Raw genomic sequence first — 57,157 nt, 5'->3', positions numbered from 1 at the left:
TCGGTTTTCTTGGCATATGTTCATATTTCATATAAGGACATCCCTCGTTTAATTATCAAAATCATGATTATCGATCGAATGCGGCATTAGTAATAATAATTAGCCTTTAATGCCCGTAAAGGTAATGCCTTGAATGAATGATTTCTGCAGAAAAAAGAATAGAATGATAATCGGCAGGATCATCAAAAAGGTAGCCGCCATTAGCAATCCCCACTCTGTGCTGATCTCGTTTTGAAATTGCTGCAGACCTAGAGACAATGTATATTGACTAGGGTCATTCAGATATAACAGTGGGCCCAAGAAATCATTCCAACTACTCATGACCTGGAACAACCCGGTCGCCAGAACGGCCGGCATCGCCAATGGCAGCATAATGCGCCAGTAAATATGGAATTCCCCAGCACCATCTATGCGAGCGGCCTGCTGCAGCTCCGAGGGCAGTCCTTTGAAAAATTGCCGCAGCATAAAAATATAGACAGGCACGCCAAGCGCATGCTTAACGATTAGCGGAAGCAGTGTTCCGACCCATTTTAACTTATGAAACAGAAGGAACTCAGGGATCATTGTCACGGGCCCGGGAATCATCATCACACTTACAGTCAACCCAAAGATCAACCCCTTCCCCCGCCAATCCAGCTTGGCCAAACTATATGCCGCCAACGGAGAAACGATAAGCATGCCCAGTGTACTGAATACGGTAACAATTAGTGTATTGCTAAACATTCTTGGAAAAGAGATTCTCGTAAATGCATCGAGATAATTTCTCCAGTGCACCGGACTAGGAATCCAACGTGGAGGATCCATGTATAATTGGGAGTTGTCCTTCAATGATGTCGAGATCATCCACAGCAGTGGAGCTGCAAAACTCAATGCCAGCGCGGATAGAACCAATTGGGTAAGGAGGTTGCGCGCAGCTGCATTTCTATGATTTTTCACGTACAAGCCCCCTCTAGTCCCCTTGATAATGAACCCATTTTTTGGATGAGATGAAAATCACGACCGTTAGCAAAGCAATCACGATAAAAAGAATCCATGCCATAGCCGATGCATAGCCCATTTTCAGATACAGAAAAGCATTCTGGTACAAATACATGACATAAAACATCATCGACCCAGCTGGTGAGCCACTCCCGCCTGTAAGCGTATAAGGTAAGGAGAATACTTGAATTGAACTAATAATACCCATCACCAAGTTGTAGAAGATGACTGGCGTTAGCAGCGGTAAGGTGACCAGCCCAAATTTCTGATACCATCTAGCACCGTCAACCGAAGCAGCATCATAATATTCCTGCGATATACCCTGCAATCCAGCAAGGAAGATGACGACCGTCTGTCCAACGGCCCATAAAGATATCATAACGAGGGTGGGCTTAGCCCAGGCCTCATTGCCCAACCATGGGGGACCATCAATGCCCAATCTAGACAATAATTGATTGACCAGCCCCGCCTGAGGGTTCAGCAGCCACATCCAGAGGACTGCCTTAGCAACCAAGGGAACAAGAGTCGGCAGATAAAAGACCGTACGGTAGATCGCGATTCCCTTTACTCTCGTGTTCAACAGCAGCGCCAGCCCTATACTTAGGACTATACTAAGCGGAACGAAGACAAGAGCGTAATACACGGTATTGTAAATAGAGCTCCAAAACACTTTGTCCTGCATCAAGCTTTGGTAATTCTGAAGGCCGACAAATTGTCCGGCCTTCAGAATGCTGTAAGAGGTAAAACTGAGATAGATGGAACTGACAAGTGGGTACAAATAAAAGAGCAGCAGACCCACTATCCAAGGGGTGACGAATAGCCAGCCAGGCGCGTTTTTACTGAAAGCTCGGACGAAAGATTTCTTCCGGGCTTCTTGATGTCTAGGACCGGAAGGCTCCTGTCCAGTAGCTCGGACCAAGTTTGAATCCATCATCTTTTACTGCACCTCATTTGCTTTTTTGGTCACTAGCCAGAGCAGCATTCACCTTGTCTGCCACACTGTCGAGCAGTTCCTTCGGTTTGCCTTTATTGTTCGAGGCCATATCCAAGGCGCTAGCCATCTCGTTCCAAAGCAGCTGCCCTTGCGAAATTACTGGACGCCAGTGTGCCGTTCCTAGAAATCCGAGAATTTTAGTATTGATAGGATCATTCGCAAACACTTTTTGGTTTACTGAATGAACGACTGACAGGTAGGATTTTGTCAATTTTTCTTGTGCCTCATCACCTGTAAAGAACTTCAGGAGCTCCCATGCGCCATCCTGATTTTTGGCACCCTTGGGAATGACGAGACTGAAACCACCCGACCATGTAACCGTCTGATCTCCGGTCGGTGTCGGCAGCTGCGCAACACCGAAGTTCACATTCGTATTAGCTGCTTTAACGGTTGCTGCCAGCAAGTTGTTTCCGATTTCCATGCTTACCTTGCCGGCCGCAAATGGATTGATCTGAGTCGAGCTCGCTAATGATTTCATGTCACTGATATTATATTTGTTGGCATAATCCTGCAGCCATTGCAGTGCCTCAACGTTCTTAGGATCATTAGGTGTTACTTTACCGGTGCTCGTGTTATAGAAATCGCCGCCGAACGCCCATCCCCACGTATAGAAATTGCCTTGATTAGACCACGGTATAAGACCGATCCGCTTATAGATGTTTCCTTCCTTCACGGTCAGCTTGGCCGCATATTCTTCCAGCTCTTTGATCGTCTTAGGCGGCTTCTCAGGGTCAAGTCCAACTTCCTTGAAATGATCCTTGTTATAGAACAAGGCCCGCCCATCCGTAGAAACCGGAAGCCCGTATACTTTATCCTTGTACACAACCTCATTCCATGCAGCTGGATAAAACTTTTTCGGATCGATGGTATCTTTCTTGACCCTTTCCGAAATATCGATCAAAGCCTCCTGCTGGGCCCATGAGGCAATCTGGAAGCGATCGAAGAATACCGCATCCGGGGCAGTTCCCCCAGCGACAGCGGACATCAGCTTTTGTCCTCCGCCGACTGTCAAATCAGCCACATATACAGCATTCAATTTAATTTCGGGATGCGCTGCCTGGAAAGCATCAGCAGCAGCCTTAATCGCTTCTCCTGCCACACCTGTCTTATCGTACCAAAATGTCACGGTTCCAGAGGCCTTAGCAGTTGATGATGCTGGTTCCTTTGTACCCGGCGTGTTCGTCGATCCAGTTGTACCTGTTTGATTGGCCGAAGAGCAGCCTGCTAGTAAACCTACACTCGCAATAAGAGCTAAGACCGCTTTGGGACCACCGTGCGTTCTCTTTGTCATCACTGAACACCATTCCTTTTTTAGGTTTACTTGTCTCTTGTGAAAACTACTCCTAACCAGAAGCTCTTGGCTGTCTTTTATGTAAGGGCTTCCATACGATTATCGAAGGAGTTTGCCGAAAATGTTTCCCCGTCACTATTTGTGCAAGTACATAGATAAACCAACACTTCGCTTTCTTACATTCGAGTAAGATATTGTGGTTCGACCCTGATCAGTGATCTAAGGAAAGGTTACTAGATGTCACTGACACATTCAATGGTTATTTTTATTTAGATTATGTAAATCAGTCATTTCACAAGAAAAGTTACTAAAAATGTAATCGCTTACTATGTCAGCGCATGCCAGCATCGTCAACTCTTACAAAGTCCTTTATGATAGGCGGGACTTTAATAACAGCCCTCCGAATGGAAAGAACACTAATTCAGCATTCCTTTTCGCGTTGTTCTGAAGTACTTTTGATCGATGCATCAACCATGTCCTTTGAACATAACATTAAATAAAGCGCTTCCAATAATGCTATCGTGGAGAATTTGTAGGAGACATATATAAATAGGGAGTTGATGTCCATGTTCAACCCAAAAGAATGGACCAAACAAATGAAATTCATTCACGGCGTTGCAAGAACTATCTACATCAACAAACACACTGGACTACCAAAGCTAAGTTGTACGTTCACCAAAGAGCAGCAGAAAGCGTTAGAAAGTGAAGATAGAAAGTTATCCCTTTCGTAATTAGAATCATATTCGGATTTCTTCAAGTTAGAAAAATAAAAGGGACCCCTTTCGGGGTCCTCTTCGATGTTGAATAAATGGAAATCCCACTATTGAAGTACTTGACTATATGAATGATTAATCTAGATGAATACCAAAATGTTCTTGCAAGGCCGCTTTATACGCTTCTTCGGTCTGCGGAGTGAAAGTCCTTACCCCCGCGGAAGTAAAGATGCGAAATTCTCGGCCCGCCAGTGTATTCCGTCCCTCAAGGGTACGCATGGCTACCATTGGGCTTTTGGTAAATATCGAATCCGGGGCGTTCTCACACCAGAAGGTCGCAAAGGTGAAATCCTTCGGCAGCTGAGGTTCCTCCGTAAACGAGTAAATGCGGTTCCATTCCTTGTTCTTCTGCTCACATAGCATCCAACCATAATAGGCATCGCGCTCGAGACGGTAGCACTCTCCGCCTTGATGCTGTTCATGACCCTCGATCCATGCGATGGGCCTGCGTGGGACAATTCCGCCTACTCCGACATCACACAAATAAGTCGTGCCTTCTGCTTCTACCTTCAGGACGTGATGACGTCGTTTCGGTGGTATGTTCGGCTCGTCGCGCCAAAATCGAGCAACCAAGTCTGTGACCGGGTAGCCAAGCTCTCGCAGCAGCCAGCCGAATAAAGCGTTCAGCTCGAAGCAGTACCCACCGCGCCCACGTACGACAATCTTTTGATATACATCCTGAGGATCCAACGATAAAGCTGTGCGGTTCATAATGTCCAAATTTTCGTATGGAACCGTGTGCAGATGACACTCCTGAAGGTCCGCCAATGTCTTAGCGCTGCCATCGAGCGATCCTTCAAACCTCATGCGCTCCAGATAGGTCTGAATCTGACTATTTTTACTGTACATGTTGAACACTCCATCCTTATTTTTTTCATAGATAGACAAGTTCGTGAGATTTAACAACAATAACCTTTTAAAAATACCATCATTACCCTATTTCTGCCTTAAATTCAACGTGAACTCTTCATAAAAGCTTACAAAACGACAACGGTTTTCGAGCGACATTTTAGTTCAAATCCGTTAATCTATGAAAAAAGATTCATAGGAGGACTAATTTATGATTCAAAACTTAGAGCTATGCGTAACTGGATTGTTAATTATCTCCATCATGTTTCATCTTTTTATAGATATAATCAAAAAGAATAAAATCATTACCTATCCCATTCAAGAAGAGGAATCTATCCAAGTTGTTTACCCACAGTACATCGACTGCAGCCGGAACATTATGCATTCACTTCTTTCCAAAGATTATCTTTTTACGGATGGGCAGCTTAGTGAGATTCATTAATTTAAGGAGGCTGTACGGTGTCAAACAAGGTAATCAGTGATGAAGAGTTGATGTTGCTGCTGTCTCCCACTTGTACTAACGAAGAAAATGAGCAATCAGATAAACCGAAGCTCACCATGAAATTATTATATGAGCTTATAAAAAAGCTAAAGCAAGAGAACATGGTGCTCTCCAAGCGTGTAGACGAATTTGAACAGCAATTAGTATTGTTACATCAGATTCGTGATGAGGTGGCCACCACCCTTGATCTGCCTATGCTCGAGGAAGCCGGAATAACAGTCGGGATGGAAGCAGAACTCGATTCCGGCCTCCCGCAAACCATCCAAACCTCCCGCGCCGAACGTCATCCTTCCAAAAAGAGGAGGACGTCCTTTTGGACCTATTTATTTCGTCCCACTTAACCAATTTCCACTTCAATTAGCTTGAACTGCGTTACATCGACAACCCCTCGGTTTGAAATCCGAATTTCTGGAATAACGGGTAAGGCAATTAATGAGAATGTCATAAACGGGGCGTTCAACGGACAGCCAATTTGTTTCCACGCTTTCTCGAGCTCAGCAACCTCTTTAACGACTTCAAGCAATGATTTATCTGACATGAGGCCTGCGATGGTCATCGGTACTTGAGCCAGCACTTTACTGTTCTCTACAACAATCATACCGCCTCCCATTTTGACAAGCTCATTAGCAGCCAAAGCCATATCCTGTTCATTAATCCCCATAACAATTAGATTATGACTGTCATGCGCCACTGTAGATGCTACTGCACCCGCCTTCAATTGAAAGCCATGCGTAAAACCAAGTGAAATTTGACCCGTTCCACGGTGTCGCTCGATACAGGCGAGACGGATAATATCCTGCTCTACATCTGGTTGGATGATCCCTTCTTCAACACCTAGAGCTGCAGTCATTTTCTCTGTTCTTGCACTGTTTTCAATAATGCGGATGACATTGACTTGCGTCTTATCCTGATTACTTCGACTTACAAGCTTGAAGTCCTCTGCCGTAAGCTCGCGCTTAACGTTCATGGAATTACGGATGTGTTCGGGATAGACGAAATCGGGGAAATCAACCGTAAGCTTGCCATTATCAAAAACAACTTGACCGTCGGTAATGACCGTGGAAGGCTCGACCTTCTGTAAATCATCCAGTAATAAAATGTCAGCATATTTACCGGGAGTAATACTGCCCAAATCTTGCTCCATTTTAAAATAACGGGCCACATTAATCGTTACCATTTGAATCGCAGTTACAGGGTCGACACCCTCTTCGATTGCGCGGCAAACCACATGATTGAGATGCCCTTTCTCCACCAACGTTTGCGGACTTACATCATCCGTGACGAGCGAAATATTGGCCGTGTTGACCTTATCTTCGGTTACCACCTTAATGACCTCTTTGACATCATGCCAGGCCGAACCTTCACGAATCATAAGGTGCATCCCCATGCGGACTTTGTGAAGACCTTGTTCCCTAGTTACGGTTTCATGATCAGATGTCACGCCCGATGCCATATAAGCCTGCAGCATACGATCATCATCACTCGGAAAATGTCCTGTGACCGTTTTACCACTCTTGATTGTTTCTTCAATCTCCCCGCACATTTTCGGATCACCGTAAACGACACCAGGAAAATTCATGACTTCGCCTAGTCCGACCACGTTGTCCCACTGCAATCCCTCTTTAATATCGGTTACTTCTAAGCTTGCACCTGCATCTTCCAAGCCGTTAGTCGCTGGTACGCAGGATGGGAAAGTCGTAAAAACTTTAAGAGGCAGCTGCTGCCCCTCTTCGTGCATCAGCCTTACACCTTCTGTTCCAAACACATTGGCAATTTCATGTGGGTCCATAAAAATCCCCGTTGTTCCTTTGGCTAATGCCGCTTTGGCAAACTCGGTAACGGAAAGCATAGTGCTTTCAACATGCATATGACCATCTAATAAGCCTGGAGACATATACTTCCCTGTGGCATCGATAATGACCGTTTGAGCCCCAATGGTATGGTCTGCATTCCCTACATAGGCAATTCTCCCAGCAGCAACAGCAACATCCATATGCTCAATTAATTCACCAGAATACACATTGACGAGTGTTCCATTCTTAATGACTACATCGGAAAATACTTCGCCTATTGCAACCTTAGCTAGCGTTCTGCTCACTTCAACTAGTTTATTTCTTTTATTTAGCATCATGGGTTTTGTACTCCTTTATGTATGTAAATTAATTAACCTATTCCGATCCGGTGACAAGCGTCACAACCCCTGAACATCGGTTCACATGCATTACTTGTATCACTTCTCCATTAAATTTACCATGAAAGAGGTTTATCTCAAGGGTTACATGCTACAGCAGAGGATTCCTCATTTCTATTTATTAAATTATACGGAGCTAATGTAATTCAGATGCAGGTTATCATCGAGGCATAGTTCTATGACATCACCGGTGATGGGGGCACTCCAAATTAAAATTTGAGTTCACAGAGTTCCTGTACAAACGAAAAAGACCACCCGAAGGTGATCTTTTTCTGTGAAGCGGGCGGCGGGAATCGAACCCGCGCGATCAGCTTGGAAGGCTGAAGTTCTACCATTAAACTACGCCCGCGTGTTTATCGGGACGACACGATTTGAACATGCGACCCCCTGCTCCCAAAGCAGGTGCTCTACCAAGCTGAGCTACGTCCCGAAAGTAATATGTATTTCTAATAAAAAATGGCGCGCCCTGAGAGATTCGAACTCCCGACCTTTTGATTCGTAGTCAAATACTCTATCCAGCTGAGCTAAGGGCGCTTAATTAAATGGAGCGGAAGACGGGGATCGAACCCGCGACCCTCGCCTTGGCAAGGCGATGCTCTACCGCTGAGCCACTTCCGCATGGGTACCTCCAGGAGTATGAATACTGCTGAGGATTTGATGCGCGTAGAGGGACTTGAACCCCCACGGTCGCCCGCTAGATCCTAAGTCTAGTGCGTCTGCCAATTCCGCCATACGCGCATGTTGTAAATAAGGCAATCTGAGAGACTTTAGTCTACGCCTAAAGATCCCTATATATGGTGAGTCATGTAGGATTCGAACCTACGACACCCTGATTAAAAGTCAGGTGCTCTACCAACTGAGCTAATGACTCAAGTGAAGAACTGGGGATCAAGGATTTGAACCTTGGCATGACGGAGTCAAAGTCCGTTGCCTTACCGCTTGGCTAATCCCCAACGTAGATTGGATGGAGGCTGATGGATTCGAACCACCGAACTCGAAGAGAGCAGATTTACAGTCTGCCGTGTTTAGCCACTTCACTAAGCCTCCACATATAAAGCCTTACCGAGCCCAAAAAAAGTATTAGCGTTGCTATAAAGCTTATCTTCACTTTTTTGGGAATTGTGGTGCCGTCGAGAGGACTTGAACCCCCAACCTACTGATTACAAGTCAGTTGCTCTACCAGTTGAGCTACAACGGCATATTCATTCATAAAAAATGGCGGAGCTGACGGGATTCGAACCCGCGGTCTCCTGCGTGACAGGCAGGCATGTTAGGCCACTACACCACAGCTCCACACTATGAAAACAACACTCAGTAAAGAGTTTGGTTGCGGGGGCAGGATTTGAACCTGCGGCCTTCGGGTTATGAGCCCGACGAGCTACCGGGCTGCTCCACCCCGCGACATGACTAGCCAGATATTAAAATATGGTGGAGGCTGACGGGATCGAACCGCCGACCCTCTGCTTGTAAGGCAGATGCTCTCCCAGCTGAGCTAAGCCTCCATGGGATATGAAGATTATTGGTGACCCGTAGGGGACTCGAACCCCTGTTACCTCCGTGAAAGGGAGGTGTCTTAACCACTTGACCAACGGGCCAAACTTAAAAAATTTACCTACGGAGAGAGAGGGATTCGAACCCTCGCACCACTTACGCAGTCTAACCCCTTAGCAGAGGGTCCCCTTATAGCCACTTGGGTATCTCTCCAATTTATCAGTAGCGGCAGAGGGGCTCGAACCCCCGACCTTACGGGTATGAACCGTACGCTCTAGCCAGCTGAGCTACGCCGCCATATTGTCTTTCCTTTATCTAAAGAAACGGAGAAGGAGGGATTCGAACCCTCGAGACGCTTGTGACGCCTACACGATTTCCAATCGTGCTCCTTCGGCCGCTCGGACACTTCTCCACGAATGTGTTTATTGGGGCCCCCAAAAAGTAATAGGAATATGCTACAAAGCATCACTTCACTTCTTGGGGGTTTGACTCCCCGAACAGGACTCGAACCTGTGACAACTCGATTAACAGTCGAGTGCTCTACCAACTGAGCTATCAGGGAAAATGGTGGAGCCAAGCGGGATCGAACCGCTGACCTCCTGCTTGCAAGGCAGGCGCTCTCCCAGCTGAGCTATGGCCCCATATTAGTGAGACTGATTTCATCAAAGATCCCTATATTACCCCAAAAAATTTCCGTGGACCCCGATACTAACTATGAAGTTAATTGGTGGGCCCTAGTGGACTCGAACCACCGACCTCACCCTTATCAGGGGTGCGCTCTAACCAGCTGAGCTAAGGGCCCTAATGTGTAAAACAGTGTACAGGGCGGCAAAAAAAATACCCACTAGGGGTATTCTGCTTGGCAACGTTCTACTCTCCCAGAACCCTGCGGTTCAAGTACCATCGACGCTGGAGGGCTTAACGGTCGTGTTCGAGATGGGAACGCGTGGGTCCCCTCCGCCATCATCACCAAACAGTCAAAGCGTGGTTTGCGCCTTGAAAACTAGATACGAAACTTGCGTAAAGTTAGAATTTTAGGTTTATTGGTTAAGCCCTCGACCGATTAGTATTCGTCAGCTGCATGCATTGCTGCACTTCCACCTCGAACCTATCAACCTCGTCGTCTACAAGGGGTCTTACATACTGGGAAATCTCATCTTGAGGGGGGCTTCGCGCTTAGATGCTTTCAGCGCTTATCCCCTCCGTACATAGCTACCCAGCGATGCCTCTGGCGAGACAACTGGTACACCAGCGGTACGTCCATCCCGGTCCTCTCGTACTAAGGACAGCTCCTCTCAAATTTCCTACGCCCGCGACAGATAGGGACCGAACTGTCTCACGACGTTCTGAACCCAGCTCGCGTACCGCTTTAATGGGCGAACAGCCCAACCCTTGGGACCTACTTCAGCCCCAGGATGCGATGAGCCGACATCGAGGTGCCAAACCTCCCCGTCGATGTGGACTCTTGGGGGAGATAAGCCTGTTATCCCCAGGGTAGCTTTTATCCGTTGAGCGATGGCCCTTCCATTCGGTACCACCGGATCACTAAGTCCGACTTTCGTCCCTGCTCGACTTGTAGGTCTCGCAGTCAAGCTCCCTTATGCCTTTGCACTCTGCGAATGATTTCCAACCATTCTGAGGGAACCTTTAAACGCCTCCGTTACATTTTAGGAGGCGACCGCCCCAGTCAAACTGCCCACCTGACACTGTCCCCATACCGGATCACGGTACCAGGTTAGAACTCCGATACGATCAGGGTGGTATCCCAACGATGCCTCCACCCAAGCTGGCGCTCAGGCTTCAAAGGCTCCCACCTATCCTGTACAGATCGTACCAAAGTCCAATATCAAGCTGCAGTAAAGCTCCATGGGGTCTTTCCGTCTTGTCGCGGGTAACCTGCATCTTCACAGGTATTAAAATTTCACCGGATCTCTCGTTGAGACAGCGCCCAAGTCGTTACGCCATTCGTGCGGGTCAGAATTTACCTGACAAGGAATTTCGCTACCTTAGGACCGTTATAGTTACGGCCGCCGTTTACTGGGGCTTCAATTCATAGCTTCGGAACCGAGGTCCCTAACCACTCCTCTTAACCTTCCAGCACCGGGCAGGCGTCAGCCCGTATACTTCGCCTTGCGGCTTCGCACAGACCTGTGTTTTTGCTAAACAGTCGCTTGGGCCTTTTCACTGCGGCCCCCTCGGGCTATTCACCCTACCGAGGCACCCCTTCTCCCGAAGTTACGGGGTCATTTTGCCGAGTTCCTTAACGAGAGTTCTTCCGCGCGCCTTAGAATTCTCTTCTCACCCACCTGTGTCGGTTTGCGGTACGGGCACCTTCGCCTGGCTAGAAGCTTTTCTTGGCAGTGTGAACTCATGACCTTCGGTACTTAAATTTCCCTCCCCATCACAGCCCAGCCTTACGATGTGCGGATTTGCCTACACATCAGCCTCACTGCTTGGACGAGCATCCATCAGCTCGCGTCACTATCCTTCTGCGTCACTCCATTGCTCATAACGGCTACGGTGGTACAGGAATTTCCACCTGTTGTCCATCGACTACGCCTTTCGGCCTCGCCTTAGGTCCCGACTTACCCTGAGCGGACGAGCCTTCCTCAGGAACCCTTAGGTTTTCGGCGGATCAGATTCTCACTGATCTTTTCGTTACTTATACCGGCATTCTCACTTGTATGCGCTCCACCTGTCCTTACGGTCAGAATTCTACGTACATACAACGCTCCCCTACCCATGCACATTGTGCAAGCCATAGCTTCGGTGGCGTGTTTAGCCCCGTTACATTTTCGGCGCAGAGTCACTCGACCAGTGAGCTATTACGCACTCTTTCAATGGTGGCTGCTTCTAAGCCAACATCCTGGTTGTCTGTGCAACTCCACATCCTTTCCCACTTAACACACACTTGGGGACCTTAGCTGATGGTCTGGGCTGTTTCCCTTTTGACAATGGATCTTAGCACTCACTGTCTGACTCCCGGATTTAAGTTTGTGGCATTCAGAGTTTGACTGGACTTGGTAACCCTTGGCGGGCCCCGCACCCAATCAGTGCTTTACCTCCACAACTCAACATCCGAGGCTAGCCCTAAAGCTATTTCGGGGAGAACCAGCTATCTCCGAGTTCGATTGGAATTTCTCCGCTACCCCCACCTCATCCCCGCATTTTTCAACATGCGTGGGTTCGGGCCTCCAGTGAGTGTTACCTCACCTTCACCCTGGACAGGGGTAGATCACACGGTTTCGGGTCTACGTCCACGTACTAAAGCGCCCTATTCAGACTCGCTTTCGCTGCGGCTCCGTCTTTTCAACTTAACCTCGCACGGGAACGTAACTCGCCGGTTCATTCTACAAAAGGCACGCCATCACCCATATAGAGGGCTCTGACTTCTTGTAAGCACACGGTTTCAGGTTCTTTTTCACTCCGCTTCCGCGGTGCTTTTCACCTTTCCCTCACGGTACTGCTTCACTATCGGTCACTAGGGAGTATTTAGCCTTGGCAGATGGTCCTGCCGGATTCCGACGGGGTTTCACGTGACCCGCCGTACTCAGGATACCTCTAGGGGTTTCGTTCGATTTTGGCTACAGGGCTTTTACCTTCTATGCCGGACCTTTCCAGATCACTTCGCCTACCGAACTAACCCCACAACGAGGTCCTACAACCCCAAGGAGCAAGCTCCTTGGTTTGGGCTATTCCGCTTTCGCTCGCCGCTACTGACGGAATCACTTTTGTTTTCTTTTCCTCCAGGTACTTAGATGTTTCAGTTCCCTGGGTATGCCTCCAATGCAGCTATGTATTCACTGCATGGTAACTGCGCATTACCACAGCTGGGTTCCCCCATTCGGACATCCCCGGATCAAAGCCTGCTTACGGCTCCCCGAGGCATTTCGTCGTTCGCCACGTCCTTCTTCGGCTCCTAGTGCCTAGGCATCCTCCGTGTGCTCTTTCTAGCTTAACCATTTATAGGGATCTTTAGCGTTAGCTAAAGTCTCTCCTAAGCTGAAAAAACTTTAAAGATTTTTGCAAGATTCGTTAGAATCAAGCAACCTAAGTTCTTACTTTACGTTTTGTTTCGTTATCTAGTTTTCAAGGAACAACTGTAATGCTTTTGAAAGATTGCTCTTTCAAAACTGAACACGAGTGAGTAAGCGGTTTGTGTGCTAAGCACACTTGACTGGTCTTATCAAGACCGAGTCTCCATAGAAAGGAGGTGATCCAGCCGCACCTTCCGATACGGCTACCTTGTTACGACTTCACCCCAATCATCTACCCCACCTTCGGCGGCTGGCTCCCTTGCGGGTTACCCCACCGACTTCGGGTGTTGTAAACTCTCGTGGTGTGACGGGCGGTGTGTACAAGACCCGGGAACGTATTCACCGCGGCATGCTGATCCGCGATTACTAGCAATTCCGACTTCATGCAGGCGAGTTGCAGCCTGCAATCCGAACTGAGATCGGCTTATAAGGATTGGCTCCACCTCGCGGCTTCGCTTCCCGTTGTACCGACCATTGTAGTACGTGTGTAGCCCAGGTCATAAGGGGCATGATGATTTGACGTCATCCCCACCTTCCTCCGGTTTGTCACCGGCAGTCATCTTAGAGTGCCCACCCACAGTGCTGGCAACTAAGATCAAGGGTTGCGCTCGTTGCGGGACTTAACCCAACATCTCACGACACGAGCTGACGACAACCATGCACCACCTGTCTCCAATGCTCCGAAGAGGGCACCTATCTCTAGGTGTTACATCGGGATGTCAAGACCTGGTAAGGTTCTTCGCGTTGCTTCGAATTAAACCACATACTCCACTGCTTGTGCGGGTCCCCGTCAATTCCTTTGAGTTTCACTCTTGCGAGCGTACTCCCCAGGCGGCATACTTACTGTGTTAACTTCGGCACCGAGGAATCGAATCCCCAACACCTAGTATGCATCGTTTACGGCGTGGACTACCAGGGTATCTAATCCTGTTTGCTCCCCACGCTTTCGCGCCTCAGCGTCAGTTATAGGCCAGAAAGTCGCCTTCGCCACTGGTGTTCCTCCACATCTCTACGCATTTCACCGCTACACGTGGAATTCCACTTTCCTCTCCTACACTCAAGTCAACCAGTTTTGGATGCGAACCGGGGTTGAGCCCCGGGCTTAAACACCCAACTTAATTGACCGCCTGCGCGCGCTTTACGCCCAATAATTCCGGACAACGCTTGCCCCCTACGTATTACCGCGGCTGCTGGCACGTAGTTAGCCGGGGCTTTCTTCTCCTATACCGTCACACAAAGAGCAGTTACTCTCCTTGCTGTTCGTCTAGGGCAACAGAGCTTTACGATCCGAAAACCTTCATCACTCACGCGGCGTTGCTCCGTCAGACTTGCGTCCATTGCGGAAGATTCCCTACTGCTGCCTCCCGTAGGAGTCTGGGCCGTGTCTCAGTCCCAGTGTGGCCGTTCACCCTCTCAGGTCGGCTACGCATCGTCGCCTTGGTAGGCCGTTACCCTACCAACTAGCTAATGCGCCGCAGGCCCATCTATAAGCCACAGATTGCTCCGTGTTTCATAATTCTCTCATGCGAGAAAACCAATTATCCGGTCTTAGCTATCGTTTCCGATAGTTATCCCAGTCTTATAGGCAGGTTACCTACGTGTTACTCACCCGTCCGCCGCTAACTTATCCCGAAGGATAAATCCGCTCGACTTGCATGTATTAGGCACGCCGCCAGCGTTCGTCCTGAGCCAGGATCAAACTCTCCATAATAGTGGACAATTTGCTTGTCCGTATATCTGAAAGCTGAAATGCTCATTGACTTGCTAGCGAGATTTTGCAATCTCTTTTTGAACGATTTCTCGTTCGTGCTTACTCACTCGTTGTTCAGTTTTCAAAGATCAATTTCTTTCGTTCACTGCCGTGTTACCGAAGCAGCGAGAAGTAATATACCATACTGATTTTTATTTTGCAACTAGTTTTTTTCTAGTTACTTTCACCAGCCTGTCTTGCGGCCGGAGTGATAATATAACATGGATTACAAACACATAGCAATGTTTTATTTTTCCAATTTCAAAAAAGTTTCTAAGGTTGATTCTAACCTACTCTTATAACATCTCCTTTATAATAAATCCTTATAACAAAAAAACACCTGCTGCTTAAGCACGTGTTCTTTATACTCACCTTTTAAAAGCAATCGTCAAACCGATTAATGTTTAGTAATCCGAAAACAAAGGCATTATAATTTTGTTCACTCGGCTGCTTTAGTTTCCATTATACGTTATGAACTACATAACTGTTGACAATGGCAGCTGCAAACGTTGCGCGATTGTTTCGAAAGAAGTGAAATAAAATACGAGCTTCCGGGGACTCTTCATCATATTGCGAAAAGTTAAAGAAATCGTCATCTCCCCATCCCTCACTACGGAGGCTTTCTATCGATTCTGCAATTATATGAGGGATGACCGGCTTTGTTATCGTTGTCATAGTCCCACTCCTCGGAGTATATTCAGATACCGTTTATTACCCGTTTTTGCCCACATCAGGAAACAATAGCGATTATTTATAATAACGGGATTATTGGATGGCAGGATCGGCTTCTTTTGATTGGCTTTCTTCAGCATGTTAAGATCACCTCCTTGCTTTCTTTCTTATGTATTTGTTATTCAACTGCATTTGTTACTCATTCTAACCAATCTATTAATCTATTAAACCTGAGATAATCTATTAATTTTGATCTGACCCAAATCTTGAAACAAAAAAGATGCAGCATTAAACTGCACCTCAAGACTCTATTCTTTAGTATTCCATTGTTATGATCGGAGTACCTACGGTTAGTCGCAACTTGCCAGTCGTAGACTCCTTATGCAAAGCTACCTGCAGATTCACCTCTTGGATACCACTCTTAACAAAAGAATGGAACTCCTTAGAAGCCAATGACGCACTTACCGTATTCTGATCCTTGTAGTTTTCTAAGATTTTGCCTTTAAAAGCTAGAGTTATAGCATTTACGATTTCCATGGAACTCATTTGACCAGACTGTTCTTGCCCATTTACATAACCTTGCACCATAACATTCCATTGGCCATTTATACCAAGCTTCTTCAATTGCTCGCCTGCTTGCTCCTGCCACTTAACCAACTCCGACCGTTCAGCTTCATGAGAAGCGTCTAATCGCAAGACGACATAGCAGGCAGTTTGTCCCTGTGGACTTGCAACTGTTACGGTGACGACCGCTCCGGGCACAACCTCAGATTTGGCTGTATAGGTCGGATGTGAATTGGATTCACTCAACACTTCTGCCTGAGGAATTCCAAAAGCGTGGGACAGTTTCTTCCCAGTTTGCAGCATATCCTGAGCCACACCACTGCACGTTCCGTAATAGCCTGTATACTTGAAGGTTATTTGATTCTCACTCGTCATGTACGGCTTAACTGTATTCAATAAATGGAGTGCTTCTTGCTCACCTTGCGCATCGGCATGACGAACCCAACCAAAAATAATGCTTATAATGGACATACAAATGATCGATACTAACCAAGATTTCTGCATATAAAAAGGCACCTCTTTACTAGAATCGCAAGCTCTAGTAAAAGGATGCCCAAATCTAGCAAATGTTAAACAGAGGAAGTTTCTTCAAGTTCTTTTTCTCGGCGAACGATTTCTTCCATGGAAGTGTTAAGTGCGGCCTGTGGCCCAGGGAAGTGATTTTTGTAATAAGCTAAATCCATAATGACTAGAAGAATCAGCATCCCAGCAACGGCATAACCGGCCATTTGATTCGGAGGAATTACCATGACGATGCAGATGAAGATGATCCACAGAAGCGCGACGACAGAAATGAACGTGCTGTATTTCCCGAGATTCCACGGTCCGAGATGCTTATCTTGAAATCTGCCTTCCGCTTTAGCTCTGAGTTTGAGATAGATTGGTATGCCGTAAGCCACATATAAGCCCACAACACTGACCCCAGTTAGGAACGCAATCGTCGTGTAAGTCGCATCCGGATTCACCGTTTTGATGATGTAGTCAATGAAAGCGAGCAGGAACGAAAGAATAATAGCCAGCCAAATGGCTTTAGCAGGTGTACGGTATTTCTTCGAAATTTGTGCCCATTGGTTGCTCATCGGCATCCCTTTGTCACGAGAGAAGGCATACATCATACGTGAGAAGGAAGTGATAGAAGCTAGACCGCAGAACCACATCGCGGCAGTGACCAACCATAGAATAACGGAGCCGAATGTACCGCCAAGCGCTTGGCTGATGACATAGATGAACGCATTGCTTGAACCGGCAGCAGCACCGGCATCCTTAATGGACAAGGTGACAAAAGCAAGCATAACGAATCCAATGACAAACGAGTAGGCAACGGATGTGAAAATGCCCCAAGGCGCACGCACACGAGGGTTAATGGTCTCTTCAATGGTATGAGCAGAGGCATCATATCCCGTAAATGTCCACTGCGCTTGCAAAAGTCCGATCAGAAAAGCAAACATATACGGTTTATCCGAAAAAGTTTCGCCCACTTTGAACAAATAATCGACAGGATTCAAATTGCCTTTGGTGAAAAAGGCAAGTGACAAAACCAGCACCGCCACCACAGCGATATGGTACCATGCCGAGAAATCATTCAGCTTAGAAACGATACGAATCCCGATATGATTCAGAATGCCATGCGTGAGTAATATGATCGTGAAACAAATCAACACGGTTGTATTGCTGGATTCATAACCGAATACACTCGCGATGAGAGGATCGGCGAATAGGGCTACTGAATAATCGATACCAGCCACAATCCCGATTTGGCCGATCAGATTGATCCAGGCGGTGTACCAGCCCCAGCGTTTGTTTTTCAAAATAGCTGCCCAGTGGTACAAGGCACCAGCCGTCGGAATGGCCGAAGCAAGCTCAGCCATGACTGCTGCTACGAACATGACAAAAAGGGCGACAATCGGCCAGCCAAAGCCCATCATGCCCGCACCGCCATAGGTTAATCCGTGGCCGTATAACGATACAGCGCCAGTGAGAATGGAAATGATGGAGAATGAAATCGCAAAATTGGAAAATCCGCCCATACTGCGCAGCAGTTCTTGGGCATAACCGAACTTGTTTAAATCACTTTTGTCTTTTTCATGATGATTGGAAGGGTTGCTCATCTTTTATCCTCCTCATCAAATAGATACGATTTGTACAAACAAGTCACAAGTCTCATTTCCCTAGGAAACTTTCATGCTTGCTTTCATCGAATTCGCGAATGCTTTTATTGGCGATTCTGACAATCCATAAAGCAAACAAACACGTGACCGCAATAATTACGATTCCAATCGTCAGTCCCATTCGGCCTGCACCTCCTTCTCCGGACCATTATAGAAAAGCTTCTTAACGAAGCACATTCTCAAGGTGAATAATCTTGACCATTAAATTTCCAAGTTGACACCGCTCGTTTTTTGCTCAAGCATTTTATTCACGATGGTGCCGATATGCGCACCGCCTTCCAGTGGAGGGGTGCCCCCGCGATGTATATTGGAAATCACCGTGCGGTCGCTCTCCACCGTGCCTTTACGCGGTTTGTAACAGATGTAAGCACTAAGCGATTTAGACGAAACAAGTCCAGGTCTTTCCCCGATCAAAAGCACAAGCACTTCCGGCTGCACAATTTCGCCGATGTGATCCATAACAGCGACCCTGCCGCCACGGACGAAAAACGGAGTACCTGTGGATAACCCGTAAGCACTAAGCGAATCAAGCAGCGCAGGATACACATCGCCCAAATTGGCGTCTACCGCATTGGCACTAAGTCCATCCGAAACGACTATCTGCACCTGCGGCTTCATCTTGCACCTTTTTTGAATTTCTGCGATTCCTTCTTCGGTAACAATACGTCCCATATCAGGACGTTTTAAATAGTTTTCCGTATTCTCATAACGGGTTTCCACCGTAAACAAACCGAATTCGTCCAAAAGCGCTTGACTCGCTTCCCCATATATGGAATCGACAGCTGCGGCATGGTCACGGCGAAATTTAAGCACCTCTTTGGTGAGTGCCCTCGTACCCGTACGCCATACGCCGATACGTGCCGGTGTGCTGGCAAGCAGCTCATTCATCCCTTCCTCCCATTTGGGAGTTGGTACTTTAGAGGTGAATGTGTCCAATTCGGTGGACGGGGCCAGTTCCGACACCATGTCTACTCGGGTAGATCGCTGTGCTTCCTCATCAACAGGGGTAGGATTCAAAGAGCGATTAACCGCCGGAATATCAACAGCAGTTGATGCAGACAGCTTCTTCTCAAGCTCTGCCATCACCATATCAACAAGCTGATCCATGGGGATAACTTTGTTCATGTCGTTTCCTCCTTAGCGTTTTGCGTTAGCAAAACTGGCTTCGCAAGCAGCATCTGAGCTACATAAAAAGGGTCGGATCTCCCGCCATCGGCGTTAATCGGCCATTTTCCATGATGCCCATTTTCACCAGCCATTGTTCAAATGCCGGGGCCGGGCGCAGTCTCATCAATTCCCTTAAAGTGGCGATATCGTGGTAACTGGTAGATTGATAATTGAGCATGCAGTCATCTGCCATGGCCACACCGATCAGGTAATTGACGCCTGCAGCGGAAAGCAGCACCGCCAAATTGTCCATATCGTTCTGATCTGCCTTCATATGATTGGTGTAGCAAACATCTACCCCCATCGGCAGCTGCTGAAGCTTGCCCATGAAATGGTCTTCCAAACCAGCCCGAATTACCTGCTTGCTGTCATACAAATACTCAGGTCCGATGAAGCCAACAACCGTGTTAACAATAAACGGCTTATATTTTCGGGCAAGGCCATAACAGCGGGACTCGAGTGTGACCTGGTCGATACCGTGATGCGCTTCGGCTGACAATTCGGAGCCTTGGCCCGTTTCAAAATACCACAGATTCGGCCCTGTCCCTGTGCCTTCCCTGGCAATGAGCTCATCTGCTTCGTTAAGTAGCGAAACATCAATGCCGAACGCTTTATTCCCGTCCTCCGTGCCGGCCAAGCTTTGAAACACCATGTCGGCTGGAGCGCCTTGTCGGATAGCGCGCATCTGGGTTTTGATATGTGCTAAAACACAGTTCTGCGTCGGAATCTGCCACTTCTCCATCACTTCTTTGGTCACCTGCAAAATATTCTTGACGCTATCTGCCGAATCGATTACCGGATTGATACCGATAACCGCATCCCCAATCCCATAACTCAAGGCTTCAAATAAAGCGGCCTTAATACCCTGAATATTGTCCGTAGGATGATTGGGTTGGGCCCGACCGGACAGCACTCCTTTTTGGCCAATCGTAATGTTGCAATGCGTTGTGACTTCCATTTTGGATGCGGCTTGCACAAGATCAAGATTGCTCATTAATTTGGTGACAGCGGCGACCATTTCACTCGTTAAGCCACGGGAAAGCCTGCGAATTTCATCATTTCCCGTTTCTTGCCGCAGCAAATACTCCCGCAGCTCAGCCACCGTCCAATTGCGAACCTCGGTATAGATCTTCTCGTTTATCCCGTCTTCGATTACCCGCGACACTTCATCGATTTCCGGCGGCAGCAGAGGATGATTTCGGATATCCCCCAGCGTCAAATCGGACAGAACCAGTTTGGCTGCAATCCGCTCCTTCGCATCCAGTGCAGAGATTCCGGCCAACTGATCGCCTGATTTCTCCTCGTTTGCCTTCGCCATGACTTCCTTTAAATTTTTGAATTGAAAGGTTGTACCAAGCAACGTAGTCTTCAGGTTCACTGTCTTATCCCCTCCGCTCTGTTGTGAAAGGCCAACGTCTTAACTACCACCGGGATCATGATCCCTGAAATAGGCTCACCCAAGTCGATATAATCCCCATGCTCTACACGAATTTGATCGATGCAAATGACTTTCGGACGTTGTCCGCAGCGCTTAGTCAAGGATTGACCGAGCGCCTTCGCAATATCCGTTTCACAGATGACCACCATAGTTTCACTAGCAGGAAAATGTTGAACAAAACTTGCATGCAGCCGATCCGCTAAGTGCTGAAGCAATGTGTACGTAAGGTCATTCATTCCTGACAACGCCAGCCCGAACGGTGGTGACTGATCCCGATCAAAGAGGCTTGCGCCGCTTTTCATGATCGCATCCAACGCATCCGCAAGCAGCCCAGTTTGCTCAAGCATCTGCGTTGTTACATCAAGCCCCAGTAGAGGCAAATTGCGAATCGGCAGCAGCGATGCATCCAAATGCACCGTAGCGCCGCTGATTTCCGTGCTCTGCATCCCGGCACCGATGACGGTCGCTTTGACCGTCTGATCTGCACGGATGAGTCGGATAGGATATTGGGCGGATAATTCCTTCCAAGTGTGCGCTAGCAAAGGGCCGATATCATGATGGACCGCCACATCGGCCAAACTTTCCGGTTTCTTCGCCTCCATCAACAGGCCGATCCCTCCGGATACCATCCATTCTCCAATGGGAGGCATTGATGCAAGCAGCTCGCCGTTCAGCAAGGAACGAAGAGTTTCATCATGCTCAGGAATGATCTGCCCGGCTAAATAATCCATCATACAGTGGCACATTCCCATGCAGATTTCTTCTATGAGAGTGAAGCTAACCGTGTCGCCTGCCTTAATGTTGTATCCACTAGTCCTCAGCCATGGTCGAATCGATGGCGATACGTCTATAATCACTCCGTTCGAGTCTATTTGGATGAGCCTGCCCCCAACGTGAAAGGTGACTGTTCCAATCAGCTTACCTCTTTGAAAAATAGCCGCATTGGCTGTACCCCCGCCGATATCAATGTTGGCGACTGCGCCTCGAATCTGCATGGAGCGACGCTCCGCACCGGCGCCTTTGCCGGCAAGCAGCCCTTCTAGATCGGCACCTGCCGTTGCTACAACGAAATCGCCCGAGCGTTCGGCGAGCAGATGCAAAATTTGCCTAGCGTTCGTTTTATTCGCCGTTTCTCCGGTAATGATAACGGCGCCAGATTTCAAATCCGCTGGACGAATTCCTGCCTGCTTGTACTCATGGGTCACGATTTCCCAGATGTGCTCCGCATTGATTTCATCGCCGCTCTTCAGCGGAGTGCTGTAAATCGGACTCGCGTACAGCAATTCCCGCTCCGCGATCTCAAATCGAGGCAAGCTGACAGCACCCGACGAGCGTACTAATTTCAAACGGCTAATCACCATCTTGGTCGTGCTCGTTCCGATATCTAGGCCGACACTTGTGATCCACTGGTTATGCATTTCCCACTCACCCGTCCTGTGCCGCACTAGTTAATGCCCCGATCCCATCAGCGATAACGCCTGCCGCCAGCTTTGAAAGAGGAATACGCGTAGTCATGCTCACTTCACGCATTTTCTTGTAGGCATCTTCCTCATTTAAGGCGTATACCTGCATCACGATGCCCTTCGCTTTCTCGATCACTTTGCGCTCTTCGATGGATTGCTTTAGCTGTTTGATGTCTTGTTTCAGTGAATCCATCTTTTCTTTCTGACTCAAGGCAATTTCTACAGCGGGCAGCAAATCTTCCTCCGATATCGGTTTAACCAGGAAAGCTGCGACACCCGCCTCTCGCGCATCCTTCACCAATTCCTTCTGGCTGTATGCCGTAAGTAGTAAAACGGATGTATCCTGCTGCAGCTTGCGTATAATTTGGGACGCCTTGATGCCGTTCATGACGGGCATTTTAATATCCATGATGGCAAGATCCGGTTTTAATCTGGCAACGAGCTCTACCGCTTCCTCGCCATTTTTGGCTTCTCCCGCGACCCAATATCCGCCCTCTTCCAGCATTTCGCGAATATCCATGCGAATGATTGGATCGTCATCCACAACAACGATGGCATTTTTCATGGCTATTCGTCCTCCTTTTGCTGCGCTTTGGAAAGCGGAAATGTGATATGAGCGTCCGTACCCCGCTCATCCGAAGTTATATGAATGACACCGCTGAGATTTTCCTCCACAAGTGTCTCTGTGATTTTCAAGCCAAGATGACTCTTCCTGTCAGAATGGTTTGCCGCTTCAATTCCTATACCATTATCGGATACATGGACACTAATGAAAGTGCCAATAAATTGCAGGGAAATGTCGATATTCCCGGTACGTCTCTCCCCAAAAGCATGCAGTACGCAGTTCTGCACAAGCTCATTGACAACAAGCGCAAGCGTAGTGGCAACGTCGGACTGTAAAATAAGCTCATCCCCATAAATTTTCGGGTAAATGTTCTGATCCGGTTTGGAAGAGGACGAGATAATGTTCTTCGTAATGCGCTCCACCACATCGTTGAAATGGATCGTTTCAAGTCCTTCAAAGGCAAGCATTTCATGAATGACGGCAATGCTGTTAATGCGGTTGATACTATCGCGATAGACTCTCTCCACTTCTTCAAGCTTGGTCCTTCGCATCTGTAAGCGGAGTAGACTGGATACAGTCTGCAAATTATTTTTCACACGATGATGAATTTCCTTAATAACTGCCGATTTGATCACTAACTGCTTTTCTTTTTCTTTCATATCCGAGATGTCACGAATGAGAATTATGCCGCCTACCTCCCGCTGATCCCGGTAGATGGACATGGCTTTCAGATCAAAGGAAACATGCCCAATTTGAAGCTCCTGATGGATGAGTCCTTTGTGGCCTATGAGAGGGTTCCCTTCTAATCTGCCATAAAACAACTGGGCAATCGGGTACCCGTTAATCGCGCCAATATGACCGATTTGCTTCAACATTTCAGCTGCTCGGGGATTGGTATAGGTCATACATTCTTTGTCATCAAATAAAATAATGCCTTCGTGCATAAGCGACTGCATACTGCCTTCAGACATCGCCACAGTAAGCAGTGTTTCGCTCAGCTGTTCCGTTGTCTCCATTAATCTCGTCACATTTTTCTCCTGCTCGAGCTTTTCGGAGATGTCCTTTTCCATAATCAATGCGCCAATGACATTGCCGCCTTTTGACCGAATCGGCACGACGTTCTGCTGAATGGCAATCTGTTCCTGCGAGATGCCTCTCGCTCCGATCACGGACTGCCCAGAAAGCAAACAAAACATCACGGCAGGCTCATTTTGCGCAAAAGCATATTGTCCGACGACTGATGTCTTATATAGGGATGGAGCTGAGGATGGATGTGCCTCGGCAACCACAAGCGCTGAACCCTTGTCTGCGAGCGGGCAGTCAATAAATACATCCGATTCCGACACATCGGCTATCATTTGCAGCTGAGCGGCCATCTCCATGATCGTCTGGGCTTCTTCCTCGCTTAAAATCGTATGATTCCTGCACAATTCCATGATCAATGCCACCATGAATCCCTCATTACGTCGTGGATTTACTCCTGTACAATCTCCATAAGTCTTTCCTTCAGCCGTTGAATTCCCACTGTGGACGCTGCCGACGTCAAGAAGATTTCTCCTTCCGGCAGCGACTGTCTCAGAAGGGTAATGGCTCTATCAATGTCTGCCTTCGGGTGATCGATTTTGGTTACTACCCCAATCGTTAATACAGGAAACCCCTGTTCAAATCCGGGAGGAAAATAGTTTCTGTTCCGGGCAGCATCTTGCACAAGCAAAACAGCTGCAGTCTCATGCGAGGTCGCTATTAGGGAGCGATAATACAATGGATTTTCGCTGTATTCACCAGGTGTATCAATGATCCAGTCCCGATAGATAAGACTTTGGGTTTTGATCGCCGGCTCCGATTCCCCGAACAAGGCTTTAATTAACGTTGATTTTCCAGCACCGACAGCGCCGATCAGCATCACTTTTTTCATAGATTCAAGACCTCGTTATCGGTGCAGTCGCAAATTTCAGCTTATCCTGCAAAAAAGCATTCACAGCCTCAATCGCCATTTCCACAGCGGCTACTTCCCCCGTGAGCACGAGCGATCCGGTGAAACGATCCAAATAACCGATGCCCACACTAGCCGCTTTGGTCGCAATGTCAGCGGCAATGATGGCCGTTTCCGTGGGAGTAAGTGTTAAAATCCCAATCGCATTCCTTTCTTCAATACCAAGCTTCGTATACAAAACCGGATCGGGATTGGCAATCACATGAGCCAGTGTCAGTTGTTTGCCGGGCACATATTCCTGAATCACCCTCATCTTCTGCTCTTCCATACGTCCTCCTCGGTTTCTTGAGCGACCTCATAACTATCTACAATGCCTACGATCATCGCATCGATAGGAACCATTTTATCCGTGAACAAGGTTCGGGCCGGACTCCCTCTAGACACAATCACATTCTCGCCAACACCGGCTCCAATGCGGTCTGCGGCAATGATCGGAGTGCCCGCTTCGCTATCTTTGAAATCCATCGGCTGGATCACTAACAATTTCAAATTGTCCATGCCCACTTCTTTTTGCGAAGCCCATACACTGCCGATTACTTTTCCTAAAAACATAGAACCTCACCCTTCAGCCGCATATTCGATCGTGATGCCCTTCTCCTTCAGCATGTCTTGGGCCAGTGAAGATATGATCGTTCTCTTGCCAACTTGCAGTGAGCGAAGAGATTTACTTTTGGATTCCCGCGCCACCCAATCCGCCGAGATGAGCCTTCCTTCGTAAACGATGTGCCCGTTATTCTCGGTGCTCTCGTTTGTTTTTACTGAGCCGTCCGTTTCCGCAACTGCAGTATCTGGACGGGTTTTATTCACAACCATTTCAGCCAACTGCTTCAATGGACCAAATTCAACGCCATACATCTGCAGTTCCATTTTGTAATAATCAAAAAGGTTCACATAAGGCTTAGGCAATGTTATTGTCTTGAGCGTACGTCGGTCAGCCCGTTTTAACCCGGAGATATCATCGCCGATGAGTACAAATTTATTCTGAACCAACGTGGAAAAGATGATCTCCGATAGGATGGTCCCTTTCATGCCAAGAGCGGCCCTTGCCGCATTATCGAGATCAATTTCCGGGATCACGATGCCCTCATATTCGAGGGGCACCTCTAGAGGAGACGGCGCGAATTCGTCAGATGCTATCGTTTTTCCGCGACCACCGCATTCAATTTGGTGCTTCCCCAGCCAAGAAGAAGCTTCGCCATCCAGGAACAAAATATCATGATTAACCTGGTGATTATTTAACCATATAAAATGATCGGTAAAAGCCTCATGAGCCGTACTGTCGTAAAAAATGTAAAGCACCTTAGGCCGCTTGACCGCTTGCTTTTCCAACGAATCAATGAACTCACGAACAATAGATTCGACCATTTGCTTGATCTCCACCTAGAGCTGCCTCCTTTCGGCACGCGTGATTTCACCGTTTTTGCCGATCATCTGAACCTTATCCCCTGTATTCAAATGGGCAGCATTCGCTTCATCCAAGTCAATATGAAAATCGAGCGAAAAATGCGCGCTAATCCTCACGATCGTATCAGCAAAAATAATCGGCCGCTCCCCCGTTGCTTGGACAATGAGGCGATCTCCTTCGTTGACCTGAAAGGTTTGGGCATCTTCTGGAGACATGTGCACATGATTTTTGGCAATGATCAGCCCCTGCTGCAAAACAACCGTTCCGCTCGCACCGACGAGTGTAATACTTGGTGTACCTTGGATATCACCGGATAATCGGATCGGGGGATGAACGCCCAGCTCAAATCCGTCTGTACGCGAGATCTCCACTTGGGTCGCTCCACGTGAAGGACCTAGGATGCGGACATGTTGGATGATTCCTTTCGGACCAACTAATGTCACGGTTTCACGCGCAGCGAACTGACCCTTTTGAGACAGCTCACGAAGGAGAGTTAGCGCATAACCAGCGCCGAACAACGCTTCAACATGCTCGGGAGAGAGATGAACATGCCGGTTTGATACACCGACTGGAATGAGCTTGAGCCCACTATCCTCGCTTCCGGGAAGGATTGTTGACTCCGAAGGGGCCACGCGCCGCAAAGAGATTCCCCTATCTTTCAAAAAGTCAGCGGCTGCCGGTGTCAGCTTATCCCCATCCATTACCGGAAACGGATTAGGCAGGCCTTTAACCAGCTGAGTACGCAGATGCGTTTCCGTAATAAGCGTCATAGACGTATTTAACCTTCGAGCTTAGGAAGAATGAACTCAATATCGGAATGCGGACGAGGAATGACGTGAACAGAAACAAGCTCTCCCACTTTTTCCGCAGCTGCAGCACCTGCATCCGTGGCCGCCTTTACAGCGCCGACATCTCCTCTGACCATGACCGTGACCAGTCCTCCGCCAACATGAACTTTACCGACCAATCTCACATTCGCTGCCTTGACCATGGCGTCTGCCGCTTCAATTGAACCTACCAAGCCTTTCGTTTCCACCAAACCTAAAGCTGCCATTTCTCCTGCCATTTGAATTTCCTCCTCGGGTTATGTATGCAATTGCATTTCGGAAAGCACGCTTTTAATGATCTGCGCAACTTCATCACGCGTAATACCAAGTTTATTAGAGCTTTCCAAGCTTTCCGCCACTAGCGCTGCAACACGGCTTGTATCGGGCTCCGCCCTCATCTCTTTAATGCCAAAAGCAACACGCTTGATGTTCATCAAATGCTGTGGTCCAATGTTATCGGATGTAATGTTGTTGCCATAGGAACCACAGCCCAGTGTCATCGATGGCATAATCCCCGTCGTTGCACCGATTCCCCCGAACGTAGTGCCTGTATTCACCACAATGCGCGATGCTGGTTTCTCCAGCCCGAACGCCTCAATGATCGACAAGTCCTCGCCGTGGATGCCGAGTGTATGTCCAAGTCCTCCGAGCTCCAACAAATCGATGCAGCGTTGACAGCCTTCTTGCCAGTCACTCACGGTATATAAAGCAAGCACAGGACTGAGTTTCTCCATGGAAAATGGATACGCATGTCCTACCTCCGACTCTTCCGCGACCAGCACCCTTGCATCCTCCGGAACCGTTATGCCAGCCTTGCCCGCAATCACTTGTGGAGAACGGCCAACCACATTCGGGTTCATTCCTTTTCCAATGGTGAGGATCGAGCCGACCTTTTCTTTTTCTTCCGCATTCAAAAAGTAAGCTCCTTGCCGCTTCAGCTCCGCAACCAGCTCCGCTTTTACCGCTTGATCAACGACAAGCGCTTGTTCCGAAGCGCAGATCGTTCCGTAGTCGAATGTTTTGCTTTGCAAAATCAGTCTCACAGCTCGTGGGATATTTGCACTCCGATGAATATAAACCGGTACGTTGCCGGGACCAACACCGTATGCGGGCTTGCCGGAGCTATAAGCGGCCTTGACCATTGCTGTTCCACCCGTTGCCAAAATGATATCGGTCAGCTTATGCCTCATCAGTTCACCACTCGCCTCAAGGGACGGAACCGATAGACAATGAATCAGCCCGGGCGGGGCTCCTGCCTTCTCCGCCGCAGCACGCATGACGGCTGCCGACTCCTGCGAACAGCGCAGTGCTGATGGATGAGGACTAATCACGATGGCGTTTCTTGATTTAAGTGAGATCAGGCATTTGAACAAGACGGTTGAAGTCGGGTTCGTTGAAGGTATAATCGCAGCAACAATACCGACTGGTTGAGCGATTTCCCAGACTTGCTTCTCATCATCTTTGCGGATAATACCGACAGTCTTCATATCCTTAATTGCCGAGTAGACGTCCCTCGCAACGAATAGATTCTTCGCCTTTTTATCAGCGACTCTTCCGAAGCCTGTCTCTTCTACGGCCATTGCTCCCAGCCGCTCTGCTTCCGACTCTGCTGCTTGAGCCATGGCTGCTACGATCATATCTATTTGCGATTGTGTCATTTTCTCCAGTTGTTTTTGTGCCGCCTTCGCCTCTTGAAGGAAATGGCGGACCTCCTGGATCGCTTGTAAATCGCTATCCAGCTTCATGTCACGGGATCTCCCCCTTCAGCGTCCATCCCCGTGAAAAGCCTGACCAATTCGGCTTTACTAACCAATTGGATATCCCGACCGGTTATGGGGAATCGGGGCGTATTATGCGCAAGTTCTCTAAGCTGTGCTACGCTCATCTTGCTCCAATTCGGCGCACTCACTTCCGGCGTCGTGATAACCTTATTGCGTTCCTCCTTCGGTGAATCTTTCGGCTGGTTTTTTGCCCAAGCCTCCTGAATCATCGCGTGTACAGAAGGATCCGGTCGCGGTATAACATGTGTGGATAACAGCTTGCCCACTCTCTTCGCTTCTGCAGCACCTGCATCCACGGCAGCTTTGACCGCTGCAACATCGCCTAGAATATAGATCGTTACGATGCCGGCATCCACTTTTTCATAAGTCGTTACCTTCACATCTGCCGTTTTGGCTGCAGCGTCTGCGGCTGCAATCAAGGCAGGCAGACCGTAAGTTTCGATCATGCCCAAAGACATCAATCTTCCATCCATTTGTAAACACCCGCTTCTTTTTACCCTATTTTCTTAGGCTCTCGAGCAATGCTTCGAACAGCCTCTGCGAACGCTTCTGCTGCTGCCGTACAAGCAGATTGACTGCCTGTTAGTAATCCTCCCGCAAAGTTCGTCTCCGTCGGAGGGCCATAAAACTTGCACATACGCACATCGGCCGCCTTCAGTGCGGCATCGAGTGCGTACACGGCTTCGAGTGGCGGAGCAATCAAATAAGCAAGAGGCTCTCCTTCTTGAATGTCTGCTAAGTTGGACAGATAAGAACCAGTTCTGGAGACAACATGAGCATAGTAAGCATGCGTTCCCTCGTCGTTGAGGGCGTAAAAACAAGCTCCAGTCTCCATCACTTGGATAGCCGCATCTAACCCGCTTCTCACTTCGGCAGGCGATGCACCGCCTATGATCCCAATAAATTCTCCTGAAAGCGGTCCAGAAGCATGACCTGATCCCGCATAAAATGAACGAGCATACACCACTTCGACTACTGCATGCTTCGTTGCTTCATCGATAGCGGTGTAGCCCACGTCATCAATGCTGGACGTTAACAGACCGAGGCTGCGAATGCCCGGCTTCAATTCCAACTGAAGTGCCAAGCCGGCATCCACATTAGGGATGATCCTAATAGCGAGCGGAATGGCTCGAATTGGTTGTTGTTTCACTCCTTTCACCTCTTCACCCCGAATGAATGAAAACAAAAAGGTGCCCAGGTGCAGAGAACGACGTATCGTTCTTGGACCTAAGGCACCTTTGCCTGCTATTTATGCTTTTGATTATGGATATGCGGGTTGTACAACAATTATACCTATTTTGCTTATGTAATCGTTATTCCTGATCCATCCATTTTAATAGAAATCTATAGGCGACCTGATTCGGTATAGTTCTAAATCTCTAATCAATTCCGGGCAGAGCTAGTTCATTTATACCGCAACACCGCTAGAATAATAATCCTTCTGTCGGATATTGCCAGAACCCGACATGTCGTATGATAAGGTTATATATCGATTTTTGAAAGAATCTTTCGCGAACATGAACAAGGCAAATCCGGTGAAAGCCGGGGACGCAAAGCTACAGGGGCTAACGTGCACATCCGTGCACTATGCCAGCCAGTTACCAAAGCTGCGGGAGTTTTATGCCCCTTTTTGGTGAAAGGGGCTTTTTTATTTGCCCATAATAGGATGAAAAGTGGGGGTTGGTTGCATGAGAAAAACGATGAAGGGACTTCTTGTTTCGATCATTGTACCTGTTTATAACGAAAGCGCCAACATCATGGAATTTTACTTTAGAGTCACGCGCATTATGAATCAGACCGGTTATGATTATGAAATGGTTTTTATTAATGACGGAAGCAAGGATGATACGCTGGACAAGCTTCATGGATTTCGTGAGAAGGATCGCCGTATCAAAATTATTGATCTATCCCGCAACTTCGGGAAGGAAATCGCTTTAACGGCAGGCCTCGACAATTGCCGTGGCGATGCTGTGATTCCCATTGATGCGGATTTGCAGGACCCTCCAGAGGTTATTCCAGAACTATTGGCCAAGTGGGAAGAAGGTTATGAAGTGGTCTATGCCACCCGCTCCAAGCGGGATGGCGAAACTTCAATGAAGAAGCTCACAGCGCATCTGTTTTACAGGTTCATCCGAAGGCTGACACCCATCTCTATTCCCCAGGATACGGGTGATTTTCGGTTAATGTCCAGAAAGGTCGTCAACGCCTTGAAAGAACTTCGTGAGCAGCACCGTTTCATGAAGGGCCTCTTCAGTTGGGTAGGCTTCAATCAGACAAGCATCTCTTATCGCAGAGAGCCCCGATTTGCCGGTAAGACCAAGTTCAACTATTGGAAGTTGTGGAATTTTGCCGTTGAAGGCATCACATCCTTCACTTTCCTACCTTTGCAAGCGGCGACTTATTTGGGCTTTGCCATCTCCTTGTTCGCTATTCTTTTTGCCTGCTATTTATTCATAACTACCCTACTCCACGGCAACGCAGTGCCCGGATATCCCTCCTTAATGGTGGCGGTCCTCTTTCTTGGAGGGGTTCAGCTTACGACACTGGGAATCATCGGAGAGTATCTGGGGCGAATCTACAACGAATCGAAACGGCGTCCTTTGTATTTCACTCAAAGCATAATAGGCTTGGATGATAATAAAGAACTGCCTCGGCTGGAGGGAGTTAAATAAATGGAACAAACAATTTACTGGAAAATGGATCGTATGGAGCAAGAGCACTGGTGGTTTGTCAGCCGGCGCAGCATTATCGAGACCGTTTTACAATCGCAATTACGGTCCATCGGACCTCACTCCAAAATCCTGGATGCAGGCTGTGGAACCGGCGGAAACTTGGCTATGTTGTCTCGATTAGGCTGCGAGGTCATTGGCCTCGAAATGGAACATGATGCAGCTGAAATTGCAAGATCCAAAAGCGGGAAATCCGTCTATATCGGCAGCTTGCCGGATCAGGTTCCATTAGCTGATGAATCCTTCGATCTGATTGTTCTCTTGGATGTGCTCGAGCATATTGAAGATGATATAGGGGCGCTTAACGCATTGACTGGAAAATTAAAACCGGGGGGGAGTCTGCTCATCACAGTCCCTGCCTTCTCTTTCTTATGGAGCAATCACGATGAGTCTCATCATCATAAGAGAAGATATCGATTACACGAACTGGTTGGGAAAATGCAGCATTGCAACCTTCAACCGAAGCATGCAAGCTATTTCAATACCTGGCTCTTTCCGGTGATTGCACTTGTGAGAATCCTACATAAGAAATTGGGTTTTATGCAAAAATCGGATGACCTATCTATGCCTTCGCCTTTCATTAATAAGCTGCTTACATATGTTATGTCCAGTGAGAGACATGTTTTGAAACACGGTAAATTGCCATTTGGAGTCTCCATCATGGCGATTGGCCAAAAAGTATAGCTAGCTAGGGTAAGGGAGCCACAACTATGAATAACAAAGTGCTGTTTCAAAGAGTCGTATTCGCCGTCTACGCTGCAATCTTTATGTTCATATTCATTTTCATGGATGTCCATTCTTCCCGTAATGATCCCGATACGTTCTGGCACATTGAAGTCGGGAAGGAAATGATCACGCAGGGTAAAGTCATTGATAAGGCGATCCATACGTTTGCCGGCGAGAACCTGTCTTATGTACCTCATGAAGTCGGTTTCCAGTGGATCGTCGGCGGCTTGTACAGCTTATGGGAGTGGAATGGCGTACATATCTTCACACTGCTGTCGGTTTTCATATTAACTGTCGGGCTGTATCGATTGATGGAGATCTCGAGACAAGAGATGGGCCTTCCTAAGATGCACCCTTTTTTGGTGTATGTCGTTCTACCTTTGTTCGCGTTCTACATTTATATAGCCTACTTCAAAATTCGCCCACAAATAATTTCTGCGGGTCTTGTTGTTTGGTTCGCCGTATGGCTTAGACGGTTTGCCATGGATGCATCCGTAAAAAAAGCAGGAATGCTTGGGATTTTATCCTTGATTTTAGCCAACGTGCATACGGGCGTATGGGCGGTCATCGCGGTGTTTTTCATGATGCAAGTATTCGAAAGAATATGGGAAAAGAAGTTAAATCGATATGATCTTATCGCATTGATTTTCATCGTAATTGGCGGGATTGCTAATTTCGGAGGGCTGCAGAGCTTAACCTACTTTTTGACTTTAGGTGAAAGTCCTTTTACTCAAATGATTGATGAGTGGAAACCCATTCCCTTTTCGAGCAATTACATTAGTTTTATCACTTTGATTGTATTTGTGCTTTCCGGCGTGTACAGCATTAAGGGAAGGCCGTTCCGCCTCATGCTTTTTATTGGAATACTGTACCTAGGTCTAGCCAGCTACAAACAATTTCTGTTCCTCGTGCTGTTTCTACCTTACTTCTTGGCTGTTATCATTGATCCATATAAGTGGTTGCGTGTATTTAAGAGCTTGGAGCCCTATATACGATTGAAAATAGTGCTTCCCTTGATCGTATTGGGGTTACTACTCAACTTTTCCACCGTTCTGTTGACGCCATATAAGCAGCCCGTTACGAAATATCCGGTAGAAGAGATGACTTACATCCTTCACAAGAATAACACTATCGACCGGCCTAAGGTCCTTTCTGACTATGGCTCTTCCGGTTACGTGATGTTCAGGGGCGGAGATGTGCTCGCGGACGGACGTTTCGATCCGTTTATTCTGGAAGCGACCAAAGGTGTTCACCAATGGACCGCATTCGAGCGTTCCCTAAACGGCCTCCGATCCGGTTATATAATGGATATCATTCATTCGGACCGGCCTGACTTTCTGATTCTTCCAACTGCGGATTCCAACAAATTAGTAAACTCCTTATCGGAAGTTGAACTGGATGAAGTGAAGAAGCAATTACATGAGCCGGACTTTACAGGCAGCTTTGGTCAGGTGTGGGATCTGAGGAAGATCTATCAATGAAAGCACTCAAGATCATTCTATTGCTTTTTGTTGTAAGCAGATTGATCATATTCGGGTTTTTATCAATCGGCCAACCTGATCAGACTCATTATGTTGATAATCAGCTACAATTGGATAACCCTATTTTAGATCATTTTATTCTCTACGATTCCTATAATTATGCGCAAATCGCTGTGGAAGGATATACGGAAGACCGGTTAACCGCCTTTTTTCCGCTTTATCCGCTTATTGTCAGGGGAGTCACCAGTGTAACCGCGATTGACGTTTATTGGGCCGGGTTTCTTCTATCCAACTTCTTTTTTATAAGTTCGCTTTGGCTATTATATACGCTCATGGAGAAGAGAGGGCTCGGCGCAAGAGTAAGGTTTTTAACGCTCTCCGCCCTCGTCTTTTTCCCATCTTCTTATTTTTTCAGCGCCTTTTATACAGAAAGCTTCTTTCTGTTCTTGGCGTTATCGGCTTTCCGCTTCTGGGACAATGAAAAAAGGGGAGCAGCGTATTTTATCGGAGGACTAGCTGCTCTTTCCAGAATTGTTGGGGTATGGGTTCCACTGGCTTTTTTTGTAGAGAGATTAATCCGTAGAAAATTGGATGTTAAAGATTTTGTATTTGCCTTGATGAGCAGTCTGATGTTCTTCAGCTATCCGGTTTATCTTTGGCTGACAAAAGGAGAGCCGTTGTTGTTTTTAAAAGTAATGGCGCCTGATTATGGCCGTTATTCGACCATCCCCTTCTATCCCATCTATCAAGATATCATAACGTCTGTAGAAACAAGCCGGATTGAACCTATTATTATATTACACATATTGTTACTTGTGATTTTCATCACTTATTTAGTATCAACAATTCGACTACAACAGAGCGGGGTAACCATTGTTTGGTCCGAGGTGATCTATACGTTTGGTTTAATCTTGATGCCGCTCTCCTCCATTCTGATTCAGCCTATTCATATTGCTTCCCATGGATTTATGCGCTATTTTCTAACCGTCTTTCCCCTGTTTATATTTATTGGGATGCATCTGGATCAACTTTTGAAACGTTCAAATCGAAACTCTAGTCATTCCTCGTTTATCGTTTGGAAATCAGTGGGCTATACTACCCTGTTCATATGGATTTCTTTCACCTTATATATCTTTTTAGCTCTACGCTTTAAAGGGTTTGTTGCATAGCTCGATTCAAAACGTAAAAAAACAGCCCCATCCATAGATGAGCCTGCCTGTAACGCTAATGTACTCACTTAAAAGTCGTCATAAACTGAATGACCGCCGGTCCAAGCAGAACGATAAACAAACTCGGGAAAATAAACAATATCAGAGGAAACAGCATCTTAATTGGAGCCTTCATCGCCGCTTCCTCCGCGCGTTGTTTACGCTGTTCTCGCACTTCCTGTGACTGGACGCGAAGCACTTGTACCATACCGATCCCGAGTTTCTCCGCCTGAAGAATGGAGCTGATCAACACGCGTACTTCTTCAATGACCAGCCGGTCACGAACTCCGAGCAGCGCTTCACGCCGTGTCTTGCCAAGTCGTATCTCTTCCAAACAGCGATGGAACTCCCCCGAAACGACACCTTCCGATTTCAATACAAGCTTGTGGAGTGCAGAGTCAAAACCTAACCCGGCCTCCAAGCTGACCGTAAGCAAATCCAATATATCAGGGAGTTCACGGAGACCTTTCTTGCTGCGCTGTCTCGTCTTGGCACTCAAATAATACGATGGCAGGACTGTACCTATCAGAAATCCGAACAATCCGCCCAGCAGCATACCGCTAATATCCGGTTTAATTAATAAACTATAGATTACACCAATGATGGGCATGGCAATCATCATCATAATCTGCATGAGTCGATACTCGAATGTCCCCATGCCAAAAGGATTACCCGCCTGCAGCAGCTTCAGCTCAATCCCGGTATCCCGCATCCCGCTCTTGCGCTCGAATCTGCGTTTCATCCGCAGCCATATGCTCCGCATAGCGCGTTGTATCACGTTCAGCTCTTTCTTCTCCTCATCTTCGAGGGCGCGAGCCGCCGCTGCTTCCTTATCGGTAATCATGGATAAACGACGCTTAACTTTTGCGCTTTTTTCCTTTTTTAATGAGAACAAGAACTGGATCAATAGTAAGATCGTTAAGAAAAAGGTCACATACATCATCATTCAGGCTACACCTCGATGGTCGTCATTTTACGAATTAGGAAAAGCCCGATGAGCATCGATACGCCAGCTCCGCCTATAAGCATAAGCCCAATCGGATGCGTGAACAGCGTTCCAATGTAACTGGGCTGGATGAGATATAAAATGACGGAAAGCCCGAATGGCAGCAGCCCGATTACCCAACCTGACATTCTCCCCTGTGCCGTTAAGGTCTTGATTTGACGATGAATTTTATTGCGGTCACGAATCGTACGTACAATTGTATCAAGGACCACGGCTAAATTCCCACCCACCTGCCGCTGAATCAGCACAGCTTGAACCAACAAGTCCAAATCTTCACTCGGCATCCTTACTTTTAAATGCTCAAGCGATTCCTCCATACTTGTGCCGTACTGCATTTCCTTCAGCAGAATTTCTATCTCATCTTTGATCGGCGCTTCCGATTCATCAACGACTGTCTTCAACGCCTGCGCAAAGCTGAATCCCGCACGAAGAGAGCCGATAACTGTCATAATCATATCTTCTAGCCCATCATTAAATTTCTTGATTCGCTCCCGCGTTTTCTTCTTGATCCAGAGTCTTGGAGATAAATAACCCATTACAAAGCCTATAAGGCCGAAACCAAGATTACTCGTTATCAGCAGCAGCAGGGCAAACAACAGCAAAGCAGCAATCCATTGGAACATCAAATACTCTTCAGGTGCGATGGCTACTCCAGAGCGCGATATGATCTGCTCTAGCTTTTCACTTTTTTTCTTGGTTAACATCTTCTCTTTCACTTGACGGCGGTAAACCTGCATCTGAATAAGAAGATTAAACTTCCGTTTCCCAAGCTTCTGCTTGTCTCCAAGTTCGAGAATCTTCTTCATTCTGCGGTTCAACCGTCGGTCTGAATGAAACAAGCTTTGAAAGATCGCTGAAAATAAGAGCAGTGCGGTCAACAGCACCATCACTGTCAGCATCCAAATCAATTTGGCCACCCCGCTTCAAAGAACACCGAGGAAGGAATTTGAATACCTGATGATTCAAGTCGCTCATAAAACTTCGGGCGTACCCCTGTCGGACTTAGCTTGCCAATCACTTTGCCATCCTCATCCAAACCATACTGCTCGAATGCAAAAATATCCTGCAGCACGATGACATCGCCTTCCATGCCCTGTACTTCGGTGATGTGCGTAATTTTGCGTGAACCGTCTTTCAGTCGGGACTGTTGAATAATTAGGTCAATTGCGCCCGCAATCTGTTCCCGGATCGCCTTTATCGGTAAATCAATCCCGGCCATAAGCACCATCGTTTCCAGACGAGAGATCATATCGCGCGGGCTATTTGAGTGACCTGTTGCCAGCGATCCATCGTGACCCGTATTCATTGCCTGCAGCATGTCCAGCGCCTCGCCGCTCCGTACCTCCCCAATAATAATTCGCTCTGGGCGCATCCGCAACGAGTTCTTTACTAGATCGCGGATCGTAATGGCACCTTTGCCTTCGATATTCGCAGGTCTCGATTCGAGCGAAATAACGTGTTCCTGCCACAGCTGCAGCTCGGCTGCATCTTCAATGGTAATGATGCGCTCATCACTCGGAATGAAGGATGAGAGCACGTTGAGTGTCGTTGTTTTACCTGATCCCGTACCGCCGCTGACAAAAATATTGAGCTTCGCCTTTACACACGCATCAAGGAAAGTGGCCATCTCCCGCGTAACCGTGCCGAAGTTGATTAAGTTCTCTATGGTAAATGGATCCTTGGAAAATTTACGAATGGTAACAGTCGGTCCATTAAGCGCGAGCGGAGGAATAATGGCGTTCACACGGGAGCCATCAGGCAAGCGCGCATCCACCATCGGAGAGCTTTCGTCTATTCGCCGTCCAATCGGCGCGACGATTTTGTCGATTATGTTCATGACATGTTCGTCATCACGGAATTGTACGTAAGACAATTCAACCTTTCCCTTACGCTCCACATACACTTGATTCGGGCCATTCACCATGATCTCAGAAACATCAGGGTCTAAGAGCAGCGGATTTATCGGTCCAAACCCGGTCAAATCGTTGGAAAGCTCATCAATGACTTTCTTGCGATCCACCTTCCCCCGGAAGGAGTCGTCTTCTTTCATGATCTCGACGGCCATGGCATCGAGCTTCGGAATAATTTCCTCGACATTGTCATCCTTTAGCTCACTGAAAATCTGTTTGTACAGCCGATTCTTCAATTCATGCTGCTTGCTCATCTGCTCGCGCTGTTCCTTCTGCGGCTGCTCCGTACCACGGATGCGGCGGAACGTGGCCATTAAATCCTTCTTCTCCAATTTCTCCGCTGCGACTGGTGCGTCCTGAGATTCCGCTTGCGCAGCTTCAAGCTGCTGATACCCCGATTTCGCCTGCAGTTTCTCAAGTAAACTCATGATGGACTCCTCCAGTTGGGTTCATTTTCTTTAAAAAATGGATGTGCTCCCTATCGCTCGATGCAGGATTCCTCGAATGAACGAAGGCTCTTTTGGCTTAAATACGCTGATTTCACGTCGCTGGATGAGCTGCTCTGCAATCTTGTACACCGATTTTGCAACGTCCGATTTACTATTCTTCAAGACAACCGGTATGCCGTCATTCATCGACTGACATACCAGTTCGAACTCATTGGGCACGTAGAAAGGCATTTCCTCATTCAGCAACTCCGGTACGTCGGAGACTTTAATCACACTCTCCATGGTGGACCGATTCACGACAAGCTTCATTTTATCCCGCAGTCCAAGCAGTATAAGAGTTTCCATCATCAGCTTGGTGCTTTTTATTGCTGTCATCTCAAGGGTTGTAACCATTAATACGGAGTCCGCTCTCTCGATTACTTGCAATGTTTTTCCTGAAAACCCGGAAAGTGTATCTACAATGACATAATCATATTGTGAAAGCAGTAAATCACACACCTTGTCCAGATTGTCTGGAGTTACAAGGTCTGCATATTCGGGACGATCCGGCGAGGCCAGCACCTTCACCCCACTGTTATGCTTAATCAGGTAGCTCGCCAACGTGTGCTTATCCATGGTATCGATACTGTCCATTACATCTTTAATGGTGAACGTAGGATGGAGATCCATGGCTAAACATACATCACCGAATTGAAAATCCGCATCTAGGATGCAGATTTGAATGTTGTTGCTCTTCGAGTAGTTCTTGGATAAGGCGACAGCAAGATTAACAGCCAGCGCTGTCCTTCCTATGCCGCCCTTCGCGCTGCAGATGGCAATCATTTCTCCCCGCTTACTCCGTACTTGCTCTACAACAGTTTGTTCTTCATCGGACATGAGAGTTGCCTCCTTCCATTCATTGGTATTTAACGTTAAATATTATTTCTTCTCAGCTGCAGGAACGACTCTTGAATATAAAGCTAAGCCAATTTTAAAACGATCAGCTGCGTTAACAAGTCTCGGTACATCTTCCGGCTTTACTTCTAAGGTTACAGTGGCATATTCCGCATAGGGGTGTTCCTTGTCTGTTTCGACCATCCGTCTGCCGACTGCAAGGACATGTACATTACTGAGCAGTACCGTGGATGCCTCAAGCTGCTTATCCATTCCTTCCTTCGGAGGAATCGTAACTAGAACATCCACATAATCATCCGGCTCGATCAAATTCGAGACCGATTGCACAATATTAACGCCTACCGAAACAGCACGATATCCGTTCTGTACTTTCTTCGCTACGATAGCGGCTTCATCTTTACTTGCTTTAACACGATGACTGAGAAGAATTTCTCCTGTCTCAATGGAAGCGTCTGCGAATTTGCCTTCTGCTTCTTTTATTGACTTCATCGACTGAGGATGTAGACCCAGGGAGGGAACCATCTTCACTTCAAGCATACCGGATTGGATTTGTTGATTTCTCTGAATCTGCTGCTTAGCGACAACAACTTCGACCATGTTCTCGCTTAATGTCGTCGTTTGGTTGTACTGCTTCATATAGTTAAAGAAAAGAAAGGTTGTTACTAGTCCCATTATGAGTGCCGCAATAAAAATGATTTTTGATCTCATGGTTGTCATGCCACCTACTCAGTTAGTTTAATAACATATGCACCGCGGTCTACTGCCCCTGGTTTAACAAATCCTATGCCGGGTCTTTGGATAAATACGCCTATGACTTCTTTCGTGTTATAATCCATGGGTTCGCTTAGATAGAAGTAGGCGAATCCGGTAATTTCAATCTTTTTGATTTGTCCACCCGTATAGTTATGTGGCTTATACACCGGGACAAGCAGAATACGCGGGTCATCGAGGTGACTCATATCACCAGGTGTGTAAGGGCTCCTATTTATTCTTGCCTGTACAGCATCACGTGTCCCTCCGGCTTTATTCCCTGTTTCCGTATCGATCACATCACCGACTGAGACCATTCCTTTATAACCATTAGTCAGATTTATCTCGTAGGTATCGGAGCCGCCTTTAGTTCCCAGTGTAATGATACCGAAGTTACCGGTCGTGGCCTCCGCTTCGTCAACTTTAAGGCGATAGGTTTGACCATAATGCAGCTGTACGGATTCATCGATGCCAATCGGCGCCGCTCCAGTAGCAGCCCCCATGGCCTCAATCTTCGCCGTTGCTTTCACGCTGATTGACACCTTATCAAATCCAATCACTTTGGCCAGAGGCACATCCACAACTTTCTTCAGAACGGCGGTTGTCCTGTCTTTCATGGTGACAGATAAATCGATTAAACTTGCCGTTTCTCCATGGATGCTTAGAATTTGATTCGCAACATCGCGAACATTATTCTCCGTCGTGGTCAGTTCTTGTGCACCTGACAGAACGGCCGTATTCGCCATCTTCTGGAGGTGCATTTTGACGACATATACCTTACCTCCTTCTATTACGACCGCCGTCATACCCAATAATGCAGTCAATACGAATGCCGCCAGTACGGCGACATTTCCATCCTGTCGCACCATGAGGCGCTTTAGCTTTTCAATAATCAAACTAAGTTTCATGACTAGCCCCCTATTCCACTCTTATCGTTGAAGCGGCTTTAACGGTCGGAGCCGGAAGCAGCTTAGAAATAATGGGTGTCATATACGTGTATGGGTATTCCAAGGTAACGGTAACATAGTCGCCGGAATGGCGATTGGGCTCTTTTGGCGAGATGTCAACTCTAAGTAAGTTTGAATCGCCAAGATGCACATACTTTTTAGCGAACGTTTCGATTTCTAAATCTGTCCTATCAAATCCGCCTAACCTCACCGTTTCTTGTGCAACGTTGTTCATGTTCATATAGGCATACATCAATCGGCCGAAATCGAAGATACCGCATACCAGCAATAAAAAAATAGGAAGAATAACGGCAAACTCCGTCAGCGACTGCCCTCCCTCATCTTTGATCATAAAATCCCCCACCCTCTAAGCCAAAGACTTAATACCGCACCTCCTGCAATCGCAACACCATACGGAAATGCTGCCGTAAAGGCGTCATCTTTCATAGCAGAAGATATTTTCATCCCATATCTTAGCAGCACTACCGAGAAAATAACTTGCTTGAGTCTCTCGATAACACCCTTACGTAATAGGAGGAGTGCAAGTGCGATCACACCGCCGATTAATGCCATGTAGACGGAAGCAAGCAGCACGAATGTTACGCCTTTGAATGCGCCGACAAGCCCGAGCAGCTTCACGTCGCCGGCACCCATTCCTCCTAACAGATATGGAATCAAAAGGATACCGAACCCCACAACAAAGCCTAGTACACCATCCACAAAACCAGGAAAGCCGTCAGATGCGCTTAGCAGCATGAAACCGATTACAGTGCCTGGTAAAGTGACTGCATTGTAAATCTTGCGTGACTTCAGATCGGTGAATACGCAGATGGCGAGAATGATAATGAGCAAACTGTCAACTACAACCATACCTGCCTCCCAAGAATGTTTTTATAAAAAGGGTCTACGTTCCGTAAAACGTAAGACCCTCTTCATTGGAGCGTTAATATAAAAGACAACCGCTGTTATTATGGAGTACCATTAGTCGCATTTGCTACATCTTGGTTGACTCTGTTGAAGAGTGTGAGAATATTACCCTTCAGTGCAAACAAAACACCAACTACACCAACCGCGATTACCCCAAGAACCAGACCATACTCTGTCATCCCTTGACCCTGTTCTTCAACCAAAAGATTTTTGATTTTGCTCACCTTAATCATTTCACTCCTTTTTTAATCGAGAAGTCCTACTGTTCTGGCTGATTGCTCGATGACTCGAACACTTTTATCGTAGAGGCTGTAAACCTCCAACTTTATACCAAATAAGATACTAACTACACCCACCGCAATAACGCCAAGTACCAAGCCGTACTCTGTCATACCTTGGCCTTGCTCATTTGTATACAAGTCTACTAATTTAGCTGTCATCATATAGTTCCCTTCCATACAAGAAGGCTGATTTTATTAAGTGCGAGTAGCTGCATTCGAGACATCATTGTTCACTCTGTTGAAGAGTGTAAGAATATTCCCTTTTAATGCAAACAGAATGCCAACTACACCCACCGCAATTACACCCAGAACCAATCCGTACTCTGTCATCCCTTGTCCTTGCTCTTCTGTTAAAAGACCTTTGATTTTGTTTTTCATTTTAATTTCCTCCTCGTTTTTTAAATAAATTGGACCGTTTGACCGACGGTCGTTCGGGTAAGGCCGATACTGCCTGCGGGAAGTTCCACCACTGAAGTCGTGCCTTTGAATACAGCGCCAACGCGTCCCGGCTTCAACTGCTCTTCTACGCCTACGACACGATGCTGTTTATCCAGATAAACCACATCAATCGCGTATTGCATGAAAAAGGTATGTACCGATCTACACGGTTCGATGTGAAGGCATAACCCGCTGGAAAGTCGCTTTGTAAAGAGCAACCCACGTAGTCTGCGACCAAAGGTTTTGGCCTCCATCACCTGCTGGGCTATCGTTTCGCCCGTATTCGTATTCACCAGCCTCAAACAGTCTTGACCCCCTTATGCCAAATAAAAACCCCACCTTTCCCGAAAGGTGGGGTTGCTGCTGTATATGCACAGCAAAACAAACGCCCTTCCTCTTTCGGCAGCTGGCTGGCTTGACACGTTTTGTCGTGCGTTAGCCCCTATAGCTTTGCGTCGCCGGTTTTCACCGGTTTTGCCTTTGTCGAGATTCCAGATGCGATGTTCCGCTTGGAATTCGTTGTGATGCTTTCATCATAGAATTCGACTTGATTTTTAGGTATCCACCAAAAAGCCCAATTTTCTAACAATTTAGATAACTCATTTTCATGCCAAAAGACACCTTCTCTTATAGTTCTCCTACTATTTATTGTGGGTATAAAGTGATAACGCTGTTCCATCATTTAGGAGAAAACCCCTTGTTTTATGTCATTCCCATAAATTCATAGGCTTTGAAAGGCAGGATTTTTTTTAGGCTGGACCTACATCCGAACCAAAAAAAAATGCTGAAAATTAGGAAAATAGTACGACTAGTGCAAGGAAGGAATTTAAATAAACTTACAGAATGTTATTATTCATGTCGAATTATATGGTTAGACGAATCCTGTAATCCAAGTGAATGATAAAAGGCAAACCCGCGCGAAAGCCGGGGACGCAAAGCCACGGTTCTAACCCATCGAGATACGATGGCATGAAAGCCGGGCCGCTCTAGCAGCTTGGTTTTTTATTTTTCATTAAATAGATACGTTCAGTAAGGAGGAGCACATGCGCATTGGCGAACTTCTAGTCATGAATGGCGTTATTACGGAGGAGCAGCTCGATCAGGCGCTTAAGGAACAGACGCGTCACCCAAAAAAGCTCGGGGGGATACTGACCGAATTTGGGTTTATCACCGAGCGTCAGCTCGTCGAGGCGCTGGAGTTCCAACTAGGCGTACCTGTCGTAAATCTCAACGAAACGATATTTGATCTTCCTACAGTCCAGCTCATAGATGAATCGATTGCCAGGAAGTATCATCTCGTTCCAATCAGCTGCGCCGGAGGTAAACTCAAGGTGGCCATGATCGACCCTTTAAATAAAGAGGCGATTAAAGCTATTCAAATGGCGACGGGTATGAGTGTTCAACCGTTTATAGCCATGCGAATCGAAATGGAAGAAGCCATCAACCGATATTATGGTGTCGATACAACCGTAGAAACGTTGAATGAAATCATTCAAGCCGGCGTATATCAACAAGCAAGTGGCATTCATATCGAACCGCATGAAGACGGGCTTATAGTCAAATACCGAATTGACAGTTCGCTCAAAAATAAGAAAACGCTTTCTAAACACATGCATGAAACGTTGTTCAAACGCATCAAACTTCTAGCCAATCTAAATGCCTCTGAAGAGCGGCTGCCACAAAACGGCCGTTTTCAGATTAAGGTTGACCACAAGCAGTTGGATATACGCGTATCCACCCTGCCAAGTGTTAACGGCGAAAGCCTATTTCTTCGCTTGACAGATAATTCTGAACCTCAACTAGCCATTTCCGAGCTTGAGTTCAGTGAAACCAATTTGCAAAAATTCGAAAAAGCGCTTGGACTGCCAAGCGGCATGATCTTGATTTGCGGGCCGGAAGGCAGCAGGAAAACTTCCATGTTATATTCGATCCTCACTCGACTGACAAACGAAAACCATAGAATCATAACCATCGAAGATCCAATAGAGCTCAGAATGCCGGGAATTACACAGGTGGAGGTGAACGAACAGCTCGGCCTGACTTTTGCTCATGTGCTTCGGTCGGTATTGCGTCAGGATCCGAACGTCGTCATGGTCAGTGATATCCATGATGCGGAAACGTTTGAAATGGCAATAAGGACGACCCTCACCGGCCGTATTGTGCTCGGTGCCATATATGGCAGCAGTGCAGTCAAGACTATAAGCCGGCTGATGGACATGAATAAAGACTCGCACCTGCTCAGCGCTTCGCTTTCCTGCATTGTGACTCAGCGTTGGGTAAGGCGAATATGCCGTCAATGCGCTCAATCCTTGCCCGCTACCGAAGATGAAATCAAGCTATTTGAAGCTCATGCAGTTCTGCATTCGGATGATCAGAAGAACGGAAAAGGAATTATCGGCAATTTCCGAACCTTGGTATCCACCCAGATCAGCGGCAAATTAACCGTGACTCGAGGGACTGGCTGCAGAGTATGCAACGATACCGGTTATCGAGGTGTGGTTGCCCTACAGGAGGTGCTGCTTATTGACGGAAAGCTGCGCGAGCTCATTACTGGGCAACGTCCGATCCAGGAAATCGAAAACCATTTAGTGCAAATCGGCTACAAAACGATATTGTACGATGGGCTACTCAAAGTTCGTGAAGGCATCACTACCGTCGAAGAAGTGTTAAAAACGATCGATTGACAGCAATCCAATTCTAAGGGGGAACTAGGATGTCTTACCGATTTCTTATTGTTGATGATACCCAATTCATGCGCAAAATGGCTGCCGATTGCTTAAAGCAGAATGGTTATGAAGTGGTTGGAGAAGCGACTAACGGTAGAGAAGCTATTAAGCTGTATGAAGAACTGATTCCGGATATCGTCCTGATGGATCTAACGATGCCTGAAATGAATGGCATCGATGCCATTAAGGAAATTCTTAAGCTCGATCGCGACGCCGTCGTGTTGATCTGCTCGGCCAGCAATCAGCAGGATTTGATTTTCGATGCGCTTGAAGCCGGGGCTAAAGGTTACTTAATGAAACCTTTCAACCCCGTCCGTTTAATTGAAATGATCCAAACTCATGCAGAACCCCATCTCGGCGTTGCACCTTCGGCTAGCAAGGAAGACCTTACGGCACATTCAGAGGATCAAACTCCTATCGAATTCGAGGATAAGCCAAGTGTGATCGAACACGAACATCCCGTAGAAAAATGTGAAGACAATCAGGCTGAAGCTGTCGTGGCGGGCATTGAGCCTGCCGCGTTGCTCGAACTGCTCGAGGATTCGCATCCAGCGACGATAGAACAGGAAGCTGCTGCAGAACTAATAGCAGCGTCAATCGAGATTCCAGACCTTACCGAGAATGAGAACACAAATCATAGGATAAGGGGAAATGAGAAAATGAAAAGCTTTGTTAGCAGCTATAATTGCAGTTGGCAGGAAGACATTCAGGGGAATACAGCGAATTTCAACGTCGTTTGTACGGAAAGTGAGAACAAAATTATCATTGAGATGTCCAACCAAAATAACGAAAAACAGGTCATCCCCTTTACACTCGACGGTTTCCACCAGTTGACTGACTGGTTGGAAGGACATATGGGAAACCGAATGATATCGAAGTTATAGATATACCATAAAATCCTTATACAAAACAAAGACAAATCTAGTGAGAAAACCTCTATCGAGGCCTTTCGAAGATGAGCGACCGCGTTTAAATGTAGGTTTTATCGCCAATAAGAAAGTCAGGTTTTCTTTTAGAAAAAACTTATACTTTCTTATGTGGTCAAATAGGTTCATGATCAAACAAGCCCAGGCCGTTTTTGGCACTGGGCTTGTTTGACCTCTCAACCTTTTCAAGTAAATATTCCTTCGTTAATCCTTTGGTAGAAGCCATACCCGCTCAATAAACTCCCCTGCTGATATCGGTCTGCTAATCAAATATCCTTGAACGCCATCACAACCTTGCTCACGCAAGTAAGAAAGCTGTTCACTCGATTCGACTCCTTCGGCGATTACTTTCATGTTTAAGCTATGCGCCAATTTGATAATTCCGCTTATGATCAATTCGTCTTTTGGAGACATATTTAAGTTATCAATAAAAGACTTGTCCATTTTCAAATAATCAAATGAAAAATGCTTCAAATAGCTAAGCGATGAGTAACCCACTCCAAAATCATCGATGGAAATAGATATACCGAGCTCTTTAATTTCTGCAAGCACCTTCATCGTATGTTGGGTATTCTGCAGCAGCATACTCTCCGTTATCTCAATTTCAAGCCACTGAGGATCCAGCTCGGTTTCCCGCAAAATTTGCCCAATCGTACGAACTAAATGCTCATTTTGCAATTGAATGGAAGAAAGATTAACCGACATAACAATAGGTGGAAGCCCTGCATCCTGCCAAGCTTTATTCTGCCTACATGCCGTCCTTAACACCCATTCCCCGATGGGCAGGATCAATCCACTCTCCTCAGCGATCGGAATGAACTGAACAGGCGACATTTGTCCCAATTCTTGATTTTTCCATCTAATGAGGGCCTCTACTCCGTTAATTTTATCGCTCCTCAAATCGATCTTCGGTTGAAAATGCAAATAAAATTCTTCGCGCTCGATCGCTTTGTGCAAATTAGAATGTATCTTGTGCTTGGCTTCATTAAGCTCTTGAATGCTTTTAGAATATACGCTGTAGGTGTTTCCACCGAATTCTTTGGCCCGATACATAGAGGCATCTGCATTTTTGATTAACGTTTCCACATCGGTCCCATGCTCAGGATATATACAAATCCCTATACTAGTCGTTATATATAATTCTCTTCTATGCAAATAAAAAGGTTCAGCTATTGCTTGTAAGATCGCATCGGCAATGGGTATGACCTCATCTGTATGATTTAGATTTGGAAAAATAATCGTAAATTCATCGCCCCCCAGCCTTGATACGATAGATCCTTCCGGAACAGATTGGATAATGCGCTTGGACACATCTATTAATAGAAGATCACCTGTATGATGCCCCAGCGTATCATTTACTTGTTTGAATTTATCTAGATCAAGAAACATTAATCCGACTAAGGAGTTGTTACGAGCTTTGTCCAATGTTTCCGCCATGCACTCTTGAAAGTTGCTTCGGTTCGGCAGCCCGGTTATTTCATCAAAGTAAGCCATTCTATGAATAATCTGTTCCGCTTGCTTCTGTTCGGTAATATCCTTTGCAATTCCATAGATCCCGACAATCTGATCATTCACTACGGTCGGACCACAAGTTATGAACAGATCACGGCTTGTACCCTCTTTCGTTAAAAAGCCCATAATAAATTGTTGTGGATTTCCCAGCAGCGCTTGTTCTATATGATGTATAGCTTCTTGTTTCCCTGTAGAAATCACATATTCGAATAAATTAACGTCCAATATAGACTCTGGGGAATAGCCAAGTAATTTTTCTAACATCGGGTTAACACTCGTAAATTTACCAGATAGATCTAATGTAAAAACAATATCTGGATTATGGTCAAATAAGGACTGGTAACGTTGTTTGCTTTCTTCTATTTTATAGATATGCTTGTTATACGCTGAGATTAGGAAGTTAATAATTAGCATGAGAAAGACCGCAAAAATGATCTCAATAAGTAGATCACTCGAATTTGATTGTTTCAAAAAGTGATACAATAAAATGGCTACTACTAATAAAGAAACTTGCATTTTAACAACTTTAATAATCGAAATTTCATTAAAAAAAGAAATTTTACTTACAAATTTCATGATTCCTGCACGTACTAATAAGTTAACGTTCTCAAAAACAAAGGTAATGCAAATAACTTGAATAATCAATGGTAGCTGGGTTGTAAACTTTAGAACCGCTGCTGCACACACCATACTAATAAAATACATTCCTAACGTTGAAAATAACCGGTACCAGTTAATTTTATAAAATGGTTTGGTGGCTAACAAAAAAAACATTATTGCACTTACAAGAATAGGAACTGTACTTGCTGCGATTCCCATAGAATACATTAAATAAAGAATTCCTAATGTTGATCCATTGTACAAAAGTCCATTAGGCATTTTAATTGGGAATATATCAACTATTAATGTTAAGACGCATATAAGAATTATAGGTTCCCAAACTCTATTAGATTCAAGAAATTTCAGACAAATAAATGTTGTGTAAATTCCAGTTAAGAATAATATCAGAGTGTATAGATTTTTATCCTTCATGCTGCTCCCTCTTCGAAGTGGTTCCTAATAGAAATCTTATAAATCCGATGCCTACACTAATATCTCCAATACTTATCACATGTTTGAAAAAAGGAATCCAATCTCCTAGCCACCAATAATCGGAAGTATTCATTAGTTGATGTCGAGGATCGTCTGTAACAAAAGCAGAACCATTATAACCAGACATCATCAGAGCCTTTTCTGATACTGGCATTAAACCACCGTGTATACTTAAGGCAAATAAATTAAACAAAGCCCCAAAACATATAAAAATAATACCTGGTAAATGCCTGTTTATCCATAAGCCAATTACCATTATAGCAAACGAGAGTTCAAGTAGAATAGGATAGTCGCGCCCCGTTCTTTGACTCAACCAATAAATAAAAATTTGAAACGAAAAGGTACCGATCAATAAGTAAGGCATTCTGAAAGCTTCAAAGGAATCAACAATTGTCAATAAATTGCGTTTCAGGATGATACAAAGTAGAAGGCCTGCAAGTATGAAGTAAATCATATATATTCATTCCTTTATATAAAAAAATGAAAGGAACTAGGTTTTGCCTAGCTCCTTTTTTGGGATTATGGCCCCCAAGGCTGTGATACAACGGATGAATAAACCATAGCTGTCAAAACAAGAGTCATAAGTATCCAATTCTTCCAATTTTTCATTTCATTTCCTCCCCTTTGTTTGAAAAAGAATGTCTAGTCAAATGGAAAAATCCATTAATGAAATTATACTTTTAATGGATTTTTTATACAATGAAATTATTCAAAATATTCGATAATTCGATAAATAATGACATATTAATTCGGAAGCTCCTGGTATTCACTTAACCTTCTAGAACCTCCATGCTCAATTCCAATTCTATTCCCGTTTCTCCTCTCATTCTGCATAATCCGAAGCTATCATTGGAAGTCGAAACCCCAGCACCAAATGGCAAATAGAAAAATAAAATACATATTGACTTTTCACTATATGAAGCATATTATTATCTCATAACTAAGAATCTTAATTTAGAGATATTTTTCTTTCATACAAAAAAGCATAGTTTACCAAAGTATTGACGCAAAGAATACTACATTTACACATTCGAAGGAGTTGTTGATATGTACGATATCGCAGTGATTGGCGCAGGTCCCGCAGGAGCAAGTGCAGCATTGTTTGCAGCAAAAGCAGGAAAGAATACTTTACTCATCCATAATGATAAAAGCATGACAAAAAGGGCGTGGCTTGAAAATTATTATGGTATTGAAGAAATTTCCGGACCTGATCTTATCGATATTGGGAAGAAACAGGCAGTTAAATTTGGCGCTGCAGTGAAGGAAGAGAAGGTTCAAAATATCGTTAAACTAGATGCAGGTTTTCGCATTGAAACCACTATCGGACAATATGAAGCTAAATATGTCATTATTGCAACAGGAGCTTTAACAGAGCTTGCGGAACATTTGGGCTTGAAAACAAAACCAGCAACCGAACCGCGAATTAAGACGGTCATTGATGTTGATACAAATGGCCAAACAAGTTTGGAAGGCATTTGGGCGGCAGGTACAGCAGCTGGCGTTAGCGTCCATGCTATCATCACTGCTGGTGACGGGGCTAGAGTGGCGATAAATGTCATTAGCGAAATAAATGGGGAAAGATACGTTGATCATGATATTTTAAAAACTTCTGAATAAAAATTGACCAACTTTACACAAATCATAAAAGGAGTGGTTCACTATGCTTACCATTTTAAATAAAATAAATGTGCTTTCAAGAATAGAGAAAGAAATCGGATTAACCGAGATTGAAAAAACAGAACAAGCCAATCTGCGTAAAGAATATCTTCAAATATTTCGTGGTTCAATAGATAGCTTGCTCTTGAATTCTTCAATTATTGATCCGAACGGAGATAATGTTACCCCTGAAAGATTAAAAAAAGAACAGGCCAAACTAGCTGCAAAATAAATTTCACGAATCTAAATAAATAATGTAAAAAACCTTCCAAGTAACGTATTGGAAGGTTTTACTATACTTATTATTCAGTGAAATCGTTCAAAGAGTCCTTATTCTCCACGTGATACCAATTGAAATCGGCATACCCGCTTATACCTCTCCACACCAATGTTGCTGTATTTGCTCAACCTTTGCAATATTTGCTCTCATGTATGACTAAACCGGAGTATGGGCAAGAAATATCACCTTCAGAGTCCAAGCCCGATCAGTATGGCGTCGAAATGTAATCATCCGGCTCCGCTCTTGCCGAAATCAATTCACTTCCTGTTCAATGTGCAGGATCCCAGCCATCGATTCCGGCCAGTACAGATTGCGTATTGATCCCCGCAGCCTGTGAAGCACTCAGCTGTTCGGACCAGGTAACTCGGCCTGTTGTAGAAACGCCCGGACCTGTGCTGCCATATTCGGTGAAACGGGCCGTGCTTTCGTTCGCCGGATCCCCCCAATTGTTCCAGCCAGCCGGGATAATGTGCGTATTCATATACGAATACAAATACGTTACAGATGCGTATGGCCGCCATGGACGCCCTAAATAAACAGTATCGTCCAACGATCCCGAACGGGTCAGACTGCTGTTTATGAACACATATCCGTATCCAGTCGTTTGGTCTGTCGATGCTGCCGTCACAAAGCCATTGCCAAGGCTTTTGATTTCACAGCTTTCAAAAACAGCCGTTGCCGAACCAAAAATATAATCAACGGTTCCCTCGATATAGGAATCCCGGTAATAATGCCTGCCTGCCTTTGTGTACAACGTATCCTGATTTCCCAAAATCCGCACATTGTAGAACGCTGCCCTGTCTCCGGCTACGAACAATGCAACGGCCTGACCGGCTGTTGGCCCTGCGGTATTGCGAAAAGTAATGTTTTCAGCGGTGAAATCATTCCCTAATACAAATACACTTGAGCTGTTGGTCGTCCCTCCTGCAGAGCTGGCCGTATCGGTATACGTTAATATGGTCCCAGCGGCGCTTTCTCCAATGAGTGTTATATACGGTTTATTGGCGGGAAACGTAATTTTTTCTGTATAGGTTCCGTTTTTGACATAAATCGTTCTAGGTGTCGTATTATTTGCCGGAATGGCTTCAATAGCTGCCTTAACGGTCGTGTACACACCCGCTCCGCCGCTTGCGCTTACGACGAGCGCACCCGACGGAATGCCAGTCGTCACATCTTTGACGAGAATATCGTCCAGATAGTGGGAGCCAGCCGTTGAGTTCGGCGTATAGGACTCGTAACCATCAATGCTGGAAACAGCCGTATAAAAGGCGACGTCACTCGCTATCTTCAAACCGTTGACGTAAACATCGGCTTTATCGGCAGACGGATCAGCTACAATCCGGATGCTGTACCACGTGTTGGCGACATAACCGCTTTGAAGCGTGACGTATGTGTTATCCGGGTTCCGATAAGAGATGTTCCCATTGATAGTTTCGATAGAAATGCCTGCTGACGTTCCGCTGAGCAGCCGGAATACTTTCGTGTTGTTCCGCAATGTTGACTGCATAAACTTGAACTCGGCATCTACTTTACCTGTTTGAGCCGCAAATGACTTTTTCAGATTGACTGTAGCCGTTGTACTCGAGTCGTTCAAAAAAACGCTGCGGTTTGACGAACTAGGCACAGCCCCCACACGGACCGTGCCGCCAGCCTCTGAAATGGTAAACCCAGAAGGCTGTGAGCCTGCCGAAGTGCTGTTGAAATTGCTATCGGTCAGCACCATCGCTGCCAAAGCGTTGCTTGCAGGAATAATACCGAATAAAAAGGTGGAAAGTACAACCGTTAAGCTGAAAGATGACCATTTTAACATGAAAAAATACCTCCCTCGGGTTCAGTTATTGATTCTCATTCAACCTGAACATTCGTTCCTTGGTGTGTCCTCCAACCTTTTCTTCTCCCATCTGTTTGCTACCAAAAGCTGTAGAAAGGCGAGTCCAATCATCCCCCGGACTCGCCTTCCGATCGTGGTAATAAAGTAACGCTTCGGATCAGCTTATGGAATCGGTTTTTTCAATGTGAAGTAGCCGCTCGTTGCAGCCAGCTTCAGCAGTTTCGTTCCATACTCCCCAGCCCACGAATAGCCTAGCCTTCTTTCTTCGCTGATGTCCATGATGTTGAAATATTTGAGGCCGTCCCGGTCTGAGAAAAAATAGTTGTTATCTTCCAGGTTGTAGAATCGGTACCACAGGGTTTTGCTTGGATTAGAAACAAAGAAGTCTGGACCGTCACCATCGTATGCCATGCCGTCTACTCGAACCGTATCAAACCATTCCAGCGCGCTGCGGGCCGCATTGCGGATGGCAGGCGTTTGAGGTCTGGACATGAGGAAGGCGATGATCCCGACGGATTCCCTACCGGACTTAGAAGGCAGCTCATAAGCGCGTGCGCCTTTAGGTGCGTAGGTGACCGGGTCATGCTGAGCGCACCATACGGTGAGCGTTCCGTTCATGACGATTTGGGAATTAAGAATATACTGGATGCCTTTGTCAAGCGCAGTTTGCAGATTGGTGCGCTGCGTGGAGGTTAAAATATCGGTATCGAAAGCATATCGGTTATTGATCATATCATCCACCAGAACCAAAACGCGCACCATTGCATCGTCATTGAACGTCACGTAGTCAGAATAATTCCCGCGGGCCGGATACACTTGAGGCCAGCCGCCAGAGGCATACTGGGAGTTCAAAATAAAGTCGACGGCTTTCCTGGCACTTGTCTTGAAGGCGGTGTTGCCCGTTTTTTTATACATGTCGGCAAGGAATCGGATCTCCTTGATTGTGGCTAGGTTATCAAACGTTCCAAGCTCAACGCCACTGGAATTGATCCATTCCGAGCGGGGATCAGTGCCGTTCCACGGGGAGTTGTATTTGGTTGACATTGCTTTGAAAAATCCCCCATGAGGCATTTGCCAAGAAACAATATTCGTAGCATAGGTCGAGTCGGTCGTTAAATTGCCGGTGACGAAATCACTGAAATTTCGAAAGCTGGTAAACATGCTGTCAGCATTAACGGCAGAGAAATCATTAACGATGATGTCGTCGTATTTGGCCATTGCACCACCCTGCGTGATAAGACCGATAGCTCCCGTGCTCAGGCTGCTGTCTGTTGCGGACAACTGAAGCACACCGTTAACGTAAAGTCGAATGGAAGTACCTTCTACGACAAGCTTCACATCGTACCAGGTACCGGTCGTAAGGGCATAGGATTTGCTGGCGAGCGTACTGGAGGAAGCGCTTACTTTTTTCCGTATTTCCAATGTACCCCCGTTATTGTTGTACAAGGATGCACCATAGTAGTTGTTCCCATCAACATAACGGGCAGCCAAATAAACACGATTTCCCGCATTGAACGTATCGAGCTTGACTTTGGCCTGTACGCTGTAGTCCTTCCAGCTTGAGCTTCCAGTTGAGGTGCGACCTTCGCTCGTGCCGGATTGCTTGTAAGCAGGGGTGCCGTCGGTGACAATCCCCCAAGTTCCCGAGGTGGCCATCCAGCCGTTTGCATTGCCGTCATTGAAATCATCTGAGAACAGTGCGGCCGCTGAGGCGGTCTGCGGGAAAGAAACGTGAATCGAAAAGAGTAACGCTAGCACAAGAACCATACTGCAAACTTTCCGGCTATTATTTATGATTTGGCCCATTCTCTAAACCTCCTAATTATTGGTTTTGTTATGGTGTTATTCTTACCTCCTTCAATTGATTTGCGTGACAACGTCGGCTGCTGATCATGGTTACATCGACCTCACCTCCCCACATGATAAAAAGGAAGACCACGCTCTTGCCCAGTTTCTTCCCGTAAATGAAAGGGGGAAATACTATCCAGCGCGACTTCGCTTAATATGTATTCCCCCATGACCTTAAAATTACCCGACTAGTTATTTGTTGTCATGCGGCACAATAACCTCAGTAGTGGCCGTCGATTGGCTTCCTGCGAGATCAGTAACCGTGTACGTTATTAGGTAGATGCGCCCTTGCCTTTTCCGGAACGTTCTGCGCGCAATTGAAATTCCATATCGAAAGTTCCAATGTCGGCTCCGACGATATCCCCCGCTGTGTTTCCGTCACCCAAGCCGTCGTCAGGCTCATTGCTCGTAATCGAGGTCAGCACGATCGTACTGACACCCGAGCCTTCATCCTGCCCATAGACGCTCATTTGAACAGATACCAGCTTATGATTAGCAGGCGATAAAGACCTTTTATCCGGAATCAATGTCAATGTCGGCGCTGTCGTATCGATGTTGCTGACGGTGGCCGTAGCCGTTCCTTTATTTCCGGCTTCATCCATGAATTCAAAGGTGAAGCTGCCATTGGCCGTGAATGTGTAGCTCGTGGAACCGCCATTGTTGGTAACCGTATTGACGTAATTTCGAAATGTTTTGTTCTCATGACATCTACGCTTAAGGATAATTGCAGACTCAGGTAAGGGACTTACGGCGAGGTTGAGTAATCTTCCCCAGACGCTGTCGGGATGCCCTTAACCCTGGAAGCAAACTTCAATATCGTTTTACTTGCTTGACTGATCGCGGGGTACGGTTGCAGTTACCGAGACCGTCGTCTTATTCCCCACTTTATCGGTTGCGGTATATGTGATCGTATAAACGCGCCCGGAACCGGTACCCGCTCGTTCTGCACGCAGCATAAATGAAGTATCCGGGGTACCGTACTCTGCTCCTTGTATATCATTCGGTTGATCTCCGTCGCCCAGGCCGTCGTCCGGTTCGTTGCTCGTTATGGAGATCAGCACGACCGAGTCGATCCCCGAAATGCCATCCTCCGAATAGATGCTGGCATTTACGGTTTCCAACTGATGGTTCACCGGCAAGAGCGTTGTCTTGTCAAGAACGATATGAAGCGTCGGCGCCGTCTTGTCAATGTTGTTTACTGATGCTACAACCGTTCCTGTATTGCCCGCCCTATCCATGAATTCAAACGTAAAGCTGCCATTCTGACTGAACGTATAGCTTGAAGCTCCGTTGTTATTGGTTATCCTCACTTGCTCATCGGGCTCGATCGTGGCGATAACATCCTGGTTTGTCATCGCCACGGTGCTGTATACCACCTTGGCTGTCGGAGCTGCGGTATCTATGGCTAATGTTCGATAAGCCCACTTCGACCAAGCCCCCCGGGTATCTTGCGTCCGAACCCGAATGCTCCAGTTATCGTAATCCTGCATCATTGGAGCTTGATACGACGTCGCGGCATCGACCATTTCCCCGGAATCCCAAGCCGTCGTCTGCCAATTGTCTTTCGATCCTTGCACCTGATAAGCACGCTGTGCGTCGCCCGCATCCGCATCACTGAAGCTCCACGTGAATGTCGGAGTGTTTACATTTAAATATTGCCCGTCCGTATACGATGTCAGGGTTGTAACCGGAGGCGTATTATCTGTTAACGGAATGATGCCGGTGCGCAGCAGGTTCCAGTTGTCAGTTCCTTTTAATACGTTTTGTACCGTGTACTGACTTGCTTCCTCCGGTGTAAGCTGTATCGACCAGCCTGCACGCGCTTTCGGATTCGCACCCGGTCCCCGGCTGTTATACTCGGAGTATCTGGCCGTTTTCTCCTTATTCGGATCGCCCCAGTTATTCCAGCCGGAAGGTGCGATCGACGAGTCGATCATCGTGTCGATAAAAGCCACTGCAGCGTACGGACGCCACGGTCTTCCAAAGACGACGTTATTTACCCCCGGATCGGAGGTGATCTTCGAATTTACAAAGACATACCCGTAGGTTGTAGTCTCCGGCGTACTTGCCGCGGTTATATAACCGCCTTTCAGGCGATTGCTGTGCAACTCATTGTTTTCGAAGAACGCGGTCGCCGGACCGTAAATGAAATCGACGTCGCCTTCGATATAGCAGTCTTTGAAATACTGCCGTTTATCAATGTAGATCGTATCCTGGAAGCCGAGGAAACGGATATTTTTGTATACACCGCGGTCCCCGCTTAGAAAACCGGCGAGCGCCTGACCGGTGCCTTGACCGGAGTCGTTCTGGATGGTCATGTTTTCGGCCGAAAAATCTTTGCCTTGCACGAGGGCCGTGACCGTTTCGGTCGTACTATACGGCGTACCGTCAGGTTTCTTGGAATTCACGTTAAGATGGTAGACGAGAATCGTTCCGGTTGCGCTTTCGCCGACAAGGCTTACATACGGCTTGTTTGCCGGTACGACAATTTGCTCTCGATAGACGCCGTTGCGAATATAGATAACGGTCCTTTTGGTGTTACTGGCCGGAACCGCATTCAATGCCGCTTGAATCGTTGTAAAATCACCCGTTCCATCTTTCGCAACGACCAAAACATCCGCAGGGGTGACAGCGATCGGTT

General features: G+C 46.5%; 53 protein-coding genes, 19 tRNA genes, 3 rRNA genes, 1 pseudogene and 3 riboswitches (2 of these 79 running past the window's edge). Of the genes and pseudogenes, 11 read left to right on the top strand and 65 right to left on the bottom strand.

Going from position 1 to position 57,157, the window contains the following annotated elements:
• From QFZ78_RS27120 to QFZ78_RS27105, 4 genes are all read right to left on the bottom strand, one after another.
• A protein-coding gene (locus QFZ78_RS27120) for a GntR family transcriptional regulator (protein ID WP_307552146.1) crosses the window boundary here: on the bottom strand, positions 1-31 show its beginning. 1,127 nt of this gene lie to the left of the window's left edge; 31 of the gene's 1,158 nt are visible here — the first part of the coding sequence; it begins with the start codon at positions 29-31; its stop codon lies off the left edge, out of view.
• 68 nt (positions 32-99) lie between these two features.
• Entirely contained in the window at positions 100-936 is an 837-nt protein-coding gene (locus tag QFZ78_RS27115) for a carbohydrate ABC transporter permease (RefSeq protein WP_307552144.1), read from the bottom strand.
• Between the two features lie 13 nt (positions 937-949).
• Entirely contained in the window at positions 950-1,912 is a 963-nt protein-coding gene (locus QFZ78_RS27110) for a carbohydrate ABC transporter permease (RefSeq protein ID WP_307552142.1), read from the bottom strand.
• A gap of 13 nt (positions 1,913-1,925) precedes the next feature.
• A complete protein-coding gene (locus QFZ78_RS27105) occupies positions 1,926-3,263 on the bottom strand; it encodes an ABC transporter substrate-binding protein (RefSeq protein ID WP_307552140.1) in 1,338 nt (445 codons plus the stop codon).
• Between the two features lie 566 nt (positions 3,264-3,829).
• Between QFZ78_RS27105 and QFZ78_RS27100 the strand changes: the two genes are divergently transcribed.
• A complete protein-coding gene (locus tag QFZ78_RS27100; protein WP_307552139.1) occupies positions 3,830-3,994 on the top strand; it encodes a hypothetical protein in 165 nt (54 codons plus the stop codon).
• A 117-nt stretch (positions 3,995-4,111) separates the two neighbouring features.
• Here QFZ78_RS27100 and QFZ78_RS27095 read toward each other — a convergent pair whose 3' ends face one another.
• Positions 4,112-4,885 carry an arylamine N-acetyltransferase family protein gene (locus QFZ78_RS27095; RefSeq protein WP_307552137.1) on the bottom strand — a complete coding sequence of 258 codons (774 nt, stop codon included), beginning with the start codon at positions 4,883-4,885 and terminating at the stop codon, positions 4,112-4,114.
• Positions 4,886-5,096: 211 nt separating this feature from the next.
• On the opposite strand from QFZ78_RS27095, the gene QFZ78_RS27090 reads away from it, so the two are divergent.
• Complete coding sequence (locus QFZ78_RS27090) at positions 5,097-5,327, top strand: hypothetical protein (RefSeq protein WP_307552135.1); 231 nt, start codon at positions 5,097-5,099, stop codon at positions 5,325-5,327.
• 17 nt (positions 5,328-5,344) lie between these two features.
• Positions 5,345-5,728 (top strand): hypothetical protein, encoded by a 384-nt coding sequence (locus QFZ78_RS27085; RefSeq protein ID WP_307552134.1) that lies wholly within the window; start codon positions 5,345-5,347, stop codon positions 5,726-5,728.
• On the opposite strand, the gene ade is transcribed toward QFZ78_RS27085, so the two are convergent.
• From ade to eutL, 42 genes are all read right to left on the bottom strand, one after another.
• The gene (gene ade, locus QFZ78_RS27080; RefSeq protein WP_307552133.1) at positions 5,725-7,518 is read right to left on the bottom strand and encodes an adenine deaminase; all 1,794 of its coding nucleotides are present in this window, start codon (positions 7,516-7,518) and stop codon (positions 5,725-5,727) included. The genes QFZ78_RS27085 and ade overlap by 4 nt on opposite strands.
• Positions 7,519-7,856: 338 nt before the next feature.
• Positions 7,857-7,927: transfer RNA gene (locus QFZ78_RS27075), tRNA-Gly, on the bottom strand.
• 7 nt (positions 7,928-7,934) lie between these two features.
• A tRNA-Pro gene (locus QFZ78_RS27070) sits at positions 7,935-8,008 on the bottom strand.
• Between the two features lie 27 nt (positions 8,009-8,035).
• Positions 8,036-8,112, bottom strand: a tRNA-Arg gene (locus QFZ78_RS27065).
• A 9-nt stretch (positions 8,113-8,121) separates the two neighbouring features.
• Positions 8,122-8,196, bottom strand: a tRNA-Gly gene (locus QFZ78_RS27060).
• Positions 8,197-8,236: 40 nt separating this feature from the next.
• A tRNA-Leu gene (locus QFZ78_RS27055) sits at positions 8,237-8,316 on the bottom strand.
• Positions 8,317-8,373: 57 nt separating this feature from the next.
• Positions 8,374-8,449 (bottom strand) — tRNA-Lys (locus QFZ78_RS27050).
• A 10-nt stretch (positions 8,450-8,459) separates the two neighbouring features.
• A tRNA-Gln gene (locus tag QFZ78_RS27045) sits at positions 8,460-8,531 on the bottom strand.
• A 12-nt stretch (positions 8,532-8,543) separates the two neighbouring features.
• Positions 8,544-8,625, bottom strand: a tRNA-Tyr gene (locus QFZ78_RS27040).
• 75 nt (positions 8,626-8,700) lie between these two features.
• Positions 8,701-8,776 (bottom strand) — tRNA-Thr (locus QFZ78_RS27035).
• Positions 8,777-8,794: 18 nt separating this feature from the next.
• Positions 8,795-8,871: transfer RNA gene (locus tag QFZ78_RS27030), tRNA-Asp, on the bottom strand.
• A 31-nt stretch (positions 8,872-8,902) separates the two neighbouring features.
• Positions 8,903-8,979: transfer RNA gene (locus QFZ78_RS27025), tRNA-Met, on the bottom strand.
• A gap of 25 nt (positions 8,980-9,004) precedes the next feature.
• Positions 9,005-9,080: transfer RNA gene (locus QFZ78_RS27020), tRNA-Val, on the bottom strand.
• 18 nt (positions 9,081-9,098) lie between these two features.
• Positions 9,099-9,173 (bottom strand) — tRNA-Glu (locus QFZ78_RS27015).
• A 20-nt stretch (positions 9,174-9,193) separates the two neighbouring features.
• Positions 9,194-9,282 (bottom strand) — tRNA-Ser (locus QFZ78_RS27010).
• 10 nt (positions 9,283-9,292) lie between these two features.
• A tRNA-Met gene (locus QFZ78_RS27005) sits at positions 9,293-9,366 on the bottom strand.
• 27 nt (positions 9,367-9,393) lie between these two features.
• Positions 9,394-9,481: transfer RNA gene (locus tag QFZ78_RS27000), tRNA-Ser, on the bottom strand.
• 77 nt (positions 9,482-9,558) lie between these two features.
• Positions 9,559-9,631: transfer RNA gene (locus QFZ78_RS26995), tRNA-Asn, on the bottom strand.
• A gap of 3 nt (positions 9,632-9,634) precedes the next feature.
• Positions 9,635-9,710, bottom strand: a tRNA-Ala gene (locus tag QFZ78_RS26990).
• A gap of 84 nt (positions 9,711-9,794) precedes the next feature.
• Positions 9,795-9,871: transfer RNA gene (locus QFZ78_RS26985), tRNA-Ile, on the bottom strand.
• Between the two features lie 55 nt (positions 9,872-9,926).
• Positions 9,927-10,043: ribosomal RNA gene (gene rrf, locus QFZ78_RS26980) — 5S ribosomal RNA — on the bottom strand.
• A gap of 69 nt (positions 10,044-10,112) precedes the next feature.
• A 23S ribosomal RNA gene (locus tag QFZ78_RS26975) occupies positions 10,113-13,030 on the bottom strand.
• Between the two features lie 245 nt (positions 13,031-13,275).
• Positions 13,276-14,817 (bottom strand): 16S ribosomal RNA (locus QFZ78_RS26970).
• Together the 16S, 23S and 5S rRNA genes with 19 tRNA genes alongside form the textbook arrangement of a ribosomal RNA operon.
• Positions 14,818-15,318: 501 nt before the next feature.
• Positions 15,319-15,531: a hypothetical protein gene (locus QFZ78_RS26965; protein ID WP_307552131.1), complete on the bottom strand. Its 213-nt coding sequence runs from the start codon at positions 15,529-15,531 to the stop codon at positions 15,319-15,321.
• Positions 15,528-15,668: a hypothetical protein gene (locus QFZ78_RS26960; protein WP_307552129.1), complete on the bottom strand. Its 141-nt coding sequence runs from the start codon at positions 15,666-15,668 to the stop codon at positions 15,528-15,530. The genes QFZ78_RS26965 and QFZ78_RS26960 overlap by 4 nt, the downstream gene beginning before the upstream one ends.
• A gap of 175 nt (positions 15,669-15,843) precedes the next feature.
• Positions 15,844-16,596, bottom strand: a complete 753-nt coding sequence (locus tag QFZ78_RS26955) for a YwmB family TATA-box binding protein (RefSeq protein ID WP_307552127.1) — start codon at positions 16,594-16,596, stop codon at positions 15,844-15,846.
• A gap of 65 nt (positions 16,597-16,661) precedes the next feature.
• Positions 16,662-18,200, bottom strand: coding sequence for an amino acid permease (locus QFZ78_RS26950; RefSeq protein WP_307552125.1), 1,539 nt, complete (start codon positions 18,198-18,200; stop codon positions 16,662-16,664).
• A gap of 52 nt (positions 18,201-18,252) precedes the next feature.
• On the bottom strand, positions 18,253-18,381 hold the full coding sequence (locus QFZ78_RS26945) for a hypothetical protein (RefSeq protein ID WP_307552124.1): 129 nt from the start codon (positions 18,379-18,381) through the stop codon (positions 18,253-18,255).
• Between the two features lie 80 nt (positions 18,382-18,461).
• Entirely contained in the window at positions 18,462-19,385 is a 924-nt protein-coding gene (gene eutC, locus QFZ78_RS26940) for an ethanolamine ammonia-lyase subunit EutC (protein ID WP_307552122.1), read from the bottom strand.
• Between the two features lie 58 nt (positions 19,386-19,443).
• On the bottom strand, positions 19,444-20,805 hold the full coding sequence (locus QFZ78_RS26935) for an ethanolamine ammonia-lyase subunit EutB (RefSeq protein WP_307552120.1): 1,362 nt from the start codon (positions 20,803-20,805) through the stop codon (positions 19,444-19,446).
• Positions 20,802-22,283 (bottom strand): ethanolamine ammonia-lyase reactivating factor EutA, encoded by a 1,482-nt coding sequence (locus QFZ78_RS26930; protein ID WP_307552118.1) that lies wholly within the window; start codon positions 22,281-22,283, stop codon positions 20,802-20,804. The genes QFZ78_RS26935 and QFZ78_RS26930 overlap by 4 nt, the downstream gene beginning before the upstream one ends.
• A gap of 7 nt (positions 22,284-22,290) precedes the next feature.
• Positions 22,291-22,893: an ANTAR domain-containing response regulator gene (locus tag QFZ78_RS26925; protein ID WP_307552116.1), complete on the bottom strand. Its 603-nt coding sequence runs from the start codon at positions 22,891-22,893 to the stop codon at positions 22,291-22,293.
• Between the two features lie 2 nt (positions 22,894-22,895).
• The gene (locus QFZ78_RS26920) at positions 22,896-24,329 is read right to left on the bottom strand and encodes a sensor histidine kinase (RefSeq protein ID WP_307552115.1); all 1,434 of its coding nucleotides are present in this window, start codon (positions 24,327-24,329) and stop codon (positions 22,896-22,898) included.
• A 38-nt stretch (positions 24,330-24,367) separates the two neighbouring features.
• A complete protein-coding gene (locus QFZ78_RS26915) occupies positions 24,368-24,808 on the bottom strand; it encodes a EutP/PduV family microcompartment system protein (protein ID WP_307552113.1) in 441 nt (146 codons plus the stop codon).
• 4 nt (positions 24,809-24,812) lie between these two features.
• Positions 24,813-25,154 (bottom strand): BMC domain-containing protein, encoded by a 342-nt coding sequence (locus QFZ78_RS26910; RefSeq protein ID WP_171645417.1) that lies wholly within the window; start codon positions 25,152-25,154, stop codon positions 24,813-24,815.
• Complete coding sequence (locus QFZ78_RS26905) at positions 25,136-25,438, bottom strand: EutN/CcmL family microcompartment protein (protein WP_307552112.1); 303 nt, start codon at positions 25,436-25,438, stop codon at positions 25,136-25,138. The genes QFZ78_RS26910 and QFZ78_RS26905 overlap by 19 nt, the downstream gene beginning before the upstream one ends.
• Positions 25,439-25,444: 6 nt before the next feature.
• Positions 25,445-26,266 (bottom strand): hypothetical protein, encoded by an 822-nt coding sequence (locus QFZ78_RS26900; protein WP_307552111.1) that lies wholly within the window; start codon positions 26,264-26,266, stop codon positions 25,445-25,447.
• Positions 26,267-27,061: a phosphate propanoyltransferase gene (gene pduL, locus QFZ78_RS26895; RefSeq protein WP_307552110.1), complete on the bottom strand. Its 795-nt coding sequence runs from the start codon at positions 27,059-27,061 to the stop codon at positions 26,267-26,269.
• 8 nt (positions 27,062-27,069) lie between these two features.
• Positions 27,070-27,357, bottom strand: coding sequence for a BMC domain-containing protein (locus QFZ78_RS26890; protein WP_047676490.1), 288 nt, complete (start codon positions 27,355-27,357; stop codon positions 27,070-27,072).
• 18 nt (positions 27,358-27,375) lie between these two features.
• The gene (locus QFZ78_RS26885; RefSeq protein WP_307552109.1) at positions 27,376-28,863 is read right to left on the bottom strand and encodes an acetaldehyde dehydrogenase (acetylating); all 1,488 of its coding nucleotides are present in this window, start codon (positions 28,861-28,863) and stop codon (positions 27,376-27,378) included.
• On the bottom strand, positions 28,860-29,372 hold the full coding sequence (locus QFZ78_RS26880; RefSeq protein ID WP_307552108.1) for a BMC domain-containing protein: 513 nt from the start codon (positions 29,370-29,372) through the stop codon (positions 28,860-28,862). Before QFZ78_RS26880 ends, QFZ78_RS26885 begins: the two co-directional genes overlap by 4 nt.
• A gap of 20 nt (positions 29,373-29,392) precedes the next feature.
• On the bottom strand, positions 29,393-30,049 hold the full coding sequence (gene eutL, locus QFZ78_RS26875; protein ID WP_307552107.1) for an ethanolamine utilization microcompartment protein EutL: 657 nt from the start codon (positions 30,047-30,049) through the stop codon (positions 29,393-29,395).
• 365 nt (positions 30,050-30,414) lie between these two features.
• Positions 30,415-30,505: riboswitch (cyclic di-GMP riboswitch) on the top strand.
• Positions 30,506-30,587: 82 nt separating this feature from the next.
• On the opposite strand from eutL, the gene QFZ78_RS26870 reads away from it, so the two are divergent.
• Genes QFZ78_RS26870 through QFZ78_RS26855 form a run of 4 tightly spaced genes read left to right on the top strand, consistent with a single transcriptional unit; the run spans position 30,588 to position 35,004 of the window.
• Positions 30,588-31,571 (top strand): glycosyltransferase family 2 protein, encoded by a 984-nt coding sequence (locus QFZ78_RS26870; protein WP_307552106.1) that lies wholly within the window; start codon positions 30,588-30,590, stop codon positions 31,569-31,571.
• Positions 31,572-32,312: a class I SAM-dependent methyltransferase gene (locus QFZ78_RS26865; protein ID WP_307552105.1), complete on the top strand. Its 741-nt coding sequence runs from the start codon at positions 31,572-31,574 to the stop codon at positions 32,310-32,312. It abuts the gene before it with no gap.
• Positions 32,313-32,338: 26 nt separating this feature from the next.
• Positions 32,339-33,835: a hypothetical protein gene (locus tag QFZ78_RS26860; RefSeq protein ID WP_307552104.1), complete on the top strand. Its 1,497-nt coding sequence runs from the start codon at positions 32,339-32,341 to the stop codon at positions 33,833-33,835.
• Positions 33,832-35,004, top strand: coding sequence for a hypothetical protein (locus QFZ78_RS26855; RefSeq protein WP_307552103.1), 1,173 nt, complete (start codon positions 33,832-33,834; stop codon positions 35,002-35,004). Before QFZ78_RS26860 ends, QFZ78_RS26855 begins: the two co-directional genes overlap by 4 nt.
• Before the next feature lie 64 nt (positions 35,005-35,068).
• Here QFZ78_RS26855 and QFZ78_RS26850 read toward each other — a convergent pair whose 3' ends face one another.
• The 12 genes from QFZ78_RS26850 to QFZ78_RS26795 all read right to left on the bottom strand — a co-directional run bounded on the left by QFZ78_RS26850 (position 35,069) and on the right by QFZ78_RS26795 (position 42,938).
• The gene (locus tag QFZ78_RS26850; RefSeq protein WP_307552102.1) at positions 35,069-35,989 is read right to left on the bottom strand and encodes a type II secretion system F family protein; all 921 of its coding nucleotides are present in this window, start codon (positions 35,987-35,989) and stop codon (positions 35,069-35,071) included.
• 5 nt (positions 35,990-35,994) lie between these two features.
• A complete protein-coding gene (locus QFZ78_RS26845; RefSeq protein ID WP_307555921.1) occupies positions 35,995-36,948 on the bottom strand; it encodes a type II secretion system F family protein in 954 nt (317 codons plus the stop codon).
• A gap of 5 nt (positions 36,949-36,953) precedes the next feature.
• The gene (locus QFZ78_RS26840) at positions 36,954-38,387 is read right to left on the bottom strand and encodes a TadA family conjugal transfer-associated ATPase (protein ID WP_307552101.1); all 1,434 of its coding nucleotides are present in this window, start codon (positions 38,385-38,387) and stop codon (positions 36,954-36,956) included.
• Between the two features lie 30 nt (positions 38,388-38,417).
• On the bottom strand, positions 38,418-39,284 hold the full coding sequence (locus tag QFZ78_RS26835) for a CpaE/TadZ family protein (RefSeq protein WP_307552100.1): 867 nt from the start codon (positions 39,282-39,284) through the stop codon (positions 38,418-38,420).
• A gap of 42 nt (positions 39,285-39,326) precedes the next feature.
• Positions 39,327-40,010: a Flp pilus assembly protein CpaB gene (cpaB, locus tag QFZ78_RS26830; RefSeq protein ID WP_307552099.1), complete on the bottom strand. Its 684-nt coding sequence runs from the start codon at positions 40,008-40,010 to the stop codon at positions 39,327-39,329.
• A gap of 14 nt (positions 40,011-40,024) precedes the next feature.
• Positions 40,025-40,960: a pilus assembly protein TadG-related protein gene (locus QFZ78_RS26825; RefSeq protein ID WP_307552098.1), complete on the bottom strand. Its 936-nt coding sequence runs from the start codon at positions 40,958-40,960 to the stop codon at positions 40,025-40,027.
• 10 nt (positions 40,961-40,970) lie between these two features.
• Positions 40,971-41,351, bottom strand: a complete 381-nt coding sequence (locus QFZ78_RS26820) for a TadE family protein (protein WP_307552097.1) — start codon at positions 41,349-41,351, stop codon at positions 40,971-40,973.
• A complete protein-coding gene (locus QFZ78_RS26815) occupies positions 41,348-41,869 on the bottom strand; it encodes an A24 family peptidase (RefSeq protein ID WP_307552096.1) in 522 nt (173 codons plus the stop codon). The genes QFZ78_RS26820 and QFZ78_RS26815 overlap by 4 nt, the downstream gene beginning before the upstream one ends.
• 98 nt (positions 41,870-41,967) lie before the next feature.
• Positions 41,968-42,159: a Flp family type IVb pilin gene (locus QFZ78_RS26810; RefSeq protein ID WP_373461074.1), complete on the bottom strand. Its 192-nt coding sequence runs from the start codon at positions 42,157-42,159 to the stop codon at positions 41,968-41,970.
• Positions 42,160-42,171: 12 nt separating this feature from the next.
• Complete coding sequence (locus QFZ78_RS26805) at positions 42,172-42,369, bottom strand: Flp family type IVb pilin (RefSeq protein ID WP_307552095.1); 198 nt, start codon at positions 42,367-42,369, stop codon at positions 42,172-42,174.
• A 33-nt stretch (positions 42,370-42,402) separates the two neighbouring features.
• Positions 42,403-42,585, bottom strand: a complete 183-nt coding sequence (locus QFZ78_RS26800) for a Flp family type IVb pilin (protein WP_307552094.1) — start codon at positions 42,583-42,585, stop codon at positions 42,403-42,405.
• A gap of 20 nt (positions 42,586-42,605) precedes the next feature.
• The gene (locus QFZ78_RS26795) at positions 42,606-42,938 is read right to left on the bottom strand and encodes a DUF192 domain-containing protein (protein WP_307555916.1); all 333 of its coding nucleotides are present in this window, start codon (positions 42,936-42,938) and stop codon (positions 42,606-42,608) included.
• A gap of 105 nt (positions 42,939-43,043) precedes the next feature.
• Positions 43,044-43,134, bottom strand: a riboswitch (cyclic di-GMP riboswitch).
• Positions 43,135-43,541: 407 nt separating this feature from the next.
• Positions 43,542-43,634: riboswitch (cyclic di-GMP riboswitch) on the top strand.
• A gap of 54 nt (positions 43,635-43,688) precedes the next feature.
• On the opposite strand from QFZ78_RS26795, the gene QFZ78_RS26790 reads away from it, so the two are divergent.
• Positions 43,689-45,329, top strand: coding sequence for a GspE/PulE family protein (locus QFZ78_RS26790; RefSeq protein WP_307552093.1), 1,641 nt, complete (start codon positions 43,689-43,691; stop codon positions 45,327-45,329).
• A gap of 29 nt (positions 45,330-45,358) precedes the next feature.
• Positions 45,359-45,706, top strand: a pseudogene (locus QFZ78_RS26785) (response regulator); the annotation flags it as partial.
• 795 nt (positions 45,707-46,501) lie between these two features.
• Here the strand turns inward: QFZ78_RS26785 and QFZ78_RS26780 are convergent.
• Positions 46,502-48,841 (bottom strand): EAL domain-containing protein, encoded by a 2,340-nt coding sequence (locus tag QFZ78_RS26780; protein WP_307552092.1) that lies wholly within the window; start codon positions 48,839-48,841, stop codon positions 46,502-46,504.
• Entirely contained in the window at positions 48,831-49,355 is a 525-nt protein-coding gene (locus tag QFZ78_RS26775) for a DUF5317 family protein (RefSeq protein ID WP_307552090.1), read from the bottom strand. The genes QFZ78_RS26780 and QFZ78_RS26775 overlap by 11 nt, the downstream gene beginning before the upstream one ends.
• Positions 49,356-49,948: 593 nt before the next feature.
• Between QFZ78_RS26775 and QFZ78_RS26770 the strand changes: the two genes are divergently transcribed.
• Both QFZ78_RS26770 and QFZ78_RS26765 read left to right on the top strand, forming a co-directional pair.
• The gene (locus QFZ78_RS26770; RefSeq protein WP_307552089.1) at positions 49,949-50,518 is read left to right on the top strand and encodes an FAD-dependent oxidoreductase; all 570 of its coding nucleotides are present in this window, start codon (positions 49,949-49,951) and stop codon (positions 50,516-50,518) included.
• 43 nt (positions 50,519-50,561) lie between these two features.
• Complete coding sequence (locus tag QFZ78_RS26765) at positions 50,562-50,789, top strand: DUF896 domain-containing protein (protein WP_307552088.1); 228 nt, start codon at positions 50,562-50,564, stop codon at positions 50,787-50,789.
• Between the two features lie 316 nt (positions 50,790-51,105).
• Here the strand turns inward: QFZ78_RS26765 and QFZ78_RS26760 are convergent, their stop codons facing one another.
• From QFZ78_RS26760 to QFZ78_RS26745, 4 genes are all read right to left on the bottom strand, one after another.
• Positions 51,106-52,647 (bottom strand): pectinesterase family protein, encoded by a 1,542-nt coding sequence (locus QFZ78_RS26760; RefSeq protein WP_307552087.1) that lies wholly within the window; start codon positions 52,645-52,647, stop codon positions 51,106-51,108.
• Between the two features lie 183 nt (positions 52,648-52,830).
• Complete coding sequence (pelA, locus tag QFZ78_RS26755) at positions 52,831-54,474, bottom strand: pectate lyase (protein WP_307552085.1); 1,644 nt, start codon at positions 54,472-54,474, stop codon at positions 52,831-52,833.
• Between the two features lie 314 nt (positions 54,475-54,788).
• The gene (locus tag QFZ78_RS26750; RefSeq protein WP_307552084.1) at positions 54,789-55,118 is read right to left on the bottom strand and encodes a hypothetical protein; all 330 of its coding nucleotides are present in this window, start codon (positions 55,116-55,118) and stop codon (positions 54,789-54,791) included.
• Positions 55,119-55,337: 219 nt separating this feature from the next.
• Positions 55,338-57,157 carry the 3' portion of a pectinesterase family protein gene (locus QFZ78_RS26745; protein WP_307552083.1) on the bottom strand. 901 nt of this gene lie beyond the right edge of the window, so the window shows 1,820 of its 2,721 coding nt (coding positions 902-2,721); its start codon lies off the right edge, out of view — the gene reads right to left on this strand; it ends in the stop codon at positions 55,338-55,340.

Origin of the sequence: Paenibacillus sp. V4I5 (genome assembly GCF_030817255.1) — a bacterium.
Lineage (GTDB): Bacteria > Bacillota > Bacilli > Paenibacillales > NBRC-103111 > Paenibacillus_E.
The sequence above is the reverse complement of the archived record's forward strand: the minus strand, read 5'-3'. Positions and strand labels throughout refer to the sequence as shown.

What these genes read in the sequence shown, in the direction of transcription:
- QFZ78_RS26855 (WP_307552103.1), top strand. Translation starts at nt 33,832, where the DNA reads ATGAAAGCACTCAAGATCATTCTATTGCTTTTTGTTGTAAGCAGATTG.
- QFZ78_RS26920 (WP_307552115.1), bottom strand. Translation starts at nt 24,329, where the DNA reads ATGGAATTGTGCAGGAATCATACGATTTTAAGCGAGGAAGAAGCCCAG.
- QFZ78_RS26845 (WP_307555921.1), bottom strand. Translation starts at nt 36,948, where the DNA reads ATGCTGACAGTGATGGTGCTGTTGACCGCACTGCTCTTATTTTCAGCG.
- QFZ78_RS26880 (WP_307552108.1), bottom strand. Translation starts at nt 29,372, where the DNA reads ATGGATGGAAGATTGATGTCTTTGGGCATGATCGAAACTTACGGTCTG.
- QFZ78_RS26890 (WP_047676490.1), bottom strand. Translation starts at nt 27,357, where the DNA reads ATGGCAGGAGAAATGGCAGCTTTAGGTTTGGTGGAAACGAAAGGCTTG.
- pduL (WP_307552110.1), bottom strand. Translation starts at nt 27,061, where the DNA reads ATGACGCTTATTACGGAAACGCATCTGCGTACTCAGCTGGTTAAAGGC.
- ade (WP_307552133.1), bottom strand. Translation starts at nt 7,518, where the DNA reads ATGATGCTAAATAAAAGAAATAAACTAGTTGAAGTGAGCAGAACGCTA.
- QFZ78_RS26850 (WP_307552102.1), bottom strand. Translation starts at nt 35,989, where the DNA reads ATGATGATGTATGTGACCTTTTTCTTAACGATCTTACTATTGATCCAG.
- QFZ78_RS26950 (WP_307552125.1), bottom strand. Translation starts at nt 18,200, where the DNA reads ATGAGCAACCCTTCCAATCATCATGAAAAAGACAAAAGTGATTTAAAC.
- eutC (WP_307552122.1), bottom strand. Translation starts at nt 19,385, where the DNA reads ATGAACAAAGTTATCCCCATGGATCAGCTTGTTGATATGGTGATGGCA.
- QFZ78_RS26870 (WP_307552106.1), top strand. Translation starts at nt 30,588, where the DNA reads ATGAGAAAAACGATGAAGGGACTTCTTGTTTCGATCATTGTACCTGTT.
- QFZ78_RS26815 (WP_307552096.1), bottom strand. Translation starts at nt 41,869, where the DNA reads ATGGTTGTAGTTGACAGTTTGCTCATTATCATTCTCGCCATCTGCGTA.
- QFZ78_RS26780 (WP_307552092.1), bottom strand. Translation starts at nt 48,841, where the DNA reads ATGAAGGATAAAAATCTATACACTCTGATATTATTCTTAACTGGAATT.
- QFZ78_RS26820 (WP_307552097.1), bottom strand. Translation starts at nt 41,351, where the DNA reads ATGATCAAAGATGAGGGAGGGCAGTCGCTGACGGAGTTTGCCGTTATT.
- QFZ78_RS26835 (WP_307552100.1), bottom strand. Translation starts at nt 39,284, where the DNA reads ATGTCCGATGAAGAACAAACTGTTGTAGAGCAAGTACGGAGTAAGCGG.
- QFZ78_RS26800 (WP_307552094.1), bottom strand. Translation starts at nt 42,585, where the DNA reads ATGAAAAACAAAATCAAAGGTCTTTTAACAGAAGAGCAAGGACAAGGG.
- QFZ78_RS26885 (WP_307552109.1), bottom strand. Translation starts at nt 28,863, where the DNA reads ATGAAGCTGGATAGCGATTTACAAGCGATCCAGGAGGTCCGCCATTTC.
- QFZ78_RS26865 (WP_307552105.1), top strand. Translation starts at nt 31,572, where the DNA reads ATGGAACAAACAATTTACTGGAAAATGGATCGTATGGAGCAAGAGCAC.
- QFZ78_RS26790 (WP_307552093.1), top strand. Translation starts at nt 43,689, where the DNA reads ATGCGCATTGGCGAACTTCTAGTCATGAATGGCGTTATTACGGAGGAG.
- QFZ78_RS27090 (WP_307552135.1), top strand. Translation starts at nt 5,097, where the DNA reads ATGATTCAAAACTTAGAGCTATGCGTAACTGGATTGTTAATTATCTCC.
- QFZ78_RS26905 (WP_307552112.1), bottom strand. Translation starts at nt 25,438, where the DNA reads ATGTTTTTAGGAAAAGTAATCGGCAGTGTATGGGCTTCGCAAAAAGAA.
- QFZ78_RS26910 (WP_171645417.1), bottom strand. Translation starts at nt 25,154, where the DNA reads ATGGAAGAGCAGAAGATGAGGGTGATTCAGGAATATGTGCCCGGCAAA.
- QFZ78_RS26770 (WP_307552089.1), top strand. Translation starts at nt 49,949, where the DNA reads ATGTACGATATCGCAGTGATTGGCGCAGGTCCCGCAGGAGCAAGTGCA.
- QFZ78_RS26860 (WP_307552104.1), top strand. Translation starts at nt 32,339, where the DNA reads ATGAATAACAAAGTGCTGTTTCAAAGAGTCGTATTCGCCGTCTACGCT.
- pelA (WP_307552085.1), bottom strand. Translation starts at nt 54,474, where the DNA reads ATGGGCCAAATCATAAATAATAGCCGGAAAGTTTGCAGTATGGTTCTT.
- QFZ78_RS26810 (WP_373461074.1), bottom strand. Translation starts at nt 42,159, where the DNA reads ATGATTAAGGTGAGCAAAATCAAAAATCTTTTGGTTGAAGAACAGGGT.
- QFZ78_RS26960 (WP_307552129.1), bottom strand. Translation starts at nt 15,668, where the DNA reads ATGCTGAAGAAAGCCAATCAAAAGAAGCCGATCCTGCCATCCAATAAT.
- QFZ78_RS26760 (WP_307552087.1), bottom strand. Translation starts at nt 52,647, where the DNA reads ATGTTAAAATGGTCATCTTTCAGCTTAACGGTTGTACTTTCCACCTTT.
- QFZ78_RS26930 (WP_307552118.1), bottom strand. Translation starts at nt 22,283, where the DNA reads ATGCATAACCAGTGGATCACAAGTGTCGGCCTAGATATCGGAACGAGC.
- QFZ78_RS27100 (WP_307552139.1), top strand. Translation starts at nt 3,830, where the DNA reads ATGTTCAACCCAAAAGAATGGACCAAACAAATGAAATTCATTCACGGC.
- QFZ78_RS26775 (WP_307552090.1), bottom strand. Translation starts at nt 49,355, where the DNA reads ATGATTTACTTCATACTTGCAGGCCTTCTACTTTGTATCATCCTGAAA.
- QFZ78_RS26840 (WP_307552101.1), bottom strand. Translation starts at nt 38,387, where the DNA reads ATGAGTTTACTTGAGAAACTGCAGGCGAAATCGGGGTATCAGCAGCTT.
- cpaB (WP_307552099.1), bottom strand. Translation starts at nt 40,010, where the DNA reads ATGAGATCAAAAATCATTTTTATTGCGGCACTCATAATGGGACTAGTA.
- QFZ78_RS27095 (WP_307552137.1), bottom strand. Translation starts at nt 4,885, where the DNA reads ATGTACAGTAAAAATAGTCAGATTCAGACCTATCTGGAGCGCATGAGG.
- QFZ78_RS26805 (WP_307552095.1), bottom strand. Translation starts at nt 42,369, where the DNA reads ATGATGACAGCTAAATTAGTAGACTTGTATACAAATGAGCAAGGCCAA.
- QFZ78_RS26750 (WP_307552084.1), bottom strand. Translation starts at nt 55,118, where the DNA reads ATGGATGAAGCCGGAAATAAAGGAACGGCTACGGCCACCGTCAGCAAC.
- QFZ78_RS26765 (WP_307552088.1), top strand. Translation starts at nt 50,562, where the DNA reads ATGCTTACCATTTTAAATAAAATAAATGTGCTTTCAAGAATAGAGAAA.
- QFZ78_RS26965 (WP_307552131.1), bottom strand. Translation starts at nt 15,531, where the DNA reads ATGACAACGATAACAAAGCCGGTCATCCCTCATATAATTGCAGAATCG.
- QFZ78_RS26915 (WP_307552113.1), bottom strand. Translation starts at nt 24,808, where the DNA reads ATGAAAAAAGTGATGCTGATCGGCGCTGTCGGTGCTGGAAAATCAACG.
- QFZ78_RS26945 (WP_307552124.1), bottom strand. Translation starts at nt 18,381, where the DNA reads ATGGGACTGACGATTGGAATCGTAATTATTGCGGTCACGTGTTTGTTT.
- QFZ78_RS27105 (WP_307552140.1), bottom strand. Translation starts at nt 3,263, where the DNA reads ATGACAAAGAGAACGCACGGTGGTCCCAAAGCGGTCTTAGCTCTTATT.
- QFZ78_RS26825 (WP_307552098.1), bottom strand. Translation starts at nt 40,960, where the DNA reads ATGAAACTTAGTTTGATTATTGAAAAGCTAAAGCGCCTCATGGTGCGA.
- QFZ78_RS27110 (WP_307552142.1), bottom strand. Translation starts at nt 1,912, where the DNA reads ATGATGGATTCAAACTTGGTCCGAGCTACTGGACAGGAGCCTTCCGGT.
- QFZ78_RS26955 (WP_307552127.1), bottom strand. Translation starts at nt 16,596, where the DNA reads ATGCAGAAATCTTGGTTAGTATCGATCATTTGTATGTCCATTATAAGC.
- QFZ78_RS26925 (WP_307552116.1), bottom strand. Translation starts at nt 22,893, where the DNA reads ATGAAAAATGCCATCGTTGTTGTGGATGACGATCCAATCATTCGCATG.